This window comes from Bradyrhizobium sp. USDA 3256 (genome assembly GCF_054058275.1).
In genome coordinates, this window is record NZ_JBSSAE010000002.1 from 2,156,881 (window position 1) to 2,212,468 (window position 55,588).

Genomic DNA, 55,588 nt, shown 5'->3' on the forward strand with positions numbered 1-55,588 from the left:
CGGCTACGCCTACGTCTCCGCCTATGTCGCGGCCAAGCACGGCGTCATCGGCCTGACGCGCTCGCTGGCGCTGGAATATGCACGGCGCGGCGTCACCGTGAATGCGGTCTGCCCCGGCTACACCGATACGCCGCTGGTGGCGGATGCCGCCGCGAACATCGTCGCCAAGACCGGCCGCAGCGCGCAGGAGGCGCGCGCCGCGCTTGCCAAGGTCAATCCGATGCAGCGGCTGGTGACGCCGGAGGAGGTCGCCGACGCCATCCTCTGGCTTGCCGCCGAGGGCGCATCGTCAATCAACGGACAAGCCGTCGCGGTCGCCGGCGGCGAAGTCCTCACCGGGTGAAGGAACACGTCATGTCCGAGATGAAAGCAAAGCTCCGGTCGTTCAAGGATTATCCCGCGAAGCACTTCCGCTGGCAGGTCGATGCGAGCGGCCGTGTCGCGACCATCACGCTGAACCGGCCGGACAAGAAGAACCCGCTGACGTTCGAGTCCTATGAGGAGCTGCGCGATCTCTTCACCAATCTCAAATATGCCTCCGATGTCCGCGCCATCGTGCTGACCGGCGCCGAGGGCAACTTCTGCTCCGGCGGCGATGTGTTCGAGATCATCGAGCCATTGACGCGGATGGCGATGCCGGACCTGCTCGCCTTCACGCGGATGACCGGCGAGGTGGTGCGGGCGATGCGCAAGTGCCCGCAGATCATTGTCGCTGCGATCGACGGCATTTGCGCCGGGGCCGGCGCGATGCTGGCGCTGGCGTCCGACCTGCGGCTGGCGACGCCGCAGGCCAAGACCGCGTTCCTGTTCACCCGCGTCGGCCTTGCCGGCGCCGACATGGGCGCGTGCGGGTTGTTGCCGCGCGTGATCGGGCAGGGCCATGCGGCCGATCTGCTCTACACCGGGCGTGCGATGAGCGCCGAGGAAGGTTTTGCGTGGGGCTTCCACAACCGCCTGGTGCCGCCGGCGGAGCTCGCCGGTGCCGCGCAAGACCTGGCGCGCTCGCTCGCGGATGGGCCGTGGTTCGCGCATGGCGTGACCAAGACGATGTTCAACCAGGAATGGGCGATGGGCGTCGACGAGATGATCGAGTCGGAAGCGCAGGCGCAGGCGATCTGCATGGTCACCGGCGATTTCCGCCGCGCCTTCGAGGCGTTCGCCGCCAAGCAGAAACCGGCCTTCGAGGGCAATTGAGATGATCGAGATCCTGCAACCGGAAGGATGGGCCAAGCCGATCGGCTACGCCAATGGCACGGCCGCGCGCGGCAAACAGCTCTTCATCGCCGGCCAGATCGGCTGGAACGGACAATGCGTGTTCGAGACCGACGATCTCGTCGCGCAGATCGGCCAGACCTTGCGCAACATCGTCGCGGTCGCCGCCGCCGGCGGGGCCGGGCCCGAGCACATCGTGTCGATGACCTGGTACCTGATCGACCGCAAGGAGTATTCGGCGCGGCTGAAGGAGATCGGCACGGTCTATCGCGACATCATTGGCCGGCGCTTTCCGGCGATGACCGCGATCCAGGTTGCCGGCCTGATCGAGGATCGCGCCAAGGTGGAAATCCAGGCGATTGCGGTGGTGCCGGAGTGACGGGAATGCGCTCCTACCAGTTCCGTCATCCAGAGGTGCGAGCCTTGCGGCGCTGGGCGAACCTCGAAGGATGAACGGCCCCGCTGGTGGCCCGTCGACCCTTCGAGACGCGCGTTCCGCGCTCCTCAGGGTGACGGGGATAAATTGGAGTTCGCTGAAGCAATGTTAAGCCTAAGCCCAATCATCGCGGGCGCGCCCAAGTCCCAGACGACAAACCTGCTTGCGGCCGGGCGAGGGGGCATGCGACCCTAGGCCAAAGCGTAAAAGCGTCCTGTTGTGAGTGGAGGTGAGGACGATGAAGGCGATTATCGTCGGAGGCGGAATCGGAGGCCTCACCACTGCGCTGATGCTGCGCTCGCGCGGCATCAGTTGCGAGTTGTACGAGCAGTCCGAGACGATCCGCGAGCTCGGCGTCGGCATCAACACATTGCCGCATGCGATCCGCGAGCTGGCGGGGCTTGGCTTGCTCGACAAGCTCGACGAGGTGGCGATCCGCACCTATGAGCTGTTCTATCTGACGCGACATGGCCAGCAGGTCTGGCACGAGAAGCGCGGGCTCGATGCCGGCCACGACGTGCCGCAATTCTCGATCCATCGCGGCCGCTTGCAAAGCGTAATCCATCAGGCCGTGGTCGATCGGCTTGGCGCGGATGCGATCCACACCGGCTGCCGGCTTGGCTCCTTCACCCAGGATGAGGGCGGCGTCTCGGCCTATTTCTTCGACCGCAGCGGAGCCCATGTGCATACCGCGCGCGGCGACATCCTGATCGGCGCCGACGGCATCCACTCAAAAGTGCGGCAGACGCTGTTTCCGGACGAGGGCGGCCCGTGCTGGAATGGCCTGATGCTGTGGCGCGGCGCGACCGACTGGCCGGCCTTCCTGACCGGGCGCTCGATGATCATCGCCGGCGGGCTGAACGCCAAGGCCGTAATCTATCCGATCGCGCCGGGCTCGAGCCCGGCAAGCCGCCTCACCAACTGGGCGGTGCTGGTGCGGATCGGCGACGGCACCTCGCCGCCGCCGCGCCGCGAGGGCTGGTCCAATCTCGGCCGGCGCGACGAGATGATGCCCTATGTCACGAGCTTCACGATCCCGCAGGTCGACTTCACCGGACTGATCAACGCGACGCCGGAATTCTGGGAGTATCCGTGCTGCGACCGCGATCCTTTGCCGTATTGGTCGAGCGGCCGCGTCACGCTGCTCGGCGACGCCGCGCATCCGATGTATCCGGTCGGCTCGAACGGCGCATCGCAGGCCATTCTCGATGCGCGCTGCCTGGCCGACATGCTGGCGCGATCGGAGCATCCGCGGCAGGCGCTGGCGGCCTATGAGCGGCAGCGGCTGCCGATGACCGCCGACATCGTCGCCTCCAACCGCCGCGGCGGGCCGGAAGGCGTGATCGATGCCGTCGAGCAGCTCGCGCCGCAAGGTTTTACCGACGTCGACACCATCCTCAATTACGAGGCGCGCGAGGCGATCGTCCGCGGCTATGCCGCCAAGGCCGGCTTTGCCGCGCGCGTGGTGGCGCGGCAGTAGGAGGCAATGTCCGATCCTCACCCTGAGGAGGCCGCAACGCGGCCGTCTCGAAGGGTCGACGGCCATCGGCCGGGCCGTGCATCCTTCGAGGCTCGCTGCGCTCGCACCTCAGGATGACGGGGAGAGACCGCGCGGCCTACGCCGGAGGCGGCGGCAGGAAGTGGATGTTGTGCTCGGCGGCGAGCCGCACCACGTCATCCGGGTTCTGCTCCTTCATGTTGTGGATCGCCCAGAACAGGTCGTAGAGCCTCCGCGTCGGCGACACCCAGAACAGCGTCTTGGCCGGCTGCTGCGACTTGTTGAAGATGCCGTGCGGCTTGCCCATCGGCAGGCGAACCAGATCGCCAGGAGTTGCGGATTCGTCGGCGCCGTCGAGCATGAAGTCGAGCTTGCCCTCGAGGATGTAGAGGTACTCGTCCTGGTCGGGGTGGATATGCGGAGGAACGAAGGTACCCGGCGGGAAGGTGGCGTGCCAGGAGAATGAATGCTCGGTGCGGCTCTTCGGCACGTAGGTCTGGCCGAGGATGCTCCAGGAAATGCCCTGGATGCCTTCATTGGCGCGGGTGATGCCGGCGATCTCGTCTTTCATCGTCATGTCTCTTGATCTCCATTTGACGCGTTTTCTTCACGCGAACCGGTACCCACTTCGCTCGAAAACGCTTCGAGTGATCTATTTAGCCGCGCAGTCCTTGGCGTAGCGGTCACCATAATTCGAGAACACCTTTTCGACGATCTCGGTCTGGAATTTGCCGTCCGGCCGCTTCGCGACCTTGGTGAGGTAGAAATCCTGGATCGGATAGCCGTTGTTGCTGAACTTGAAGTTACCGCGCAGCGAGGTGAATTCGGCCTTCTTCAATGCGGCCGCGACCGCGTCCTTGTTGGAGAGATCGCCCTTCACGGCCTTGACCGCACTGTCGATCAACAGCGCCGCATCATAGGCCTGCATGGCGTAGGTGCCGGGCACGCCGTTGTAGGCCGCCTCATAGGCGGCGACGAACTTCTTGCTTTGGGGATTGTCGAGGTTTGGGGCCCAGTTCGCCCCGCCGAACATGCCGACCGCTGCATCCTGCTGCGCGGGCAGGGTGGATTCGTCGACGGTGAAGGCGGAGAGCACCGGCACGGTGGCGCCAGCCTGCTTGTACTGCTTCACGAGATTGACGCCCATGCCGCCCGGCATGAAGGTGAACAGCGCGTCCGGCTTCTGCGCGGCGATCTTGGAGAGTTCAGGCTGGAAATCCAGCGTGTTCAGCGGCGTGTAGGATTCCTCTGTTATCTCGCCCTTGTAGTCGAGCTTGAAGCCGGCGACGGAATCGCGGCCGGCCTGATAATTCGGCACCAGGAGGTAAACGCGCTTGTAGCCGCGGTCCTGCGCCACCTTGCCGAGGATCTCGTGCACCTGGTCGTTCTGGTACGACGTGACATAGAAGAACGGGTTGCACTCCTTGCCGGCGTAGCTGGAGGGGCCGGCATTCGGGCTGATCAGGAAGGTCTTGCTGTCGGTGACCGGGCGGTGGATCGCCTGCAGGATGTTGGAGAAGATCGGGCCGACCACGAAATCGACCTTGTCGCGCTCGAGCAGGCCGCGCACCTTGACCACCGCGCCGTCGGGCTTCAGTTCGTCATCGGCGTTGACGATCTCGACATCGCGGCCGGCCATCTTGCCGCCGAGGTCCTTGATCGCGAGCGCAAAGCCGTCGCGGACCTGCTGGCCGAGCGCCGCGGCCGGGCCCGACGTTGTGACCAGCACGCCGATCTTGATCTTCTCCTGCGCGGTCGCCGGGGTGACGGCGACACCCAGCAGCGCCGCCAATCCCGCGAGCTTCGTCAATTGTTTCATGTCTCTCCCCCGACCACTGCTTTGATGTTTCGGCTTCAGCCCAATTGGCCTCAGCTTAGTCTGACGCGCGCAACCGCTGCAAGCGATGTGGCATCGCGTCAGGGCGATCGTCGCGCATCATGCAGGCGCTGCCCATGCAAGCGCCGCGCCAATTGCTTGAAGTTTAAAGAAATTGCAGGATTGCCCAGACGGATCAGGCACGATTCGCAATTGTCCTTGCGGGACGCCACGAATTGCTTGAAGCTCAAAACAATTGGTCCGACCGGAACCCGCCGCGGAGGCACGATCGCCGCATGATCCTCGATTCCGAAACCAAAGCCGTCGAACTGCCCGACGATCACGGCACCGAGCTGCGGCTGTGGCTGCGCCTCTTGACCTGCACCACGCTGATCGAAGGCGAGGTGCGCAGCCGGCTGCGCGAGAAATTCGACGTCACGCTGCCGCGCTTCGACCTGATGGCCCAGCTCGACAAGGTGTCCGACGGCATGACGCTGTCGGACCTGTCGAAGCGGATGATGGTATCGAACGGCAACGTCACCGGGCTGGTCGAGCGCCTGGTTGAATCAGGCCATCTCGATCGCCGTACCTCGGAGACGGACCGCCGCGTGCAGTTCATCCGGCTCACAAAACTCGGCCGCGCCGAATTCCGCAAGATGGCCGCCGAGCACGAGAAGTGGATCGCCGATATCTTCGGCGATCTCTCGCCGAAGGATATCCGCGAACTGATGCGGCTGCTCGCCAAGGCCAAGGGCTCGGCGCAGCGCTCCGCCAAGGCGAGGAGCGCTTAAGCCGTGACTGAGGTCGATTACGAGGTCGAATACAACAACCGGGCGCGGGTGCCGGAAAATTCGGCGCTGATGGCCGGCTGGGCGAGGGACTCGGCGGCCTATCGCGAGCAGCATCCACCGCGGCGGCTGACCTATGGTCCGGGCAGCCGCAACGTCATCGACCTGTTCGAAGGCGATCGTGACGGGCCGCTCGTGGTCTTCATCCATGGCGGCTACTGGCAGGCGCTCGACGGCTCGTCATCGAGCCACTGCGCGCGAGGGCTCAACGGCCACGGCATCAGCGTCGCGGTGCCGAGCTACGATCTTTGCCCCAATGTCACGGTCGGCGACATCATCGGCGAGACGCGTGCGGCGTGCCGCGAGCTGGCCAGGCTCGACCGGCCGCTGGTCGTGTCGGGACACTCCGCAGGCGGACATCTTGCCGCATGCATGCTCGCGACCGATTGGCCGGCCTATGATGCGTCGCTGCCGAAGGACCTGGTCAGGGCTGCTTACGCGATCTCCGGCCTGTTCGAGCTTGAGCCATTGGTCGGCACCTCCATCAACAAGGCGCTTGGCCTCGACCGCGCCGCAGCACGGGCGGCGAGCCCGCTGTCCTGGACGCCGCCTGCGGGCGCAACGCTCGATGCCGTCGTCGGGGGCGCCGAGAGCGCGGAATATCACCGGCAGAGCCGGACCGTCGTCGATGTCTGGGGCAAAGCGGGCGTTGCAACGCGGTTCGGCGTTGTGCCCGACGCCAATCATTTCACCGCGATCGCGCCGCTCGCCGACCCGGGCTCGGCGATGGTCGCGCGGTTGAAGCAGCTTACGCAAATCTGAGGTTGTGAAGGATCGGCCGGCGATTGCCCCGCGATTTCCACCCTTGCGCCCAATTATTTTAAGTATAAAATGATTGGCGGTTGGAACGCTGCCGGGCGTCCTCGATATTGATGTTGGTCTTCTCGATATTGGTCTTCTCGATATTGGTCTTGGCCTTTCTGGATGGAAAGCGAGGGGCGATCGAATGTCAGGTGAATTTCCCGGGCTCGGCCCATCCGGGCATGTCGACGATTTCGCACGGCGCAACCTGCCGCCATCAGAGCAATGGCCGCAGCTCGTGCTCGACCGGCCCGAATTCAAATATCCCGACTATCTCAACGCCGCGGTCGAGCTGACCGACCGCATCGTCGCGCAGGGGATGGGCGATCGCATCGCGCTGATCGGCAACGGCCGCCAGCGCACCTACAAGGAACTGACCGACTGGTCGAACCGCCTCGCGCACGCGCTGGTGGAGAATTACGGCGTCAAGCCCGGCAATCGCGTGCTGATCCGCTCGGGCAACAACCCGGCGCTGGTCGCGGCCTGGCTCGCGGCGACCAAGGCCGGTGCCGTCGTCGTCAACACCATGCCGATGCTGCGCGCCGGCGAATTGGCCAAGATCGTCGACAAGGCCGAGATCTCGCTGGCGCTGACCGACAGCCGCATCGCGGATGAACTGGTGGCCTGCGCCAAGACCAGCAAATTCCTCAAGCAGGTCGTCAATTTCGACGGCACGCAGAACCACGACGCCGAGCTCGACCGGATCGCGCTGAACAAGCCGGTCAAGTTCGATGCGGTGAAGACCGGCCGCGACGACGTTGCGCTACTGGGCTTCACGTCGGGCACGACGGGCGAGCCCAAGGCGACCATGCACTTTCACCGCGATCTCCTGATCGTTGCCGACGGCTATGCGAAGGAAGTGCTCAAGGTCACACCCGACGACGTGTTCGTCGGCTCGCCGCCGCTTGCGTTTACGTTCGGCCTCGGGGGGCTCGCGATCTTCCCGCTGCGCTTCGGCGCCACCGCGACGCTGCTGGAGAATGCGGCGCCGAGCGAGATGATCCGGATCATCGAAACTTACAAGGCGACGATCTGCTTTACCGCGCCCACCGCCTATCGCGCGATGATGGCCGCGATGGACAAGGGCGCCGATCTGTCGTCGCTGCGGCTCGCCGTCTCGGCCGGCGAGACGCTGCCCGCGCCGGTGTTCGAGAGCTGGACCAGGAAGACCGGCAAGCCGATCCTCGACGGCATCGGCAGCACCGAGCTGCTGCACATCTTCATCACCAACCGCACCGGCAGCGCCGTCGGCGGCTCCACGGGCACGCCTGTCTCGGGATACGAGGCCAAGATCGTCGACGAGGACATGAACGAGCTGCCGGCGGGCCAGGTCGGCAAGCTGGCGGTGCGTGGTCCGACCGGCTGCCGCTATCTCGCCGACTCCCGGCAGACCAAATATGTCCGCGACGGCTGGAACATCACCGGCGATGCCTTCGTCCGCGACGAGAACGGCCGGCTGTCGTTCGTGGCGCGGGCCGACGACATGATCATCTCGGCGGGCTACAACATCGCCGGTCCCGAGGTCGAGGCCGCGCTGCTCGGCCATCCCGATGTGGCGGAGTGCGCCGTGATCGGCGCACCCGACGAGGAGCGGGGGCAGATCGTCTCGGCGTTCATCGTGCTGATGCAGGGCGCGCGCTGCGACGAGGTCGAGGTCAAGCTGCTTCAGGATCACGTCAAGGCGACGATCGCGCCGTACAAATATCCGCGCGCGATCGCCTTCGTCGAGGCGCTGCCGAAGACCCAGACCGGGAAGATCCAGCGCTTCAAGCTACGCGAAGCAAGCTGAGCGGGGACGACGGCCTTTGGCCGTCGCCCAAGAGATCAACAAGAGATCAATGCGCCGCGCCGCCGCCGGCGGCGTTCTTCGGCTTGCCGGTCAAGAGGATCGCGATCGCGGCGAACACCAGCACGATGCCGATCACGGCAAAGGTGTCGCTGAAACCAAGCACCAGAGCCTGGCGCTTCACGATATTGCCGAGCGCCACGATCGCCTGGTGATGCGCGGTCGCCGGATCGGAGATGCCGTGGCTGAGGAAGTAGTTGGTGACCTCGGCGATCCGGGTGCGCACCTCCTCGCGGCCGAGGTCGACCGACTGGCCGATGATGTTGGAGTGGAATTGCTCGCGTTTGGTGACGATGGTGGCGAGCAGCGCCGTGCCGATCGCGCCGCCAAGATTGCGCATCATGTTGGAGATGCCGGAGGCCGCCGCCGCATCCTGCGGCGCGACGCTGCCGAGGCTGACCGCGGACAGTGGCGCCAGCATGATCGCCTGGCCGACCGCACGGACGATGTTCGGGACGAAGAACTGGTCGCCGGAGTAATCGAGCGACATCGCGATGTTCATGAAGGAGGAGACCGCGAACAGGATCATGCCGGTGAAGGCGATGAAGCGCGGATCGAAACGTTGCATCAGCTTCGGCACCAGCGGGATCAGGATCAGTTGCGGCAGGCCGGTCCAGGCCAGCACCTGGCCGATCTGCTCGGCGTTGTAGCGCTGCACCTGGCCGAGATAGGCCGGCAGCAGGTACACGGAGCCGAACAGCGCGAAGCCGACGAAAACCGCCGAGATGGTGCCGAACCCGAAGCTGCGCTGGGTCAGGAGGCGCAGCCGGATCAGCGGCTTTTCGACGACGAGCTCGATCCAGACGAACAGAGTGAGGCTGACGGCGGCGATCACCGCGAGCTTGACGATGAAGGGCGAGCCGAACCAGTCGTTCTTGTTGCCTTCCTCGAGCACGGCCTGCAACGACGACAGGCCGATCGCCATCGTGACGATGCCGAGCCAGTCGCCCTCACGGAGCAGATGCAGCTGCATCGGCTGGCGCTCCAGCGTGAAATAGAGCGTAATGACCATCACCGCGGTCGGGATCACATTGACGAAGAAGATGGTCTGCCACCCGTAATTCTCGGTGAGGTAGCCGCCGATGGTCGGGCCGATCGCGGGGGCGAAGGTCACGGCGAGCGCGAACATGGCAAGGCCGACCGGCTGCTGGGCCTTCGGCAGCTTGGTGAACACCAGCGTGAAGGCCATCGGGATCAGCACGCCGCCAAAGAAGCCCTGCAAGCCGCGCATCGCGATCATCGACGGCAGGTCGTGGGTGAAGGCACAGGCGACCGAGAAGATCGCGAACAGGGTGGCGAAGCCGATGATGATCTTGCGGAAGGAAAACACCCGGCTGAGATAGTCGGTCAGCGGGATCACCACGATCTCGCCGATCAGATAGGAGGTCGAGATCCAGGAGCCGTTGTCGACGCCGGTTCCGATGCCGCCCTCGATGTTGAGCAGCGAGGCGTTGGTGATCTGGATGTTGAGGATCGCCATGAAGGCGCCGATCATGGCGGCGACGATGGAAATCCAGACCGCCATGCTGGCGCGGTTGGGATCGGCAGTCGCCGCTGCCGCGCGGGGCGCAGCAGCCGGGGAGGAGAGCGCGAGATCGGACATGACATCACCTATTTGAATGCGGCGACAGCGAGCTTGGGAGAGGCGCTGGAGCGCGGCGCCTCGCCGGGTTGCGACAAGGTTGCGATGGTCGGGATGACCGACATGCCGGGCCGCAATTCGACCGAAGTCGCATCGAGCGCGATCTTCACCGGGATGCGCTGCACCACCTTGGTGAAATTGCCGGTCGCATTGTCTGGCGGCAGCAGCGCGAACTCCTGGCCGCTGGCGGGCGCGAGACTGTCGACATGGCCGCGCACCACCTGTCCCGGGAACATGTCGACCGCGATCTCGACCGGCTGACCCTTGCGGACATTGGTGAGCTGCGTCTCCTTGTAGTTCGCGATCACATAGGCGCCGGTGGCGGGCACCAGCGACATCAGCTGCGTGCCGGCCTGGACGAACTGGCCGGTGCGCAGCGTGCGGTTGCCGACCACGCCGTCGATCGGGGCTGATATGGTGGTGTAGCCGAGGTTCAGCTCGGCCTGATGCTGGAGCGCGGTTGCGCGCGCCTGCGCCGCGACCGCCTGGGCAATGTCGGCCTTGAGCAACTCGACCTGGCGGAGCGCGGAGGCGAGGTTTGCGGTATCGCGCGCGACGGCGGCCTGTGCGCTGGCGTAGCGCGACTGCGCCTGCTGCGCGTTCTGCACGCTGCCGAAGCCGGTGCCGGCGAGGTCGGTGTAGCGCTTGTTCTCCTGCTCGGCGAAGGTCTGCGTCGCGGTGTCCACGGCGAGGGTCGCGCGTGCCGCTTCGATCACCGACTGCTGCACATCGAGCTGCGCATGCTTGCTGGCGATCGCGGCTTCGGCTGCCGCGACGTCAGCCTTGGCCTGATCCAGCGCGACCCTGAAATCGCGATCGTCGATCCGCGCCAGCATCTGGCCGGCGCGCACATGCTCATTGTCGCCCACCAGCACCGCGCTGAGATAGCCGGAGACTTTTGGTGCGATCGTCGTGTTATCGGCCTTCACATAGGCGTCGTCGGTCGAGACCTGGAAGCGGCCGACGGTCCAGTAGTCCCAACCGTACCAGGCTCCGCCCGCGAGCATGGCGAGCGCCGCGCCGGCCAGCAGCAGGCGGCGAAGCCTGCCCTTGGCGGCGGGCGGTTTGGCGGCTTCCGGGTTGGCGATCAATTGCTTGGCGGTCTCGGCCGGAACCTGGCTCTCGGCCCTGAATGACGTCTCATGCTGGCTCATGGCGGTGCTCCTGATCCGTCTATCCTTTTGGAAAGTCTTGCCAATTCCGGCCGACGTCCGCGAGATTAATTAGGAAACTTGATGTTTTCCAAAATAAAGCCCATATTGGGAGTGTCAATAGAATGACAGGCATCATTTAAAAGCATGGCTCGCGGATGAACCGGAATGACAAGGATCAGACTGAGCAAGACGCACCGCCGCGGCGCGGCCGCGGGCGGCCGCAGCTGCGTTCCGACGACGAGACGCGCGCGCTGATCTATGACGCCGCGCGGCGCGAGTTCTCCGAGCGCGGCTTCGCCGCGGCCAACATCGCCGACGTGGCCTGCCGCGCCGGCGTCTCCACCAAGACGCTTTACCGGCTGATCCCGACCAAGCTGGCGCTGTTCGAGGGCACGGTGACGGACCGGATGGACCGGTTCATATCCGCCGTAAATCTCGGCGCCTGCGACGGCCGCGATATCGCGGCGGCCCTGGAGGCCGCACTCTCGACCTGTGGTGAGCTGATACTCGATGCCGAGGTCATCGCGCTCCAGCGCATCATCCTGGCCGACAGCGACAAATTCCCCGACATCGCCGAGATGTTCTACGAGAAGGCGATGCAGCGGACCCTTGGCGCGCTGGCTGCGTGGCTAAGCGTGCAGCAGCGGCGGGGACGGATCGCGGTGGACGACGCGGAAGCTGCTGCGGGCATGCTGCTCGGCATGCTCGTGTTCCAGCCGCAACGCGACGTGATGTACGGCCACAGGCCGCCGCCGTCGCGGGCGCAGATCGAGGCCCGCGCCAGGGCCTGTGCGGCACTGTTCCTGTCGGGATGCGCCGTGCCGGCCGACCAGATCAAGAAGCAAAGCGGAGACGCGTGACGCCCCGCGTCACTTGCCCATTGCCGCCGCCGGCGGCTGGGCCAGCACCTGCCGGATCATCCGCGCGAGATCGGATTTGCGGTAGGGCTTCGGCAGCAGCGTCACATCCGGGTCGAGACGGCCGTGGTGGATGATCGCGTCCTCGGTGTAGCCGGAGGTGAAGAGCACGCGCACCGAGGGCAGTTTGGCGATCACGGCATCGGCGACCTGCCGGCCGTTCATGCCGCCGGACATGATGACGTCGGTGAACAGCACGTCGCAGACGAACCCCTTGTCGACCGCGGCCAGTGCTTCCGGGCCGTTGGCGGTGACCATGGTGCGATAGCCAAGCTGCTCGAGCTGGGCGCTGACGTAATTGCGCACCAGCGGATCGTCCTCGACGACCAGGATGGATTCATTGCCGCCGCGCGTGTCGACCGGAGGAGGCGGCTCGACGTCGATCATGTCGCCACTGCTGCGCGGCAGATAGAGCTTGATCGAGGTGCCGTGGCCCTCCTCGGAATAGATCTTGAGGTGTCCGTTGGACTGCTTGATGAAGCCGTACACCATGCTGAGCCCGAGGCCGGTGCCCTTGCCGGTGTCCTTGGTCGTGAAGAACGGCTCGAACACCTTGTCGCGGATTCCCGCCGGGATACCACCGCCGGTGTCGCTGACCGCGACCATCACATATTCACCCGCCCGCACATCGGGGTTGGCGACGGCATAAACCTCGTCGAGGATGACGTTGCTGGTCTCCAGCATCAGCTTGCCGCCATCGGGCATCGCGTCGCGGGCATTGACCGCGAGATTGAGCAGCGCGGTCGCCATGTGGTTCGGATCGATGAAGGCCGACCAGGCATCGGGCTCGAGCGCGGTATCGATCTCGATCTGCTCGCCGAGCGAGGGGCGCAGCAGCCGCGCGGTGTCCTGCACCAGCGTGTTGAGGTTGGCTTCACGCGGCTGCAGCGGCTGCTGCCGCGAGAAGGCCAGCAGGTGCTTGGTCACTTCGGCGCCGCGAAACGCCGCGTCGCTGATCATCTTGGTGACCGACGATAGCGCGGCATCGTGCTCGACGGCTTCGGCGAGGATGTCGATCAGGCCGGTGATGACGGTCAGGATATTATTGAAGTCGTGGGCGATGCCGCCGGTAAGGTGCCCGACGGCCTCCATCTTCTGCACCTGGCGCAGCTTCTGCTCGGCCTCGAGCTGTTCGCGGGCGGCCTCGACTTCGCGGGCGCGCATGAAGATTTCCGCTTCCATCTGCTCGGTGCGCTCGCGCAACCGGTCGGTCAGCTCGTCCTGCTCGGCACCGCGCTGCTTCAACTGGATGAAGCTGGTGACGTCTTCGACACGATGGATGATGTAGGTGAACTGCCCGTTCGGCCCCAACACCGGCGTATTGCGCGGGCTCCAGTAGCGTTCCTCGAAGCCGCCGCCCTCCGACTCGGGCTTGCGGATATCGTATTTCTGCACCGTCATGGTGTCGGGACGGCGGAACTGGACCACGCGCTCGAGCGAGGCGCGCAGGTTCCGCACGCCGTCGGCGGCCGGGTCGTCCGGATTGTCAGGGAACACCTCGAACAGCCCGCGCCCGAGGATCGCGGCGCGCTCGGTCTTGGTGGCGCGCAGATAGGCGTCGCTTGCTGCCACGATGCGGAAGTCGGGCTGGGTCAGCACCAGATAGAGGCCGGGCGCCGCCTCGAATAACGCCTTGAAGTCAGGCATCGGCGGGGACTGGTTCTGCAGTTCATCCTCCCTCGCAGGGATACGGTCCGCCACTGACCGCACTCAAGATGTGACATGCGCTTGCCGGAACTTCAATGGTTAACATACGGTACCAGCTCGATTTTTCGCGTCGCGGCGGCTCCGGCGCGCTAGTTTGAATTCGGCAGATAGCGCCAGCCCTCCTTGCCGAGGAAATCCAGCATGGCTTGCGCGGGCGGCAGCAGGATCTTGTCGGCGCGCCTGATCGCGTGCCACTGCCGGACGATCGGCAGGCCCTTCACCTTGAGCACCACCAGCCGGCCATCCTCCAGCTCATGGAACACCGTGTGCTGGGAGATGAAGGCGATGCCGAGCCCCGCCATCACCGCCTGCTTGATGGTCTCGTTGCTGTCCATCGCCATGCCGAGTTTCGGCTCCAGCCCGACCCGCTCGAAATATTGCTGCATCAGCATCCGCGTGCCCGATCCTTGCTCGCGAGTAATGAAGGTTTCGTTGGCGAGTTCCGACGGGGCGACGTGCCGCCGCCGCGCCAGCCGATGATCGGGCGCGGCGACGATGAAGTGCGGATGCCGGCCGAGCGGCTTCATCTCGACCTCGACATCGGCCGGCGGCCGGCCCATCACCGCGATGTCGAGATCATAGCCGCGCAGCGCGTCGCGAATCTCCTCGCGGTTGCCGATCCTGAGCGTGACCTCGATCTTGGGAAAGCGGCGCGAGAACGCCGCGATCGCGAACGGCACGAAGTATTTCGCGGTGGAGACCGCGCCCATCGCGACGCGGCCGCCGCTGCGGCCGGCGATCATGTCGAGCGACTGCTCGCAATCCTTCAGCGCCGCCTCGATCCGCTCGACCAGCGTCAGCACATGCGCGCCGGCATCCGTCAGCGCCATGCCGTCGCCGGTGCGCTGGATCAGCGGCAACCCGGCGAGCGCCTGCAGATTGCGGAGCTGCAACGTCACCGCGGGCTGCGTCAGGTTCAACCGGTTGGCGGCCGACGTGATCGAACCGGCCTCGTGCAAGGTCGACAGTGCGCGCAGCTGGCGGATGGTGAGATCCCGCGAGAAGTTGCCGGCCATGACAAACTCCATAAGAAATACTTTGCCCGGACCAAAGATAATAAAATTTCCCTAATTGGGCAATTCGCGCGTTGATAGGGCGAAGGCGACTCCCCTGAGGTCGCCTCTCGAAGCCTCGGGACAGAGGGCGCGATCATAGGGAGAGGCCGGTGGAGATTCGTCCTGCATTGCATGCCCATCTGGAGTGGCCGACGCAACACAACCCGTTGCGTGCCGCGACCGTTGTGGTGATCGAAGCCCTTGCGCGTGCGGCGATCGAGCTCTCGCACATCATTGCCGCCGGGCCGCTCGCCGGAATCGGCGGCGAGAGCGGCGGCGTCAATCCCGACGGCGATCGCCAGAAGACGATCGACATCGTCGCCGACGATCTGATGCGGAACGCGCTGCGCACCGCGCCGGTCGCCGCGGTGCTGTCGGAGGAGGTCGAGCTGCCCGAGACGCTCGATCCCGACGCGCCGCTCTGCGTCGCGATCGATCCGCTCGATGGATCCGCCAATCTCGAAAACAACATCTCGATCGGCACGATCTTCTCGATCCGGCCGAAGGGAAACGACGTCATCTCGACCTTCTTCGAGCCCGGCACGGCGCAATGTGCCGCCGGCTGCTTCATCTACGGTCCGCAGACCGTGCTGGTGCTGGCGCTAGACCAGCGCGTCGACTGCTTCACGCTGGACCCGCGAAGTGGCGAGTTCGTCCTGACCGCGCGCGATCTGCGCGTGCCGCAGGATGCGTCGGAATTCGCCATCAATGCCTCGAACCGGCGACACTGGAGCGGCCCGGTGCGCAGCTACATCGACGATTGCCTCGCCGGCGTGAACGGCGAGCGCGGGCAGGACTTCAACATGCGCTGGATCGGCTCGCTGGTCGCTGAGGCCTACCGCATCCTGATGCGCGGCGGCGTGTTCCTGTATCCGGCGGATGCGCGCCAGGGCTACCGCGAAGGCCGGTTGCGCCTGCTGTACGAGGCGCATCCGATCGCACTGATCATGGAATGGGCGGGCGGCGCCGCGTCGAATGGCCGGTCGCGCATTCTCGAACTGTCGGCACGCACGCCGCATCAGCGCGTGCCGCTGATCATGGGATCGGCGCGCGCCGTGCGCGACGTCGATGCGATCCACCTGACCGTCGAGCCGTTGTTCGAGAGCAGCGATGCCCCGCTGTTCGCGCGGCGCGGCCTGTTCCGCTGAGGAGGACCGCATGTCACGCCGGCATCCCATCATCTCGATCACCGGCTCCTCCGGGGCCGGCACCACCTCGGTGAAGAAGACGTTCGAGAACATCTTCCGCCGCGAGAACGTGGTCGCCGCCTATATCGAGGGCGACGCGTTCCACCGCTACGACCGCGCCGAGATGCGCAGCCTGATGGCGGAAAGAGCCGAGCGCGGCAACAAGCACTTCAGCCATTTCAGCCCCGAGACCAATTTGTTCGAGGAGCTGGAGAAGCTGTTCAGCGACTATGCCGAGACCGGCACCGGAACGACGCGGCACTATGTGCACGACGAGGAGGAAGCGCGGCTCTACGGCGCCAAGCCCGGCACCTTCACCGCATGGGAGGCGCTGCCGGAAAATTCCGACCTCTTGTTCTACGAGGGTCTGCATGGCGCCGTGGTCACCGACAAGGTGAATGTCGCGCAGCATGCCGACCTCAAGATCGGCGTCGTGCCGGTCATCAACCTCGAGTGGATCCAGAAGCTGCACCGCGATCGCAGCCATCGCGGCTACTCCACCGAGGCGGTGACCGACACCATCCTGCGCCGCATGCCGGACTACGTGAATTACATCTGTCCGCAATTCACCGAGACCGACATCAACTTCCAGCGCGTGCCGACCGTCGACACGTCGAACCCGTTCATCGCGCGCTGGATCCCGACGCCGGATGAATCGATGGTCGTGATCCGCTTGAAGAACCCGCGCGGCATCGACTTCCCCTATCTGCTCTCGATGATCCCGAACAGCTTCATGTCGCGCGCCAATTCGATCGTGGTGCACGGCGCCAAGCTCGACCTCGCGATGCAGCTCATCCTGACCCCGCTGATCCTGCAATTGATCGAACGAAAGAGGCGAACGATATGACCGCACTTGCGTCCGTTGCCAGCCGCCCCGAAATCAGCCACGACGAGATGGCCAACGCCATCCGCTTCCTCGCCGTCGACGCGGTGGAGCAGTCGAAATCCGGCCACCCCGGCATGCCGATGGGCATGGCCGACGTCGCGACCGTGCTGTTCACGGACTTCCTGAAGTTCGATCCGGCCGATCCAGCCTGGCCCGACCGCGACCGCTTCGTGCTGTCGGCCGGTCACGGCTCGATGCTGCTCTACGCGTTGCTCTATCTGACGGGCTACGAGAGCATGACGCTCGACCAGCTCAAGGCGTTCCGGCAGTGGGGATCGAAGACCCCGGGCCATCCCGAGTACGGCCACACCCCTGGAGTCGAGACCACGACCGGGCCGCTCGGGCAGGGGATTGCGACCGCGGTCGGCATGGCGCTCGCCGAGCGGCTGATGAACGCCCGCTTCGGCGACGACCTGGTCGACCACTACACCTATGTGATCGCCGGCGATGGCTGCCTGATGGAAGGCATCAGCCATGAGGCGATCTCGCTCGCCGGCCATTTGCGGCTGAACCGCCTGATCGTGCTGTTCGACGACAACCATATCTCGATCGACGGCGCCACCTCGCTGTCCTGCTCGGACGACCAGACGGCGCGGTTCAAGGCCAGCGGCTGGAACGTCAACCGCATCGACGGCCACGATCCGCAGGCGATCACCGCGGCGGTCAGGCAGGCACGATCGAGCGATCGTCCGTCGCTGATCGCCTGCCGCACGGTGATCGGGTTCGGTGCACCGAACCGGCAGGGCAGCGAGAAGGTGCATGGCGCGCCGCTCGGTGCCGATGAGGTGGCGAAGACACGAGCCGCGCTGCGCTGGCCGTATCCGGCCTTCGAAATTCCCGATGCGGTGCTGGCGGAGTGGCGCGACCTCGGCGGCCGCGGCCGCGACGCGCGGCGGGCCTGGATCGAGCGTTCGCGCAGCGCCTGCAAGGGCGACAAGGCCGAGCGGTCTCCGTTCCATGATGCGCTGAACCGGAAATTGCCCTGCGCCTATGCCGAGGCGATGGCAAAGCTCTTGGCGCGGTTCGCGACCGAGCGGCCGAAGCTTGCCACCCGCCAAGCCTCGCAGCAGGTCATCGACGTGATCGCGGAGGCCTTGCCCAACCTGCTGGGCGGCTCGGCCGATCTGACGCACTCCAACCTGACGCTGGCGAAGTCGCAGGTTTCGGTGCGGCCGGAAACGCTCGACGGCAGCTACATCCACTACGGCATTCGCGAACACGGCATGGCCGCGGCGATGAACGGCATCGCGCTGCACGGCGGGTTCATTCCCTATGGCGGCACCTTTCTCAGCTTTGCCGATTACAGCCGGCCGGCGATCCGCCTCGCGGCGCTGATGGGGATCCGCGTCATCCATGTGATGACCCACGATTCCATCGGGCTCGGCGAGGACGGACCGACCCATCAGCCGGTCGAGCATCTGGCCGCGCTGCGGGCAATCCCGAACGTCCTGGTGTTCCGCCCGGCCGACGCGGTCGAGACAGCGGAAGCGTGGGACTGTGCGCTGAAGGCGGAGACCTCGCCGTCGATCCTCTGCCTGTCGCGGCAGGCGCTGCCGACGGTTCGCGACGGCAGCAAGGACAACCAGGTCGCGCTCGGCGCCTACGTTCTCGTCGAGCCGGCCTTCGCGCGTGACGTCACCCTGATTGCAACGGGTTCGGAGGTGGCGATCGCGCTCGAAGCCGCAAAGCTGCTGGCGGAAGACGGGGTACAGGCCGCGGTCGTCTCGGCCCCGTGCTTCGACCTGTTCCGCCAGCAGCCGAGCGACTATCGCGCCCAGGTGCTGGGCAGCGGCCCACGTGTCGGCGTGGAGGCTGCGGTCGAGGGCGACTGGGCGCGCTGGCTCGGCGACGACGGTGCGTTCGTCGGCATGAGCGGCTTCGGCGCTTCCGCGCCGGCGGACGTGCTCTACCGCGAATTCGGCATCACGCCCGCGGCAATCGCTGCTGCAGCAAAACAGCTCATTCAACGAGCGAATTGAAAGGAGGACGCCACCATGGCGCGGATAACCCTGAGGCAGTTGCTGGACCACGCCGCCGAACGCGGCTACGGCGTTCCGGCCTTCAACATCAACAATATGGAGCAGGGCCTCGCCATCATGGAGGCGGCGGCTTCCTGCGATGCACCTGTCATCATCCAGGCCTCGCGCGGCGCGCGGTCCTATGCCAACGACATCATGCTGGCGAAGATGATCGACGCGCTCGAGGAGATGCATCCGCAGATTCCGCTCTGCCTGCATCTCGATCACGGCAACGAAGAGGCGACCTGCGCCACCGCGATCCGCTACGGCTTCACCTCCGTCATGATGGACGGCTCGCTCAGGGCCGACGCCAAGACCGCGGCCGACTATGAGTACAATGTCGATATCACCCGCCGGGTCGTCGACATGGCCCACTGGGTCGGCGCGTCGGTCGAAGGCGAACTCGGCGTGCTCGGCTCGCTCGAGCATGGCGGCGGCGAGCAGGAGGACGGTCACGGCGTCGAAGGCAAGCTGAGCCATGACCAACTGCTCACCGATCCCGACCAGGCGGTCGATTTCGTCCGCGCCACCAAGGTCGATGCGCTCGCGATCGCGATGGGCACCTCGCACGGCGCCTACAAGTTCACGCGGCGGCCCGACGGCGAGATCCTGGCGATGCGCGTGGTCGAGGAGATCCATAGCCGCCTGCCGAACACGCATCTGGTGATGCACGGCTCGTCCTCGGTGCCGCAGCCGCTGCAGGACATGTTCAACCAGTTCGGCGGCGAGATGCCGCAGACCTGGGGCGTCCCGGTCGAGGAGATCGTCCGCGGCATCAAGCACGGGGTGCGCAAGGTCAATATCGACACCGATTGCCGCCTGGCGATGGCGGCGGCCTTCCGCAAGGTCGCCGTCCAGTCGAAGAGCGAGTTCGATCCGCGCAAATTCCTGAAGCCGGCGATGGATGCGCTGCGCGAACTCTGCCGTGACCGCTTCGAGCAATTCGGCACGGCCGGCAATGCCGCCAGGATCAAGGTGGTTGCACTGCCGGAGATGGCCCGCCGCTATCGCGCCGGCGCGCTCGATCCGCAAATTGGAAAGATGACCCAGGCCGCCTGAGCAAATGGCGACGAACCACAGGAGATTTCGATGAATATGCAGCAGTCGATCACCGTGCGCGGCAAGGATCGCTACAAGTCCGGTGTGATGGAATACAAGCGTATGGGCTATTGGGAGCCGAACTACGAGCCCAAGGACACCGACGTCATTGCCTTGTTCCGCGTCACGCCGCAAGACGGCGTCGATCCGACCGAAGCCTGCGCGGCGGTGGCGGGCGAATCCTCGACCGCGACCTGGACCGTGGTGTGGACCGACCGGCTGACGGCCGCGGAGAAATACCGGGCGAAGTGCTACCGCGTCGATCCGGTGCCGAATTCGCCGGGCAGCTACTTCGCCTATATCGCCTACGACCTCGACCTGTTCGAGCCGGGCTCGATCTCGAACCTGACGGCCTCGATCATCGGCAATGTGTTCGGCTTCAAGCCGCTGAAGGCGTTGCGGCTCGAGGACATGCGGCTGCCGACCGCCTATGTGAAGACATTCCAGGGGCCGGCGACCGGCATCGTGGTGGAGCGCGAGCGGCTCGACAAGTTCGGCCGTCCATTGCTCGGCGCCACCGTGAAGCCGAAGCTCGGCCTGTCCGGCCGCAACTATGGCCGCGTCGTCTATGAGGCGCTGAAAGGCGGGCTCGATTTCACCAAGGACGACGAGAACATCAACTCGCAGCCCTTCATGCACTGGCGCGAGCGCTTCCTCTATTGCATGGAGGCGGTCAACCGCGCGCAGGCCGCGACCGGCGAGATCAAGGGGACCTATCTCAACGTCACCGCGGCGACCATGGAGGACATGTACGAGCGCGCCGAGTTCGCTCATGAGCTCGGCTCCAACATCGTCATGATCGACCTTGTGATCGGCTACACCGCGATCCAGTCGATGGCGAAGTGGGCACGCAGGAACAACATGATCCTGCATCTGCATCGCGCCGGCCACTCGACCTACACGCGGCAGCGCAGCCACGGCGTCTCGTTCCGCGTGATCGCGAAATGGATGCGGCTCGCCGGCGTCGATCACATCCATGCCGGCACGGTGGTCGGCAAGCTCGAGGGCGATCCGAACACCACCCGCGGCTATTACGACATCTGCCGCGAGGACTTCAATCCGTTGCATCTGGAGCACGGCGTGTTCTTCGATCAGAACTGGGCCAGCCTCAACAAGCTGATGCCGGTGGCCTCCGGCGGCATTCATGCCGGCCAGATGCACCAGCTGCTCGATCTGCTCGGCGAGGACGTCGTGCTGCAGTTCGGCGGCGGCACCATCGGACATCCCCGCGGCATCCAGGCCGGCGCCACCGCCAACCGCGTCGCGCTGGAAGCCATGATCCTCGCCCGCAACGAGGGGCGCGACTACGTCCATGAGGGGCCGGAGATCCTGGCCAAGGCGGCGCAGACCTGCACGCCGCTGCGCGAGGCGCTCGACGTCTGGAAGGACGTCACCTTCAACTACGAGTCGACCGACGCCCCCGATTTCGTTCCCACGCCGAGCATGGCGGTCTGAGAGGAGATACTCATGCGCGTTACCCAAGGCTGCTTCTCGTTCCTGCCCGATCTCACCGACGAGCAGATCGCCGCGCAGGTGCAATACTGCCTCGACAAGGGTTGGGCGGTGAACATCGAGTTCACCGACGATCCGCACCCCCGCAACACCTATTGGGATATGTGGGGCCTGCCGATGTTCGACCTGCGCGACGCGGCCGGCATCATGAAGGAACTCGCCGACTGCCGGCGGGTCTATGGCGACCGCTATATCCGGGTCTCCGGCTTCGATTCCAGCCCGGGCTGGGAGTCCGTACGCATCTCCTTCATCGTCAACCGGCCGCGCGAGGAGCCGGGCTTCCGGCTCGACCGCTCGGAGGCTGCCGGACGCAACCTGCGTTACGCGACCCATTCCTACGCAGCGGGCCGCCCCGAGGGCGAACGCTACGCAGATCAGTAACCGCGTCCGGTTTGCAAACCAGGCGGATTGCTCCCTCGACCGTCTGGTCCGGATGCACTTCTCCGTCGTCGCCGCCGCGGCGACGGAGCTTTTCCAGGCGAGAGGACAATGACGCAAGCGCAAGAACAGATCAGCGAACAAATCCGCGAGACCCCGCTCGAGACCATCGACCTCCGGCATGAATTCGCCGACCTCGGTATCGGCGACGTGCTCGACCAGCTCGATTCCGAATTGATCGGCCTGAAGCCGGTGAAGACCCGCATCCGCGAGATCGCCTCGCTGCTGCTGGTCGAACGCATCAGGCAGAAGATGGCGTTGGCAACGACGTTTCCGACCCTGCACATGTCGTTCACCGGCAACCCCGGCACCGGCAAGACCACGGTCGCGCTGCGGATGGCCGGAATCCTGCATCGGCTCGGCTTCGTGCGCCGCGGCCACGTCATCAGCGTCACGCGCGACGACCTCGTCGGCCAATATATCGGCCACACCGCGCCGAAGACGAAGGAAATATTGAAGAAGGCGATGGGCGGCGTCCTGTTCATCGACGAGGCCTATTACCTCTATCGTCCGGAAAACGAGCGCGATTACGGGCAGGAGGCGATCGAGATCCTGCTGCAGGTGATGGAGCAGCAGCGCGAGGATCTGGTGGTGATCCTGGCCGGCTATGGCGACCGCATGGAGAAATTCTTCCAGAGCAATCCGGGCTTCCGCTCCCGGATCGCGCATCACATCGACTTCCCGGACTATTCGGACGGCGAGTTGCTCTGGATCGCCGAGCTGATGTTGCAGCAGCAGAATTATCGGTTCTCCCCGGAAGCGCGCGAGGCCTTCATCCGTTACATCGCCGTGCGCAAGGAACAGCCGCTGTTCTCCAATGCGCGCTCGATCCGCAATGCGCTCGATCGCATCCGGCTGCGCCAGGCCAACCGGATCGTGGCGAAGCTCGACCGCACGCTGACGGCCGACGACGTGATGTCGATCGAGGCCGGCGACGTGCTCGCCAGCCGGGTGTTCGTCAAAGGCGCCGGTGCGCCGGGCGAGGGACGATGAACGAGGCGCTCGCCGTGATCCGGACCGCCGGGATGCGCGACATCATCGCGAGCGCCCGCGCCCTGATCTTCGATGTCGACGGCACGCTCGCCGAAACCGAGGAGGTGCACCGCCGCGCCTTCAATGAAGCCTTTGCCGAAGCCGGCCTCGATTGGTTCTGGGACCAGGTCACTTACGCGCGGCTGCTTCGGGTGGCCGGAGGCAAGGAGCGCATCCGCGCCTTCGACCAGCGCAACGCGGTCCCAATGCTGACATTCGCCGAGATCGCCGACCTGCACAGGATCAAGACCGCGCGCTACGCCGCGCTGATTGCCGCCGGCGGCTGCCCGTTGCGGCCGGGTGTCAGGGCCTGGCTCGCCGGCGCGCGCAGCCGCGGCCAGCGCCTGGCGATCGCAACGACCACCTCGCATGGCAATATCGATGCGCTGCTCTCGGTTTCGCTCGGGCTGGACTGGGCCAATCAGTTCGAGGCGATCGTTGCCGGTGACGACGTGCCGCGGAAGAAGCCGGCGCCCGATGTCTACACCGAAGTCCTGACCCGGCTCGGGCTCGGGCCGGGAGATTGCGTCGCAATCGAGGATTCCGGCAACGGCCTCGCCGCCGCGGCGCGCGCCGGCATCCCCGTCGTCATCACCCGCAGCACCTATTTCAGCGACGACGATTTTGCCGAGGCTCTGCTGGTTGTCGACGATCTCTCCGACATCGACGCCTGAAGGTCGCTGCCGCCGGCCGGGCAGCTCAGACCAATTTATTCTGGTGGTGAAATAAATGATGCTTGCATCCATGGCAGGGTGAGGGCACAATCCCCGCCAAAGGTTGCCAGAAACAGTGCCGCGCCACCTGGGGGCTATGGGACCTGCCAGTGATTCCAGACAGTACTCCCGCGACCCTCCACATCTCCGATTAATTTCTTCGGAAAACTAAATAAATGGCCAGTCGGTGCCTGCGTCCATATGGTAGGGGCAACATCAACCAAAGGGTGCAGAAAACGGCGGCGCACCGCCAGACGTCCTGTCGGACACTGGCGCTCGCCGACGCTTCCGGGAGACCGGCGCCTCATGATCCTCCACGTCATTCCTGCGCCTCGTTCGCCCCACGACATGACGCCCGGCTGAACCCGGCATTGCGGGATCGACATGGCCGACCATGCGGAGTGAGCATTGGCGCTGTTGACGGGTTCGACCGACATTCCGCAATTTCGGTTCGTGACGGTCCCGGCGCCGATCCGACGCCGCCGTAGAATCTGCGGCCGGCCCACGAACGATAGCCGTCGATTGACGCTGTCCACGGCAATGGGAAGCCCAACTCAAAAAAGCAGGGGAGTGAAGCATGTTCAAATTGAAGACCACCTTGTTCGCGCTTGCGCTGGCCGGCCTTGCCGCGACGGCGCTCGATCGCGGCGCCATGGCCCAGAGCAAGGCCACCATCGGCATCGCGATGCCGACAAAATCCTCGGCGCGCTGGATCGACGACGGCAACAACATGGTCAAGGTGCTGAAGGAGCGCGGCTACGGCACCGATCTGCAATATGCCGAAGACGACATTCCGAACCAGCTCTCCCAGGTCGAGAACATGGTGACCAAGGGCGCCAAGGTGCTGGTCATCGCCGCCATCGACGGCACCACCTTGTCCGATGTCCTGAAGCAGGCCAAGGCCCAGGGCATCACGGTGATCGCCTATGACCGCCTGATCCGCGACACCCCCAACGTCGACTATTACGCGACCTTCGACAATTTCCAGGTCGGTGTGCTGCAGGCCCAGTCGATCGAGAACGCGCTCGGGCTCAAGGAGAGCAAGGGGCCCTTCAACATCGAGCTGTTCGGCGGCTCGCCCGACGACAACAACGCGTATTTCTTCTACGACGGCGCGATGTCGGTGTTGAAGCCCTATATTGACAGCGGCAAGCTCGTGGTCGGCAGCGGCCAGACGGGCATGAACAAGGTCGCGACGCTGCGCTGGGACGGAGCAACCGCGCAGGCGCGGATGGACAACCTGCTCAGCGCGTTCTACGGCAAGAAGCGCGTCGACGCGGTGCTGTCGCCCTATGACGGCCTGTCGATCGGCATCATCTCCTCGCTGAAGAGCGTCGGCTATGGCAGCAAGGACCAGCCGATGCCGTATATCAGCGGACAGGACGCCGAAGTCCCCTCGATCAAGGCGATGCTGCGCGGCGAGCAATATTCGACCATCTTCAAGGACACCCGCGACCTCGCCAAGGTCACGGCCGACATGGTCGACGCCGTGCTGAGCAAGAAGGAGGTCAGCGTCAACGACACCAAGACCTACAACAACGGGGTCAAGGTGGTTCCGTCCTATCTTCTCAAGCCGGTCGTGGTGGATAAGACCAATTGGGAGAAAGTCCTGATTGACAGCGGCTATTACAAGCGCTCGCAATTCGACTAGAGCGTTTTCGGGCGAAGTGGGTACCGGCGTGAGGAAAACGCATCAAAACTAGAATCTGGAGCCCCGTTCCGATTTAATCGGAACGGAATAGGCTCTAGGGCGGATCGCCGGCAAGCGGCGGCGGACCGCGCCGGGGACGACCGACGTTGCGGGACCTGATCCGATGACGGCAATGCTTGAGATGCGCGGCGTCAGCAAGAGCTTTGCCGGCGTGCAGGCGTTGCGCGACGTCAGCTTCACTGTCGAGGCCGGGCAGATCCATGCGCTGGTCGGCGAAAACGGCGCCGGCAAGTCGACCTTGATGAAGGTGCTGAGTGGGGTCTATCCGGCCGGCAGTTACGATGGGTCGATCGTGTTCGACGGCGAGGAGCGGCGCTTCCGCGACATCAACGACAGCGAGGCGCTCGGGATCATCATCATCCATCAGGAGCTGGCGCTGATCCCGCTGATGTCGATTGCCGAGAACATCTTTCTGTCGCATCCGCCGTCGCGGTTCGGCGTCATCGACCGCAACGCGGTGCATCGGCGGACCGCCGAGCTGTTGGCGCAGGTCGGCTTGCGGGAGCCGCCGGATACGTTGATCACCGACCTCGGCGTCGGCAAGCAGCAGCTCGTGGAAATCGCCAAGGCGTTGTCCAAGCGGGTGCGTCTCCTGATCCTCGACGAGCCGACCGCAAGTCTCAACGAAGCCGACAGCGCCGCCTTGCTCGAGCGTCTCCTGGCCTTCCGCGAGCAGGGCATCGCCTCGATCCTGATCTCGCACAAGCTGAACGAGGTTGCACGCGTCGCCGACCGCATCACGGTGCTGCGCGACGGCCGCACCGTCGACAGCATCGACTGCCGCACCGAGCGGATCGAGGAGGACCGCATCATCCGCAGCATGGTCGACCGCGATCTGGCGCATCGTTTTCCCGAGCGAAAGGCGGAGATCGGCGAACCCGTGATGACGGTGGAGAACTGGTCGGTGTATCACCCGCTGCATACCGAGCGGCAGGTGATCAAGAATGTCGACTTCACGCTGCGGCGCGGCGAGGTGGTCGGCATCGCCGGCCTGATGGGCGCCGGCCGCACCGAGTTCGCCATGAGCCTGTTCGGCCGCGCCTGGGGCACCAACGTCTCCGGAAAGGTCCGCCTCGATGGACGCGAGGCCGATCTGTCCAGCGTGCCGGCCGCGATCGATGCCGGCATTGCCTATGTCACGGAAGACCGTAAGCAGCTCGGGCTGATCCTTGCCGCCGACGTCCGCAAGAACGTGACGGTGGCGAGCCTGCGCCAGGTGTCGGAGCGCGGCGTGATCGACGACGTCGCCGAGCTGAAAGCCGCGAGCGACTACCGCACCCGGATGCGGATCCGCTGCTCCGACGTCTATCAGGCGACCGGCGACCTCTCGGGCGGCAACCAGCAGAAGGTCGTGCTGTCGAAATGGCTGATGACCGATCCGAGGGTGCTGCTGCTGGACGAGCCGACACGCGGGATCGACGTCGGCGCGAAATACGAGATCTACTCCATCATCAACGAGCTGGCCGAGGCCGGCAGGGGCGTCGTGGTGATCTCCTCGGAGATGCCCGAACTGCTCGGCATCTGCGACCGGATCTGCGTGATGAACGACGGCGCCTTCGTCGGCGAGTTCGCTGCGCACGATGCGACGCAGGAGAAGATCATGCGCGCCATCATGCGCAATGTCAGAATGTCCGGACGCGGCGCCGACGAGAGGGCGGCACGCGCCGGAGGAGGGGCACCATGACCGACAAGACGGTATCACTTCCCGAGGCCCCCAGGCATTCCGGCTTCATCAAGAACAATCTGCGCAACTACGGCATGCTGCTGTCGCTGCTCGCGATCATGCTGTTCTTCGAGATCGTGACCGACGGCACGCTGTTGCAGCCGCTCAACCTCACCAATCTCGTGCTGCAGAACAGTTACATCGTCATCATGGCGCTCGGCATGCTGCTGGTGATCGTCACCGGGCATATCGATCTTTCGGTCGGCTCGGTCGCGGGCTTCGTCGGCGCGGTCGCGGCGGTGCTGATGGTGCGCTACCATGTCAGCTACCCGATTGCCTTCGTCGCCTGCCTCCTGGTCGGCGCCGCGATCGGTGCGGCGCAGGGCTATTGGGTGGCCTATTTCGGCATTCCGTCCTTCATCGTGACGCTGGCGGGCATGCTGGTGTTCAAGGGCCTCGCGCTCGCGGTCCTGCAGGGCCAGTCGGTCGGGCCGTTCCCGCCGACCTTCCAGAAGCTGTCGTCGGGCTTCATCCCCGAGCTGTTCCCGAGTGCAGGCACGCTCTATCCGACGTCGCTCGCGATCGGCATCGTCCTGGCGTTTGTGCTGGTGCTGGCGACCGCCAGGAGCCGGGCGCGCGAGCAGGCGCACGGCATCGCCGTCGAGCCCTACGCGTTTTTCATCGTCAAGAGCATCGCGCTGGCGGGCGCGGTGCTCTACTTCACCTATCTGATCGCTTCGCATCGCGGCCTGCCCAATGTGCTCGTCATCATGACCGTCTTGATCGCGCTCTATGGCTTCGTCACGCGACGGACGGTGATCGGGCGGCAGATCTACGCGGTGGGCGGCAATGCCAAGGCGGCGAAACTGTCGGGCGTCAAGACCGAACGGCTCACCTTCTTCACCTTCGTCAACATGGGCGCGCTGGCCGCGCTTGCAGGGCTGGTGTTCGCAGCCCGGCTCAACACCGCGACGCCGAAGGCCGGCCTCGGCTTCGAGCTCGATGTGATCGCCGCCTGCTTCATTGGCGGTGCGTCGGCCTATGGCGGCGTCGGCCGGGTCGGCGGCGCGGTGGTCGGTGCCATGATCATGGGCGTCATGAACAACGGCATGTCGATCCTCGGTATCGGCATCGATTATCAGCAGGTGATCAAGGGCCTCGTGCTGCTTGGCGCCGTCTGCATCGACGTCTACAACCAGCGCCGCTGACCGCCACGCAGTCACAATTCCACGATAGGGTGCCGGAGCAACGCAGGAGAATGCCGCGTGAAACTGTCCCATGCCGACGCGCTGAACATCGGAGCCATCCTTGCCGAAGTCGCCCGCAGCGAGATCATGCCGCGGTTCCGCCGCGTGCGGGAGATCGAGGTCCGCACCAAGACATCGGCATTCGACGTCGTCACCGAAGCCGATGAGCTTGCCGAGCAGGCGATATCGGCGGCGCTGCTGCGGGCGTTTCCGAATGCAGTTGTGATCGGCGAGGAGGGCGCCGCGCGTGATCCGGCCGCGCTCGATCAGCTCGGAACCGCGGAGCTTGCCTTCATCATCGATCCGATCGACGGCACGCGGAACTTCACCTCGAGCCTGCCGCTGTTCGGCACCATGGTGGCCGCCACCATGCGCGGCGAGATCGTATTCGGTGCGATCCATGATCCGGTCAGCAACGACACTGCATTTGCGCTGCGCGGCGAGGGCGCGTGGCTTGCGATGCCGGACGGCGGGCGGCATGACCTGAAGGTGGCTCCCGCCGTGTCGGTCAAGCAGATGGATGCGATCGTCGGCGTCAACTTCCTGCCCGAGCCGCTGCGCACGATTGTCGCCGGCAATCTTTCGAGGCTCGGCGGCAGCGCCTGGCTCAGATGCGCCGCGCATGAGTATCGCATGGCGGCGTCCGGACATTGCCACCTCTTGTTCTACAACAAGCTGATGCCGTGGGATCATGCCGCGGGCTGGCTGTTGCATCGCGAGGCCGGCGGCTACAGCGCGCATTTCGACGGATCACCCTACCGGCCGGTCAATCTGACCGGCGGCTTGCTGTGCGCACCCGACGAGGCGAGCTGGCGCGCGGCGCGAGAGGCGATCCTGACGCCGGCTGGATAGAAACAGGACGTGCGGTTCGTCGCGTTGCGGCGGTTATGAGCCACATTGGCTTTCGGATTCAACTGTCAAACAGCTTGTTCGGTGTCGTCCCTGCGAAAGCAGGGACCCATACGCCGCGGCAGGTGTTGTGGAAGGACTCGTCGTCCCAGCGTCGCCGTGACAACCGGCTTTTGTGGTTATGGGTCCCTGCGTTCGCAGGGACGACATTGAATGTGTTGCGCTGTCAGCGGCCATATTTTTGCCGCGGGGACTTGCGCCGTCGGGCAAATCAGTGATTGGCGATTTCGGCCGCAGCATCCAGCAGTGGCAGATGCCTGATGCGGCGCACGACAAGGATGGCAACTGCCGCAGCGGCGATCGGTGCCAGTTGCAGGCCGTTGGCGCCCGCAGGCACCATGGCGAAGGGCGTCAAATAAAGCGCCGCGAGGGCGATGCGTTCATAGGGCAGCCAGCCCTGCGCAAGCGCCTGCGCGATCAGCCACGCGCCCGGGATCGCCAGGATCACGACCTCATAGTTGCCGAGCGACGGCACGCACAGGCCGGTCATCGCCACCATCAGCGCGATCTCGGCGGCGCCGCCGGGACGTTTTCGCAGCACCAGGATCATGACGGCGATCGCGATTGCGGCCGCGATCACCTGGACGAGCCAGGCCGTGCTGCTGGATCCGCCGGCCAGCCTGACCGCGGCGTAGGGACTGGCGAACTTCTCGAAACCGGGTCCGCCGCCGAGGCTCCAGGCGCTTGCCTCCGGCAGAACGGCAACGAACTTGATCCACGGGTCGATGCCGAAGAAGGCGGTGGCCGCCAGCACAAGCGCGAGCGTCGTTGCGGCCGCTGCAGCGAGCGCGCGCCAGCGCCGCGCCAGGATCAGCACCAGCGGCGCGAGCAGGGCGATCTGCGGCTTGTAGCTGAAGCACCCGAGCAACGCCCCGGCGATCACCGGGTAGCGGTCCAGCGTGACGGCCGATCCGCCGAGCAGGGCCGCCGAGAACAGCGAATTCTGTCCGAACAGCGCGCACACCCACACGGCGGGAAAGGCGAGCGCGGGAACGACGGAGCCGCGCTCGAGCATGGCTCTCACCGCGGCTGCATAGGCGGCGCCGGTTGCGAAGATCCAGATGACGGCCGCCGTTGCAAAGGGAACCAGTGCGAAGGGCATCCAGAACAACAGCGACGTCGGCGGGTAGAAGAACGGTGCGTAGGTGTTCTGACCGAGCACGGCGGCTACAGCGGCGCGGCCTGCGTCGCCATAGGCGTCGCCGGCGCGGCCTTCGAGCGCGAGCTTTGCCGCGGTCCAGAACGCCGCGAAATCATGGCCGACATCCATCGTCGGCGCAGCCCATGGGATGATCGCGATGCAGCCGATGAACAGGACGAGAAATACGCGGGTGAAGGCGGTGACACGATCAGCCGTGAGCCAGTCGGCCTCACGCAACGCGGAGACCAGCGCGCCCGCGCCGTACCGCGGCGAATGCGCGAGTGCCGCCTGCGGCTGACTTGCGGACGCATTCGAGGTTCGGCTGATGGTCGCGCGCGGCATCGCAGCGCCACGATCCGCGTCATCCGCCGCGAAGTGACGCGCGGCGTCATCAGCGAAGGCCAGCCTGTGTCCCTCGAGGTCCGACTTTTGCGACATCGGCCGCTTCATCCCAATCGCGTCGTGCACGCACAACATTTGGATCAAATCGTCTAAGGTTGCGTAAACCCGATCGTTGCAATTGGCCGCGGCGCAATCGGAACCGATGATCGACATTGCCCTTGTCCGCGGCCTGTCATGCCGGGCATGGTAAATGAACCCGCAACGCTGGCGGCGGCATGCGGCGCTCGACGGTCAGGGTTCATCGCGAATGGTGGTATTGCAGCAGTTCGGCCACGACATCTGGATTGCCGGGGGGGCCGAACCTCGCGGTCGCCGGGTTTCACTATCCGACCCGCATGGCCGTCGTCAGGCTGGCGGACGGCGGCCTTTTCATCTGGTCGCCGGTCCGGTTGACGGAGGAATTGCGGGCCGGCGTGGAGGCGCTCGGTCAGGTCCGGCACATCGTGGCGCCCAACTCGCTGCACCATCTGTTCCTCGCCGAGTGGAAGCAGGCCTATCCGGCCGCTGTGCTCCACGCCCCGCCTGGCCTGCGCAAGCGGCGCCGTGACCTCGGCTTCGATGCCGATCTCGCGGATGCGCCGAGCCTCGACTGGGCCGGACAGATCGATCAGGTGGTGATGCGTGGCAACCTGATCACCACGGAGGTGGTGTTCTTCCATGTCGAAAGCGGCACTGTGCTGTTCACCGACTTGCTGCAGCAAATCGCTGCCGAACTGGTCTCCGGCTGGCGGGCGACGATCGCAAAACTCGACCTGATGGTCGGGCCGGAGCCGTCGGTGCCGCGCAAGTTCCGCGTTGCCTTCACCGGCCGCCGCGCCGCGCGTGCGGCCTTGCAAAGGATTTTGGCGTGGCCCGCCGAAAAGGTACTGATGGCCCATGGAACGCCGGTCGAAAAGGATGCGCCGGCATTCTTGCGCCGCGCCTTCGCGTGGCTCTTGGCGTGATGATTTCATCGCGGATGCGGCGTCGTTGCGGATCAACCGCCTGAGCGGAAATGCCGTGGCGAATGCCGCGTTTCGCGCCGGATCAGCCGGCGGAGGGTCGAGGGCTCGGCATATCCAACCTTGCCCGCGATCTCTTCGACCGACAGGCGCGTGGTCTCGAGCAACGACCGCGCCGTCTCGATCCTGATGCGTTGCACGAATTGAATGGGCGACACGCCGCAGATCGACTCGAGCCGTCTGGCAAATGTCCGCGGCGCCAGCGCCACGGCGGCGGCAACGTCCCCGGTCGTGAAGTCGCGCGCGATGTTGCTGCGCACCCATTTCTCGGCCCTGGCGACCTTGGGGTCCTGGCTGGCAAGATAATTGATCGCCATGAACGGCGCCTGCGAATGCCGCTCGCCAAGCAGCAGGTAATTGGCGCAGCCCTTGGCCAGCGCCGGGCTGCCGAAACGCGCGATCACCGCGAGCATCAGGTCCATCTGCGCCATCGCCGCGCCGGCGGTTGCGATCGGCCAGTCGGCCACCACCATGCGCTCCGTCATCAGCTCGACTTTCGGATAGCGTCGCCGAAACAGCGGCGCGAACCACCATGTCGTGGTTGCCCGCTTGCCGTCGAGCAGGCCGGTCTCCGCCAGCAGGAAGCTGCTGGCGCAGGACGCGGCGAGCATCGCGCCGCTCTCGAACGCCGTGACCAGCATGTCGCGGGCGTGCCGACATGCCGGTGTCGCCAGCTTCCGCTCCAGCTCACCGGCCGATGCCGAGCCGAGCCCGGGCACGATGACGAGGTCGGCGCCGCGCAATCGGCCGGCGCGCCGCCTCGGCCCATAACGCAGCGTCGTCACCTCGAAGCGCGTGCGCTTCGTCGTACTGATCCGGTTGGCGATGGCCAGCACGTCGTGGGTGATGGCGGCCGCCGACGCGAGGCAGCCGTCGATCTCGACAACCGCAACCCTGGTCATGTCATAAAATCCGCGATTAATGTCGTTTTTGACACTAGCTGCCCAGTCGGAAAATCGCAACTCTGACGCCGAGACGCTGCCGATCCCGATCAGGAGGACCGCCGATGACGAACCGGCCGATGACCCAGGACGATCCGCTCGAGGATTTCGAGCGCCGCCAGATTACCCTCGATGGTGCCGGCAAGGCCGTCCATGTTGGCGGCGGAGGTCCTGCGGTGATCGTGATGGCGGAGATGCCGGGCATCAGCCCGCATGTGGCGCGCTTCGCCCGCTGGGTTCGCGATGCCGGATTCACCGTCTATATGCCGTCGCTGTTCGGCCGCGACGGCGCTATTGCGAGCGCAGAGCAGGGTGCCGCGGTGTTTCAGCGCGCCTGCGTCAGCGCGGAGTTTCGTGCGATGGCCGCAAACCAGTCCAGTCCCGTGACGCAATGGCTGCGCGCGCTGGCCCGATTTGCCCATGGCGAATGCGGCGGTCCCGGTGTCGGGGCCATCGGGATGTGCTTTACCGGCAATTTCGCGCTCACCATGATGCTGGAGCCGTCGATGCTGGCGCCGGTGCTTTCGCAGCCGTCATTGCCATTGAACGATCCGGCGGGCATCGAGATCGCGCCGGAGCAAGTCAAAGCGGTGCGCGAGCGGTTGGAGCGCGAAGACCTGACCGTGCTGGCCTATCGCTTTGAGGGTGACAAGTTCTGCATGGCGCAGCGCTTTGCGGCCTATCGCGAGGCGCTCGGCGATCGATTCATCGGGCGGGTGCTTCCCGACAGCGCGGCGAACCGCGATGTGCCGCCGTTCTTCCGGAATTTCGTCACGACACCGCACAGCGTCGTGACCGTGCATCTGATCGACGAGGCCGGCCAGCCGACCATCGCGGCCCGCGATGAGATCCTGGCGTTTTTCAGGCAGCGGCTGTCACCCGCGAGCGGATGAGCCTTGCGATGGGCCTTGCCGGTCGAAATAGGCGAATGCGGCGCTCGTCAGGCTGCCCAGCAGGGACCAGAACACCAGACTGGTCAGCGTGACGGCGACCACGAACTGGTGCGACAGCGACGAGGGCACGTTGGTCTCGACATGCTCCAGCTCGGGCGCGCCGATCAGATGCGGCAGCATGATCAGGACCACGCCGGCGATGGCGGCCGGCACCGAGCGCCGGAACACGATCAGCCCGAGGCCGGCTGCGGTCGCCAGCACCGCCGTCACCCACCAGATCTGGCGCGAGAGCAATGGAGCGGTGGGAACGCCCGGTAATTCAGGCGGCAGTCCGAGGCCCGGAGCAATGGTGAAGACGGCAAAACCCGCGAGGCCCCACATCAAGCCTTCATGCCACGACATCTGCTCGCCGGTCGCGCCGCTGCGAACCGCGACGAAGCCGCAGAGCAGAAGCGCAAAACCGATCGCGGTCAGGATGTTTGCCCCCGCGGTATAGACGTTGCGTTCCAATCCATCGCGCGGCTCCCAGGCCTCCGCGCCATGATCATGATCGGCATGATCATGGACGAGGATCGCCTGCGGTGGCGCGGCGGCTTCGTGCTTGTGCGTGGCCGCCTTCTCGTAGACCTCGGCCCTGAGGATCAGGGGAACGGTGCCGAATTGCTGGACCGCCGTGACGACCAGGCCGACGATGAACCCGGCAATGACCGACGAGAAGACGATCGAGCGAAACGTGCTCATGCCAACGAGATCAGTGGCAGGGAAAGGCGTTGGAATGGCGCACGTCATGCGCGGCGTTGTGGATCACGTCGATGTGCGAGAAGCCGACCACGCCGACAATGAACAGGCCGAACGTCATGGCCATCAACGACTGTGCAAGCCGTCCAACCTGTCGGGTAGCGATTGGCAGATGCGTGACCTGAGCTTGAGTAACCTGGGTTTGCGCGGTCCGGGACTGGCTCATGGTCGTTCTCCACATTCGATTTGATCGGCTTCTAGCAGCTTTCGGGTGATGTCGCGACTGGTAAGATGCAAATTTGTTCCAAGGGGAATGCGCTTGCGCTCGATCTTGGCGTGTGCGGCTGCCTTGAAGGCTGGTTCAAACCGCCTGAAATGGGCGAGACATGCGTCCACCGTCGGATCGGTGCCAAGCAGCGTGCGAAACGCGCCCCGATGCACGGCGCAGATGGCGCGGTGCTCCGGCACGGGAAAGACCAGCGAGGCGATGTCGGCGCGCCAGTGCGCGTCACAGCTTGGGGCGCAGTCGCCGGCAGGGAGGCGGTCAGCGTCGGATGGTGAATTCATCCGGACCTCGCCGCGATTCCCACTTGGCCTGTTCGAGCTCCGGACGGTCGCACTCGGTCTGTGGGTAACCGATGCAGAGATAGCCGATGAATTTCCAGGAGTCCGGGATTTCCAGAACGCCATGAATGCGTTCCGGATTGAGGATCGACACCCAGCCGATGCCGATGCCTTCGGCGCGCGCGGCAAGCCACATCGAGCAGATCGCGGCCACCACGGAATATTCCGACGTCTCCGGCATCGTCGCGCGGCCGAGACCGGCGCCGATCCGGTCGGTCTTCTCGGCAAACACGGCGAGATGGCCCGGCGCCTCCTCGAGGCCTGATAATTTCAATGCGGCATATTTTGCGGCGCGCTCGCCCGAATAGGACCGCAGCGCATCGGCGTTGCAGGCCTTGAAGTCGTCGATGACAGCGCGGCGCCGTGCCTCGTCGTCGACAATGACAAACCGCCAGGGCTGGCTCAGGCCGACCGAAGGCGACAGGCAGGCGATCTCGATCAGCCGCTCGATCGTGCCATCCGGCAGCGGATCGGTTCGGAACCGCCGCACGTCCCGCCGCCACACGAACAGCTCGTGCAGCTGCCGGCGAAACGTATCATCGAATGAGACCATTGCGGGGCCTTTGGCAGGATCGATCTCGGACTTCATTTAAGCTTCATCGGCAGGCCCGCAACGACGAACTCAACCTCGTCCGCGATGCCGGCGATAGTCTGGTTCATGATTCCTGCGGCGTCGCGGAAAGCCCGCGCCAATGCATTGTCCGGCACGATGCCGAGACCGACCTCGTTGGTGACCAGCACGACCGGGCCGCGCTGGCGCGACAGCGCATCCGCCAGCCGAGTCACTTCCTGCGACCAGTCGCGCCCGGCATGCAGCAGATTGGATAGCCAGAGCGTCAGGCAATCGACCAGCCTCGCACCAGCGCCATCGGTCCCGGACACCGCTTCAACCAGATCGAGCGGCACCTCGCGCTCGATCCAGTCGCTGCCGCGCCGCGCGCGATGTCTGGCGATCCGCTCATCCATTTCTGCGTCGAGCGCCTCGGCGGTCGCGATATAGATCGGCTGTCCCGGAAAGCTGCGCGCACGAAGTTCGGCGCGCCGGCTTTTGCCGGACCGGGCTCCCCCCGTGATCAGAATGACGGCCATATCATCTCCTGTGCGACCAGTACGCACTTCGCTCGGAAACGCTCTAACCACCAATCGCGGAGAAAGACAAAGCCGAAATCCGTCACGGAGGGCTTGCGCTCGGCCGATGTCTTGCGCATCAGGGGACCGCGGCGAGGAGAGGGTCAAGTGGGTTTTGCGGGAGCGATGGCGGTGGCGATGGCGATGGATGCCTTGATCGGCTGGCCGGCGTGGCTGTTTGCCCGCATCGGCCATCCCGTGACCTGGCTCGGCCGGCTGATCCATCTCGTCGATAGCGCCTGGAACCGCGCCTCCGATCCGCCGGCGTTTCGTCGCGTGGCTGGCGTCGCGGCCGCCGTTTCGGTGATCGCGCTGGTGATTGGGCTCGGTTGGGCCGTTCAGTCTGTGCTCGCATCCGGATGGGTGCGCGTTGTCCTTGTCGGTGTGCTGACGTGGCCGCTCGTTGCCGTGCGCTCGCTGCATGACCACGTCGCCGCGGTGGCCAATCCTCTTGTATCCGGCGACATTGCGGCCGCACGTTCGGCGGTTGCGCAGATTGTCGGGCGTGATCCGGCAATGCTCGATGACGCCGGCATCGCGCGCGCCACCATCGAGAGCCTCGCCGAGAATGCATCCGACGGCATCGTGGCGCCGGTGTTCTGGGGCGCGCTGTTCGGCCTGCCGGGAATCCTTGGCTACAAGGCGATCAACACGCTGGACTCCATGATCGGTCATCGTACCGAACGGCACGAAGCCTTTGGTTGGGCGGCCGCCCGGATCGACGATCTCGCCAATCTCGTTCCGGCACGGTTGACGGGTGTTCTGTTCGTGCTGCTCGCGCCGAACCGTTCGCAGGCGTGGTCATGCGTGTTGCGCGATGCGCAGCGGCATCGCTCGCCGAATGCCGGGTGGCCGGAAGCCGCGATGGCCGGCGCGCTCGGCGTGCGGCTCAGCGGTCCTCGCATCTATCATGGTCACATCGCCGATGAGCCCTGGCTGAACGAGGGGGCGCGCGATCCGGCTGCCGCTGACGTCCTCACCGGGCTGAAACTCTATCGTTACGCCATGATTCTGTTGGCCGGGGCGTTGCTGGTCCTGGCGCTGGCGTGAAGGAGCGGCGTATGCGTGAGCACGGCGGGAATCTTGATGTCGCCCGGCAGCGCTTCGGCGGCGCTGCGGACGACTGGATCGACCTGTCGACCGGGATCAATCGGGTGCCGTATCCCCTGGTCGATGTCGAGCCGCGGCACTGGAGCGCGTTGCCGTCGCGATTCGATCTTGAATCGCTGCACGACGCCGCGCGGCAGGCCTACGCGACCGACGCGCCGATCGTGGCGACGGGCGGTGCGCAGGCCGCCATTCAGTTGCTGCCGCATCTGGCGCTCAAGGGGCGGGCGCGGATTCTGGCGCCGACCTACAATGAGTATGCCGCGGTGTTGTCGGCCGCCGGCTGGGATGTTGCCGAGGTGTCCGATCTCGCCGCGCTCGCGGGTGTGGACATTGCCGTCGTCGTCAACCCGAACAATCCCGACGGACGACGCCATGACCGGCGCGAGTTGCTGGCACTGCTGCCGCGCGTTGGCCGGCTCGTCATCGACGAGAGCTTTGCGGATGCCGTTCCTGACCTGTCCCTTGCACCGGAAGCAGGACGCGCGGGGCTCCTGATCCTGCGCTCCTTCGGAAAGTTCTACGGACTTGCCGGCTTGCGGCTCGGCTTTGCGATCGGCAGCGAGGCGGACATCGCCGCGCTTGCCGCGATGGCGGGCCCATGGCCGGTTTCGGGCGCCGCGATTGCGATCGGACGGCGCGCGTTGCTCGATCACGACTGGGCCAAGGCCACGGCCGCGCGGCTGGTAGACGACTGCGTCAGGCTCGACGCAATGGCGCGATCGCAGGGCTGGACGCTGGTCGGCGGCACGTTGCTGTTCCGGCTGTACCAGACCGACGATGCGTTGGCCGCGCAGGAGATACTTGCGCGTGCGCAGATTTGGTCGCGGGTCTTCCAGCAAAAGCCGGGATGGCTGCGGCTCGGCTTGCCGGGCAGCGAGGCCGAATGGTCTCGCCTTTCCGCCGTGCTGTCTTCGGTCTAGCGACGATCTCAGCGTCGCCTCGCCCCGCGTGCCGGGAGAGGTCGGAACGCATCGCCAGATGCGTTCCGGGTGAGAGGGAGTCTCCGCGAACGCAGCTATCACCGGATATGCGGAGACGGCCCCTGACCCCGACCCTCTCCCCGTGAAGAACGGGGAGAGGGGGTACAGCGCCGTCGCTGTTCGACCCAGGAATTATCTCGCTTTAACGCGCCAGCGCGAGCAGGCCTTCGACATCGAGATGGGTCTCGATGTGCCCGGCAAGCGCGTCGAGCGCGCTCTCGACCCTGGCGCCGTAGGGCTGATCAGCCGCCGCGAAGTCGAGTTGCGCGAGGAAGGCCTTGCGAAATTCGTCCGAGGCGAACAGTCCGTGCAGATAGCTGCCGTGAACGCGCCCGTCACTCGAAATGGCGCCTTCCGGCGCGCCATCAAGCGATGCAAAAGGACGCACGCGATCCGGGCCGTCGGTGCGGCCGATATGGATCTCGTAGGCGCTGATCGGCTGGCTGGTCGCTTCATGCACTGCGCTGACGCGCGTCAGTGTCTTCTGTTCGGTCATGGTGGTCGTGACATCGAGCAGCCCAAGGCCGCGCGTTTCACCGGCGGGACCCTCGATCCCATCGGGGTCGGCGACGCTCTGTCCGAGCATCTGGTAGCCGCCGCACAGGCCGAGGACATGGCCGCCGCGGCGACGATGAGCGAGGAGATCGATGTCCCAGCCCTGCGCGCGCAGGAAGGCGAGATCGCCGCGGGTCGATTTCGAGCCGGGCAGGATGACGAGCTTCGCATCACCCGGGACGGCTTCGCCCGGACGCACCATCATGAGATCGACGCCGGGCTCGAGCTTCAGCGGATCGAGGTCGTCGAAATTGGCGATCCGCGGCAGCGCAAGGAACGCGATCTTGCACTGGCCCGGCTTGCGCGACTCGCCGAGCCCGAGCGCATCTTCAGCCGGAAGTTCGCCGGCGCGGACGAACCAGGGCAGCACGCCAAACCCGCGCCAGGCGGTGCGCTCTTCGATCAGGCGGTAGCCGTCGTCGAACAATGTCGGATCGCCGCGGAATTTGTTGATGACAAAGCCCTGGATCATCGCGGCATCATCAGGATCGATCACCGCCTTGATGCCGACCAGCTGCGCGATCACGCCGCCGCGGTCGATGTCGCCGACCAGCACCACGGGCACGTCGGCCCGGCGTGCAAACCCCATATTGGCGATATCGGACTTGCGTAAGTTGACCTCGGCGGGGCTGCCGGCGCCCTCGACCAGCACCAGATCGGCGCGCTGCTTCAGGCGCGCAAAACTCCCCAGCACCGCGGCCATCAGCGATGGTTTCATGGCGGCATATTCGCGCGCGCGTGCGGTGGCGATCCGTTTGCCGTGCACGATGATCTGGGCGCCGACATCGGTTTCGGGCTTGAGCAGCACCGGGTTCATGTCGGTGTGCGGCTCGACGCCCGCGGCGAGGGCCTGCAAGGCCTGCGCGCGGCTGATCTCGCCGCCGTCGACGGTCACGGCGGCGTTGTTCGACATGTTCTGCGGCTTGAACGGCAGCACGCGCAGGCCGCGTCGTCGCGCGGCGCGCGCGAGGCCGGCGACGATGAGCGATTTGCCCACGTCCGAGCCGGCTCCCTGGATCATCAATGCGCGCGCCATCGTGATGTCCGTCAGAACTCGACGCCCGGCTGGGCCTTGATGCCTGAGCGGAACGGATGCTTCACCAGCGTCATCTCGGTGACGAGGTCGGCAATCTCGATCAATTCATCCTTGGCATTGCGCCCGGTGAGCACGACATGGGTCATCGGCGGCTTCGACGTGGTCAGAAAGTCGACGACATCTGATATCGCGAGGTACTCGTAGCGTAGCGCGATGTTGATCTCGTCGAGCACGACCATGCGCAGGCTCGGGTCTGCGATCAGCTGCTTGGCCTTTTCCCAGCCGGCTTGCGCTGCCGCGATGTCGCGGGCGCGATCCTGCGTCTCCCAGGTAAAGCCTTCGCCCATGGCGTGAAATTGACAGAGATCGCCGAAATGCCCGGTGAGCAGGCGGCGTTCGCCGGTATCCCAGGCGCCCTTGATGAACTGCACCACGGCGCAGGGAAAGCCGTGCGCCACACAGCGCACGATCATGCCGAACGCGGAGGACGATTTTCCTTTGCCGGCGCCGGTATGAACGATGATCAGGCCCTTTTCACCGCTCTTGGTCGCCATGATGCGGTCGCGGGCGGCCTTTTTTTTCGCCATCTTGTCCGCGTGGCGCGTGTCCAGCGAAAGATCGGTGCCGACGGTGCCGTCTTCAGCGTCGTTTCCATCTGAAATCATCACGTTCCTTCGGCTTGACAAGTGCGAGGCTTGGACGAATGGTGGTCCCGCGTTGGTTCCTGTCCTACGACAGGCGAAGAGGGAATGCGATAGGGCTCCGCTAAATCGGGCCCGAAGCGCAGCCGCCCCCGCGACCGTGACCGGAGAGATGCCCAAGCCACTGATTCCATGGAGTCGGGAAGGTGGGCATCGAAGGGTAAAACCTGCTCCGCAAGCCGGGAGACCTGCCAACGCAGCATGTTGTGAAACCGGCGGACGGGGTGTTCCGCGACGGGGAACGAACCTGTCCAAAATCGGTTCGTGTGCCTCATCGCTTCCCGCTGTCAATCCAGGAAGGGCGATGAGCGTTACACTTCATGTCTGCATCACCTGCCGCGCCGGCCAGACGCCGGCGGAAGGTGAGCTCGCGCCCGGTGCACGCCTGCATGCCGCGCTTGTCGAGGCCGGCGTGCCCGATGACGTCAATCTGGTTCCCGTCGCATGCCTGTCGGCCTGCAGCCAAGGGTGCTCAGTCGCGCTCAGCGCGCCGGGGCGCTGGTCCTATGTCTACGGCCGACTGTCCGCCGATAATGCCGCGGATGTGATCGCCGGTGCCTCCGCGTATGCGGCGGCGCCCGACGGCATCGTGCCGTGGCGCAGCCGTCCGGAAATCTTCCGCAAGCAATCGCTCGCCCGCATTCCACCTCTTCCCGTCGTGCCGGAGGCCGCAGAATGAACACGCTCGCCAAAATTCCGGTCACGGTCGTGACCGGCTTTCTCGGCTCCGGCAAGACGACGCTGATCCAGCATCTGATCCGCAATGCCAACGGCAAGAAGCTCGCGGTGCTGGTCAACGAATTCGGCAGCGAAGGCGTCGACGGCGACATCCTGAAGTCGTGCGCCGACGCCAATTGTCCGGCCGAGAATATCGTCGAGCTCGCCAATGGCTGCATCTGCTGCACCGTCGCCGACGATTTCATCCCGGCGATGGAGCAGTTGCTCGCACGCCCGGTGAAGCCCGATCACATCGTGATCGAGACCTCGGGGCTCGCGCTGCCGAAGCCGCTGCTGAAAGCGTTCGACTGGCCGGAGATTCGTTCGCGGATCACGGTCGACGGCGTGATCGCGCTCGCCGACGCCGAGGCCGTCGCCGCCGGCCGGTTTGCGCCTGATCCGGCCGCGGTGGATGCGCAGCGTGCGGCGGACGACAATCTCGACCACGAGACGCCGCTGTCGGAAGTGTTCGAGGACCAGATCGCCTGTGCCGATCTCGTGCTGCTGACCAAGGCCGATCTCGCCGGGGCGGAAGGAATCAAGGCGGCGAAAGAGGTGATCGCGGCCGAGATGCCGCGCGAGGTGCCGATGTTGCCCGTCGTCGACGGCACGATCGACGCACGCGTGATCCTCGGGCTCGAGGCGGCGGCGGAAAACGACCTCGCGGCGCGGCCGTCGCATCACGATGGCGAGGAGGAACACGAGCACGACGATTTCAATTCCGTCGTGATCGATCTTCCGGAAGTTTCGGATGTCGACGCGCTGGTCGCCTCGATCAAGGGGCTGGCGCGCGAGCAGAATGTGCTGCGTGCCAAGGGCTACATCGCGGTCGAGGGCAAGCCGATGCGGCTGCTGGTGCAATCGGTCGGCGAGCGGGTGCGGCATCAGTTCGACATGCCCTGGGGCGCCCGGGCGCGGCAGTCGAAGCTCGTCGTGATCGGCGAACATGCCGACATCGATGAAGCCGCGATCAGGGCACGGCTTGGTGTCTGATGCACGTCGTCTTCCGCGAGAGCCGCGGCCTTGAGGAGACCGCGACGCCAAGGGACCTCGGCCAGGATCCGGCCGATCTCGTGGTGTTGTCGTTTTCCGACAGCGATCTTGCTGCCTTCGCGGCCGGCTGGCGGCGCGGCCGCGCTGCGTTGCCGTCGCTGCGGCTCGCCAATCTCGCGGAGTTGCGCCATGCGCTGTCGGTCGATACCTACATCGAGCGGACGCTGTCGCACGCGCGCGGCATTCTGGTGCGGCTGATCGGCGGCGAGCCCTATTGGTCATACGGGTTGGCCGCGGTGCATCGGCTGGCGAAGGAGCGCGGCATCGCCCTGGTCGTGCTGCCGGCCGATGGCCGCGACGATCAGCGGCTGGATGAATTCTCGACCTTGCCGGTCTCGACGTTGCGCCGTCTGAAGGTGCTGTGCGACAAGGGCGGCCCCGTTGCCGCGCAGGCCGTGATCGCGCAACTGGCGCTGGCGTCCGGACTCTATGCCGGGCCGGTGGTCGGCGAGATCGATCTTCCCGAGATCGGCGTCTACGATCCCCGGCGCGGTGCCGTCGCGGCGTTGCCGGCACCGGATGGCCGGCCGCGGGTGCTGGTGACGTTTTATCGTTCTTATCTCGCGGCCGGCGACACGGCGCCGGTCGATGCTCTGATCGACGCGTTGCGCGAGAAGGGCTTTGATGTCCACGGTGTCTTCGTCACCTCGCTGAAGGCGGCGGGCGTGGCCGATCGGCTGCGCGTTCAGTTTGCGCAATGCGCTCCAGCGGCCATCGTAAATGCGACCGCGTTTTCCGCAGCCGATGACGACGGCGCGACGCCGTTCGACGCTGCATCATGCCCGGTGTTCCAGGTCGCGCTGTCGACAGCACGGCGCGAGGATTGGGCCTTGTCGCTTCGCGGGCTTTCGCCCGGCGATCTCGCGATGCATGTGGTGCTGCCGGAGGTCGATGGCCGCCTGTTCGCGGGCGTCGTCAGCTTCAAATCGCCTGGTGAGCGCGATCCCGAGCTGCAATTCGTGCATCTTGCGCATCGACCGGATGCCGAGCGCGTCGCTGCAATTGCCGCACGCGTGGCCGCCTGGCATCGGCTTGCCGGCAAGCACGCACAGGATAAGCGGCTCGCGCTGGTGCTCTCGAACTATCCCGGCCGGCCGCATCAGATCGCGCATGCCGTCGGCCTCGATGCGCTTGCCTCGGTCGAGGCATTGCTGACCGATCTCGCGGCTGCGGGATTTGATGTTGAGCCGGTGGCGTCGCTGGGCGACATTCTTTTGCGCAGGACTTTGACGTGGAACGTCGCCGACTACCGTGCAGCGCTTTCCGGCCTTCCGCGGCAACTGCAGGATGATGTCGGCCGCGCATGGGGCGCGCCGGAGGACGATCCCGATTGCCGTGACGGCGCATTTCATTTCGCGGCGATCTGCTGCGGCAAATCGGTCATTGCCGTTCAGCCGGAGCGCGGCGAGGTGGGGCGGCGCGACGCCGACTATCACGATCTGGCGCGCACGCCGCGCCATGCCTATGTCGCGTTCTATCTGTGGCTCAGGCAGCAGGCCATCGATGCCGTCGTCCACATCGGTGCGCATGGAACGCTGGAATGGCTGCCCGGCAAGTCGGTTGCGCTGTCGTCCGCATGCTGGCCGGAGGCGCTGATCGGCGATCTGCCGGTTGTCTATCCCTTCATTGTCAACGATCCCGGCGAGGCGGCGCAGGCCAAGCGCCGGATCGGTGCCGTGACGATCGGTCATCTGCCGCCGCCGCTCGCGAAGGCCGCGGTGCCGGAAGGCCTGCGCAATCTCGAGCGCTTGCTCGATGAGTATTCGACCGCCGATGGTCTCGATCCGGCGCGGCGGCAGCGCCTGATCGCCGCGATCCGCGACGAAGCACGCATCGCAGGGCTGGAAGACGATCTCGGTCTCGCCGCGCCGGTCTCGTCGGCCGAGGCCATTCCGCAGATCGATCGTTTCGTCTGCGACCTCAAGGAAAGCCAGTTCGGCGACGGTTTGCATGTGTTCGGGCAGGGTGCGTGCGGCGAGGCGGAGAAGGCGGCGCTGCGCGATGCGCTCGCGGGTCGGCGCGTGGCGCCGGGGCCGTCGGGCTCGCCCTATCGCGGAAGCCGCGACGTGCTGCCGACTGGACGCAACCTGTTTGCGGTCGATCCGCGCGCGGTGCCGACGCCGTCGGCGCATGCCCAAGGCGTGAAACTCGCCGAGGAGCTGTTGCGCCGTCATTTGCAGGATCACGGCGACTGGCCGAAGGGACTCATGGTCGACCTCTGGGGCTCCTCGACGATGCGCACCGCCGGCGAGGATTTTGCGATGGCCTTGCACCTCGCGGGCATCGCGCCGCGCTGGGATCACGGCTCGGGGCGGGTGTCGGGCTACGACATCATCGCGCCGGCGGAACTCGGCCGGCCGCGCATCGACGTCACGCTGCGGGTGTCGGGGCTGTTCCGCGACGTCTTCTCAGGGCTGGCCCAGTTGTTCGAAGCCGCGGCGGAGGCGTTGTCCGAACGCAGCGACGAGGCGGACGAGAATCCTTACCGGCAGCGCATCGCGCGCGTGTTCGGTCCTCGCCCCGGACATTATGGCGTTGGCATTGCGTCGCTGTCAGATGTCTTCACCGAGGAGGCGCGCGAGGCGGCCGGCGAAGCCTGGCTGTCGGCATCGTCGTGGGCTCTCGCATCCGACGGCGAGATGCGGCCCGATCGCGCCGGCATCGAGGCGCGGCTCGCGGCTGCGGACAGTTTTGTTCACACTCAGGATTTGCCGGAGACCGATCTGCTGCTGGCGGCGGACTATGCCGCGCACGAGGCGGGCATCGCGGCGGCTGCCCGGCGCCTTGGCACGAAAGCCCCATCGCTCTATCACCTCGATGCGACGCGGCCGGATCAGCCGCATGCCCGGGCGTTGATCGAGGAAATCTCGCGGGTGGTGCGGGTGCGTGCCGCCAACCCTGCCTGGATCGCGGGCATGATGCGCCATGGCTTCCGTGGTGCCGCCGAGATATCGGCGACGCTGGAGCACATGGCGGCGTTCGCCCATCTCGCCGACGCGGTGCCGCCGCATCTGTTCGATCTCTACTACGATGCGACACTCGGCAATGACGAAGTTCGCGGCTTCATGGCGCGCGAGAATCCGGCGGCGCTGGCTGCGATCGAAACCTGCTTCATGAGATTGCATGAAGCCTCGCTCTGGCCGACACGGCGCAATTCGATCGCGGCTGCGCTGCAGGAGGCCTCATGAGCGCGGTTGCAGTCAAGGGCTGGTGTCCAGGCGCGCTGCGGCCGATGCTATCAGGCGATGGCCTCGTGGTGCGCATTCGCCCGCGCGGCGGACGGCTGGACGTGGCGCAGGCAGCGGGAATCGCCGAGCTGGCGGCGCGATACGGCAACGGCCTGATCGACCTGACCAGCCGCGCCAATCTCCAGATCCGCGGCGTCAGCGATGAAGCTTATCCGCGCCTGGTCGATGGGCTCGCTGAGCTCGGGTTGCTGGACACAGACTCGAATACCGAGGCGCAGCGCAACATTCTGGTGACGCCGTTCTGGACTGCTGCCGACGAGACGCGCTCGCTTGCGACCGAGCTTGAGCAGGGGCTTGCCGGCGCCTCGCTTGATCTTCCAACCAAGTTCGGCTTCGCAATCGATGATGGCAATGCGCGCGTGCTGGCTGGCGCGTCGGCGGATATCAGGATCGAACGCGATCGCAACGGCGGCTTGCTGGTACGTGCCGACGGCGCGCAAGTCGGCCTCTCCGTCACGCGGAGCGAGGCCACTCAGGTTGCGCTGGCCCTAGCCGAATGGTTTGTCACCTCCGGCGGAACCAGGGGTGAGCGGCGACGGATGGCGGTTCATCTCGCCGGCGGCGCGAGCCTGCCGCAGTCGCTTCGCGGTGATGCCGAGCCCGTGGGCCAATCATCGAGTCCTGTGCCGGGCATCTATCCAATCGGCGCGATGGTTGGCGTCGCCTTCGGGCAGATGCCGCACCAGACGCTCCGCGATCTCGCTGCGAGCGCGCGGGCTCTCCGCATGACGCCGTGGCGGATGATGCTGGTGGAGGGGATGCGCGAGATGCCCGGTGGGGCGGACCTCGTGACTGATGCCGGCGATCCGAGGCTGCGCGTGGTCGCCTGCAGCGGCGCACCGCGCTGCGGCGATGCGCATGCGGACACGCGTATGCTGGCATCGGCGCTCGCGCGGCATGTCCCACCCGATGCGCGGCTCCACGTCTCCGGCTGCGCCAAGGGCTGCGCCCATTCCGGTCCTTTGGATGTCACCCTCGTTGCGACGATTGACGGCTTTGATCTGATCCGCCGCGGCACGACGCGGGATGCGCCGGTGCTCCGAGGGTTGACCAGTTCGTACCTCGTCGCCAATCCCTCCGTGCTGACGGGAGGCCATTGATGCCGCACGTCTACGAGACTGACGGCGCGACGATCTATCGCCAGTCCTTTGCCACCATCCGCTCCGAAGCCGACCTTGCCCGCTTCACGCCAGACGAAGAGCCGGTGGTCGTGCGCATGATCCATGCCGCCGGCATGGTGGGCCTGGAAGCGCATGTGCGCTTCACATCGGGCATGGCTGCGCGCGCGCGAGCCGCCTTGCAGGAGGGCGCGCCAATCCTCTGCGACGCGCGCATGGTATCGGAAGGAATTACGCGCGCGCGGCTGCCGGCGGGTAATGCCGTCATCTGCACGCTCGGTGATGTCAAGGTGCCTGCACTCGCGCAATCGATGCGCAACACGCGTTCCGCGGCGGCGCTCGAGCTGTGGCGGCCGCATCTGGGCGGCGCCATCGTCGCGATCGGCAACGCGCCGACGGCGCTGTTCCATCTGCTCAACATGCTGGAGGATACCGATTGCCCAAGGCCGGCGGCGATCATCGGCTGTCCGGTCGGCTTTGTCGGCGCGGCGGAATCCAAGGCGGCATTGATGGCTGAGCCCCCCGTGCCGGCGCTGACGGTCGAGGGACGGCTCGGTGGTTCGGCGATCACGGTTGCCGCCGTCAATGCGCTGGCGAGCCGGAGCGAATAGCGATGGGACGTATCATCTGCTGCGGCCTCGGCCCAGGCGATCCGGACCTGATGAGCGTGCGCGCCGACCGCATGGTGCGTGCCGCGAAGCATGTCGCTTACTTTCGCAAAAAGGGCCAGCCGGGGCAGGCGCGCCGCATTGTCGAGGGCTTGCTCGCCGCTGACGTCAGCGAATATCCGATGGAATATCCGGTCACCACGGAAATCGCGTTCGACAGTCCGGACTACGCGCGGCTGCTTGCCGACTTCTATGACGAATGGGCGGAGCGCCTGGCGCGAATTGCGCGCGCGATCGACATCGTCGTGCTCTGCGAGGGCGATCCCTATTTCTATGGCTCGTTCATGCATCTGCATGCGCGGCTGCAGGGTCGTGTCGAGATCGAGGTGATCGCCGGCATTCCCGGCATGGTCGGCTGCTGGAATTCGGTGGGGCAGCCGATTGCGCTGGCCGACGATGTGACGACCGTTCTGATGGGGACGCTGCCGGAGCCGGAGCTCGCCGAGCGGATGCGCAGCTCCGACGCGCTGGTTGTGATGAAGACTGGTCGCAATCTTCCGAAGATTCGCCGCGCGCTGGCGTCCGCGGGGCGCCTCGATGATGCGTGGCTCGTCGAACGCGGCACCATGCCGGATCAGCGCGTCGCACGGCTTGCGGATATCGGCAAGGCCGAGTGTCCGTATTTTGCGATCGTGCTGGTGCATGGGCAAGGACGGCGCAGGGAGGCCGCGCAATGACCGGCACGCTGACCATCGCGGGGCTTGGACCGGGCAATGAGGCGCTGATCACGCCGGAGGTCGCTGCTGCGCTCGCGGCTGCGACCGACATCGTCGGCTATGCGCCCTATGTGACGCGCGTGCCGCCGCGCGCCGGGCTCACGCTGCATCCCTCGGATAATCGTGTGGAGTTGCAGCGCGCCGCTGACGCGTTGCGGCTCGCGTCGGAAGGGGGCCACGTCGTCGTGGTGTCCTCGGGCGATCCCGGCGTGTTTGCGATGGCATCGGCCGTGTTCGAAGCGCTGGAGGACGCGCCGCAATGGCACGACCTGCCGATCCGCGTTCTGCCCGGCGTGACGGCGATGCTGGCGGCAGCCGCAAGCGCCGGCGCGCCGCTCGGTCATGATTTCTGCGCGATCAACCTCTCCGACAATCTCAAGCCATGGGCGCTGATCGAGAAGCGCCTACGGCTTGCGGCCGAAGCGGATTTCGCGATCGCGATGTACAATCCGCGCTCGGCCAGCCGGCCGGACGGTTTTGGTCGCGCGCTCGAGATCTTGCGCGAGGCGGGCTGCGACGAGCGCATCGTGATTTTTGCGCGCTCCGTCAGCACGCCCGGGCAGCGGATCGAGACGGTCGAACTGCGCGACGCGCGGCCAGAGATGGCCGACATGCGGACGCTGGTGATCGTCGGCAATTCGGCGACACGACGGGTCGGCCGCTGGGTCTATGCGCCGAGGCGGGTCCGATGACCGAGCCATTGCATCACCTCGCTCACGCTTTCCACCCGTGGTCTGTCGGGCAGCAGCGGCCGCGTGATCATGATGACGGGAAGGCCGAGCGCGCGGGCGGCGTCGATCTTGGCGCGCGCGCCGGTTCCACCGGAATTGCGGGCGACGATCCATTCGATGTGACGCGCGCGCATCATCGCGAGCTCCCCCTTGAGCGTGAAAGGTCCGCGCGACACAATGACGTCCGCGTTGGGCAACGACGGCGTTTCGTCGGGCGGGTCGACAAAACGCAACGTATAGGCATGCTGCGGCCGTGCGCCGAAGGGCGCGATGTGCTGGCGGCCGATCGCGAGGAATACGCAGGCGGGGCTGTCCGGCAAGGCCGCGGCCGCGGAGACGACGTCCGCGACTTCGATCCAGCGATCGCCGGAGGCTTTGTCCCAGGGCGCGCGTTCGAGCGCGAGCAACGGCGTTGCGCTTTGCGCGCAGGCGGCGATGGCGTTGCGGCTCATCTCGGCTGCGAAGGGATGCGTCGCATCGACCACATGCGTGATGGCTTCGCGTTGCAGATAGTCGGCAAGACCGCTGACGCCGCCGAAACCACCGCTGCGGACCGGCAATGGCTGGTCGGCCGGCGCACGGGTGCGGCCGCCATAGGAATAGACCGCGTCGATCCCCGCGCTTGCGATCGCAGCGGCGAGCAGATTGGCATCGGCCGTTCCGCCCAGGATCAGGGCGCGCATCATGGGTAATCCGTGGTTGACCATCATCGGCATCGGCGAAGATGGCCTTGCCGGCCTCTCCGATGCAAGCCGAAAGGCGCTCCGTGACGCCGAAACAGTTTTCGGCGGCGAACGGCATCTCGCGCTCGCCCGCATCGCCGACCGCGGCCGTGTCTGGCCGGTGCCGTTCGATGCGAACATCGTGATGAGCTGTCGCGGCCGTCCGACGGTGGTGCTCGCGTCGGGCGATCCGTTCTGGCATGGCGTCGGCGGAAGCCTTGTCGAGAAGCTGCAGGCCGGTGAGTGGGTCGCGCACTCCGCGCCGTCGACGTTCTCACTGGCGGCGGCTCGTTTGGGCTGGCGTATCGAGAATGCTGTCTGTCTCGGTCTTCATGCCGCACTGTTCGAACGGCTGTTGCCGCATCTCGTGCGCGATGCGCGGATCATCTGCCTGCTGCGCGACGGCAAGGCGGTGTCCGATCTCGCGCGCTGGCTGACGGAGCGTGGTTGGGGGGCGTCGGCAATATGGACGCTTGCGGCGCTTGGCGGACCGCGTGAGTCCGTCACGCAGCATCGCGCCGACTCGTATGCGGGTGATTCAAGCGAGAGCCTGGTCGCAATCGCGCTGGAGGCGCGGGGACAGCAGGGAATCGCACGCAGCTCGGGACTTGCCGATGCGCTCTTTGTGCATGACGGGCAACTGACAAAGCGGCCGGTCCGCGCGCTTGCGCTGTCGGCGCTTGCGCCGCGGCCCGGTGAGTGGCTGTGGGATGTCGGCGCGGGCTCGGGCTCGATCTCGATCGAATGGGCGCTCTGTGGTGGGACGGCGATCGCCGTCGAAGCCCGCCGCGAACGCGCCGCCAACATCCGCCGCAATGCAGCGAGCTTCGGCCTGACCCATCGGATCACCATTATCGAAGGCGAGGCGCCCGGCGCTTTATCGGACCTCGCGGCGCCTGATGCCGTGTTCATCGGTGGCGGCCTCGACGCCGCGATGTTCGATGCGATCTGGTCGCGGATTGCGCCGGGCACGCGGCTGGTCGCGCATGCTGTGACCCTGGAGACCGAGGCGCTGCTCTGCGATCTGCACCAGCGTCATGGCGGCGAGTTGATGCGCCTCGAGATCGCGCAGGCCGAGCCATTGGGCCGCTATCGCGCCTGGAAGGCTGCGCGGCCGATCGTGCAATGGAGCGCGCTCCGATGAAGGTCGCTGGCCTCGGATTCAGGCGCAATACCAGTGTCGCGTCCTTGCGCGACGCGCTCGACGCGGCCGGCGGTTCCGACGGCCTTGCAGCCGTTGCGACAGTGAGTGACAAGGCGGATGCGGCGGCGTTGAAAGCGCTGGCGCAGCAACTGGGAATACCGATCCGGGGCATTCCCGCGGAGACGTTGGCCGAGATCAAGACTGCAACGCAATCCGAGTTCATCAAGGCAAGATTCGGAACGGGCTCGGTCGCCGAAGCTGCGGCGATCGCTGCAGCAGGGCGCGGTGCGCGCCTGATCTCGGTCAGGACCGCGTCACAGGATCGGATGGCCATCGCGGCGATCGCGGAAGGAGACGGCGAATGACGGTGCATTTCATCGGCGCAGGGCCTGGCGCTGCCGATTTGCTGACCTTGCGCGGGCGCGATCTCATCGCCTCGTGCCCGGTTTGTCTCTATGCCGGATCGCTGGTGCCTTCAGGTGTTCTGGCGCATTGTCCGCCGGATGCGCGCATCGTCAACACCGCGGCGCTGTCGCTCGACCAAATCATTGCCGAGATCGCTGCCGCGCATGCGGAGGGCAAGGATGTCGCGCGGCTGCATTCGGGCGATCTCTCGGTCTGGTCGGCGATGGGCGAGCAACTGCGTCGGCTGCGCGCGTTGCAGATTCCGTATTCTGTCACGCCCGGGGTGCCGGCCTTCTCGGCGGCCGCGGCGGCGCTGGAGGCCGAGCTGACGCTGCCGGGCCTTGCGCAATCGGTGGTGCTGACGCGAACGCCGGGCCGGGCGAGCGCGATGCCTGATGGCGAGACACTCGCAGCCTTTGCCGCGACCGGCGCGGTGATGGCGATCCATCTTTCGATCCATCTGCTCGACAGGGTCATCGCCGAACTCACGCCGCACTACGGCGCGGATTGCCCGGTTGCGATCGTCTGGCGCGCGAGCTGGCCGGATCAGCGCATCGTGCGCGCCACGCTCGCGACGCTCGATACCGCCGTCGGCCCCGAGCTCGAACGCACTGCGCTCATTCTGGTCGGCAAGACGCTCGGGGCGGACGAATTCGCCGAGAGCCGTCTCTATGCAGCCGACTACGACCGCCGCTACCGCCCGGTCGGGGCGGTGCCGCGTTTTCCGGAAGCGTCGCCGGAATCATCGCAATGACCGCGGGGCTCGTCATCTCTGCGCCGGCATCCGGTGTCGGCAAGACGACGCTGACCCTGGCGTTGGCGCGCGCTTATCGCAATCGCGGCGTGAGGGTGCAATGCCTCAAGAGCGGGCCTGATTACATCGATCCCGCCTTTCACGCGGTCGCCACCGGACGCGCGTCGGTCAACATCGATAGCTGGGCGATGGCGCGCGAAGCCATCGCGCATTTGGCAGGCCGCGGCGCGGATGCCGATCTCGTGCTGACGGAAGGCTCGATGGGACTGTTTGACGGCGTCGCGGCGCGCGGCGTCTCGGGGACCGGCGCCACCGCCGACATCGCCGAGATGATGGGGTGGCCGGTGTTGCTGGTAATCGATCCCTCCGGTCAGGCGCAGACGGCGGCGGCGGTGGCGGCGGGATTGCGTGATTTCCGCGCCGGCGTACGGCTTGCAGGCGTCGTCCTCAATCGCGTCGCGAGCGCACGGCATGACGCCCTGGTGCGGAGTGCGATGGCAGGCGCGGGCATCCCGGTGTTAGGATCGCTGCCCCGCCACGCCGAGATCGCCTTGCCGAAGCGTCATCTCGGACTGGTGCAGGCCGAAGAGCAGGCTCAGATCGATGGTCTGATTGACGAAGCCGCGCGCTTTGTCGTCGAGCATATCGATCTCGACGCCGTGCTGAAATCGGCCGAGGTCTGGTCGCCGCAATCCGCCGTGCCCAGCCTGGTCATCACGCCGCCCGGCCAGCGCATCGCGCTGGCGCGCGACGCGGCGTTCTCCTTTGTCTATCCTCACATGCTGGAAGCCTGGCGCGCGGCCGGCGCAGAGATCGTGACGTTCTCGCCGCTTGCCGACGAAGGCCCCGACGCGGATGCCGATGTGTGCTGGCTGCCCGGCGGCTATCCCGAACTGCATGCCGGCCGGCTTGCGGCCAACAGGCGATTTCTCGGGCAGCTCCGCGCCTTCGCCGAGACGCGGCCGGTGCATGGCGAATGCGGAGGCTACATGGTGCTAGGCGCCGCGTTGACCGATGCCGACGGCGTGCGTCACGAGATGGCGGGCTTGCTCGGCCTTGAGACGAGCTATGCCAGGCGCCGCATGCATCTGGGCTACCGGCTCGCCGAGCTTGCCGCACCGATGCCCGGCCACGGCCCAGGCGCACGCCTGCGCGGCCACGAGTTTCACTATTCGACGATCATCGCGCAGCCCGACACGCCGCTCGCGGTGGTGCGTGATGCGACCGGTACGATCGTCGCGGAGACCGGATCGCGGCGCGGCTGTGCGACGGGTACATTCTTCCATCTGATTGCGGAGGACCGGTGAGCGGATTCGTGTCCTTCGTCTCGGCCGGTCCCGGCGATCCCGAGCTCCTGACCATGAAGGGAGCGGCGCGGCTGCGCGAGGCCGATGTGGTGCTCTATGACGATCTTGCCTCGGGCGCGATCCTCGATCTCGCGCGCTCCGGCGCCAATCTCGTCGCGGTCGGCAAGCGCGCCGGCCGCCTGTCGGCGAAGCAGCGCCATGTCAGCCGGCTGCTGGTCGATTATGCTGCCGCCGGCGTGCGGGTGGTGCGGCTGAAATCCGGCGACGCCGGCATTTTTGGTCGGCTCGAGGAGGAGATCGAAGCGCTGCGCGCGGCCGGCATCGGCTACGAAATCATTCCCGGTGTGACCTCGGCCTCGGTTGCCGCCGCGCAGGCCGGCATTCCGCTGACGCGCCGGCTGACCTCGCGCCGAGTCCAGTTCGTCACCGGCGCCGATGTGACGGGCGAATTGCCCGCGGACCTGAACTGGGCGGCGCTGGCCGATCCGGAAGCGACCACCGTCGTCTATATGGGGCGGCGGACCTTCCCGGCATTGGCCGCAAGGCTGATCGCTCATGGCCTCGCGCCCGACACGCCCGCACTGCTGGCGGAATCGCTCGGCCACGCCGACGAGCGGCTGCTTCGCACCACGATCACAGCGCTGGCCGACCGGCTCATGCAGGCCGGCGCGGCCACGGCGGCTGCCGTTATCCTGTTCGGTGCGCTGGCGCCGGAGCGAGGGTGACGCGGCCATGTTGACGCTGTCTCTGATCGGCATCGGTTGTGGTGATCCCCGGCAGCTCACTTTCGCCGCGACCGCCGCGATCAATGCCGCCGATCTGATCCTGATCCCGCGCAAGGGGACGGCGAAGTCGGATATCGCCGAGTTGCGTCGCACCATCTGCGCAGAAGCGTTGACCAATGACCGCACACGCATTGCCGAGTTCGACCTGCCGGTGCGTGACGCCGGTGAGGAGGATTATCGCAAGGGTGTGGACGATTGGCACGATGCGATCGCCGCGACGTGGTCGCAGGAAATCGCGCGCCATCTCGGCGGGGAGGGACGCGTCGCCCTGCTGATCTGGGGCGATCCCTCGCTCTACGATTCGAGCCTGCGGATTGCGCGCCGGCTCGATCCGCTGCCATCGATCGAGGTGATCCCGGGCATCACGTCGATCCAGGCGCTGTGCGCGGCGCATGCGCTGCCGCTCAATGAGATCGGCGAGCCATTCCTCGTGACGACCGGCCGGCGGCTGCGCGAGGGCGGCTGGCCGCCCGGCGTCGACACCGTGGTCGTGATGCTCGACGGCGGCGCCGCCTTCCAGACGCTGGATCCTGCCGGGCTGCAAATCTGGTGGGGCGCCTATCTCGGCATGCCCGATCAGATCGTCATGGCGGGAGAACTGGCAGAGGTCGGCCCCCGCATCGTCGCCGCGCGACGCGAGGCGCGTGAGCGGCACGGCTGGATCATGGACAGCTATGTCCTGAAGCGGAGATCGTGATCCAGATTTTGCTCCGGCGGCATTCCATCCAGCGGGGCCGCTAGGTCTTCAACCCGCGAATCGAGGGCTGAATGGTCAGGCGGTAAGCGACGAGCTTGTCGCCATCGAACTGCTCGAGGGTCGTCTCGCAAACCGGGCAGCGATATTCGCCCTCACTTCCTGACCTGGATGCCAGCTCAAGGCGTCGGAATCCAGCCCCGCAACGCGGGCATGTGACGTCGTTCTTCTTCATCAACTCACCCCAGAACAACACCGGCGCTCCTTTTTAGCGCAGACCGCGCGGCGGAACTATGTTCATGGCCGGAGAGCTATGGATCATTCGTGCATGGAAGCGGCGATGGGTCGTCAAGCGGGCGACAGCGCAGCCGATCGCGCGGAGCGCGTGGCCGATTTTCAACGCATTATGCAAGTTCGGCAATGGGTTATGGCTCGGCCTTCAAGGGCAAGGGCCGCCGGACCGGTGCAACAATAGTGACTGCGATGTCGTTGTGTTCGAGAGAGATGCTGCGTCTGCTCAATACCACGCGCGATCGCCGGCACGCCCGAGGCCCACCAGCGATCAATCGCGATCAGCTATTGCCTGATCAGACGAACCACGTCCTGTCGCAGCAGGTAGAGCGAGACGGCGAGCAGAACGACGTCCTTCATCAGGAACGGCACGTTGCCGGTCATCGCGGGGAAGCCACCGGCGGCGACGTCCCAGCCATCGGGCATGAAGGGAATGATGGTGACCGTCGCGATGAAGGTTCCGGTCGAGCCGAGGGCGCCGAGCACGCCGAGCCGCTTGTCCCAGAAGCCCGCGAGCAGCAGCGAACCGTATGTCCATTCCGAGGCGCCGAGGAAGTAGCTGGCGCCGGCGTGGCCGAACGCTGGATACAGCCACCAGATCAGCGGCCCGTTGCTGATGAACGGGACCAGCCGTTCGAA

General features: G+C 65.9%; 55 protein-coding genes and 1 riboswitch (2 of these 56 running past the window's edge). Of the genes, 37 read left to right on the top strand and 18 right to left on the bottom strand.

Annotated features, from left to right (window positions below):
- The 4 genes from ACVWY5_RS11635 to ACVWY5_RS11650 all read left to right on the top strand — a co-directional run.
- A protein-coding gene (locus ACVWY5_RS11635; RefSeq protein ID WP_028331494.1) for an SDR family NAD(P)-dependent oxidoreductase crosses the window boundary here: on the top strand, positions 1 to 343 show its 3' end. It extends 437 nt beyond the left edge of the window; the window shows 343 of its 780 coding nt (coding positions 438-780); its start codon lies off the left edge, out of view; its stop codon occupies positions 341 to 343.
- Positions 344 to 354: 11 nt separating this feature from the next.
- A complete protein-coding gene (locus ACVWY5_RS11640) occupies positions 355 to 1,194 on the top strand; it encodes an enoyl-CoA hydratase family protein (RefSeq protein WP_028331493.1) in 840 nt (279 codons plus the stop codon).
- 1 nt (position 1,195) lies between these two features.
- Positions 1,196 to 1,591: a RidA family protein gene (locus ACVWY5_RS11645; protein ID WP_028331492.1), complete on the top strand. Its 396-nt coding sequence runs from the start codon at positions 1,196 to 1,198 to the stop codon at positions 1,589 to 1,591.
- Between the two features lie 295 nt (positions 1,592 to 1,886).
- Positions 1,887 to 3,128, top strand: a complete 1,242-nt coding sequence (locus ACVWY5_RS11650; RefSeq protein WP_028331491.1) for a flavin-dependent oxidoreductase — start codon at positions 1,887 to 1,889, stop codon at positions 3,126 to 3,128.
- A gap of 136 nt (positions 3,129 to 3,264) precedes the next feature.
- On the opposite strand, the gene ACVWY5_RS11655 is transcribed toward ACVWY5_RS11650, so the two are convergent.
- Positions 3,265 to 3,717: a cupin domain-containing protein gene (locus ACVWY5_RS11655; RefSeq protein WP_026192554.1), complete on the bottom strand. Its 453-nt coding sequence runs from the start codon at positions 3,715 to 3,717 to the stop codon at positions 3,265 to 3,267.
- Positions 3,718 to 3,798: 81 nt separating this feature from the next.
- The gene (locus ACVWY5_RS11660; protein ID WP_028331490.1) at positions 3,799 to 4,965 is read right to left on the bottom strand and encodes an ABC transporter substrate-binding protein; all 1,167 of its coding nucleotides are present in this window, start codon (positions 4,963 to 4,965) and stop codon (positions 3,799 to 3,801) included.
- 293 nt (positions 4,966 to 5,258) lie between these two features.
- Between ACVWY5_RS11660 and ACVWY5_RS11665 the strand changes: the two genes are divergently transcribed.
- From ACVWY5_RS11665 to ACVWY5_RS11675, 3 genes are all read left to right on the top strand, one after another.
- Positions 5,259 to 5,753, top strand: coding sequence for a MarR family winged helix-turn-helix transcriptional regulator (locus ACVWY5_RS11665; RefSeq protein ID WP_016845834.1), 495 nt, complete (start codon positions 5,259 to 5,261; stop codon positions 5,751 to 5,753).
- Positions 5,754 to 5,756: 3 nt separating this feature from the next.
- Complete coding sequence (locus ACVWY5_RS11670; RefSeq protein WP_028331489.1) at positions 5,757 to 6,572, top strand: alpha/beta hydrolase; 816 nt, start codon at positions 5,757 to 5,759, stop codon at positions 6,570 to 6,572.
- 184 nt (positions 6,573 to 6,756) lie between these two features.
- Positions 6,757 to 8,400 carry a benzoate-CoA ligase family protein gene (locus ACVWY5_RS11675; RefSeq protein WP_028331488.1) on the top strand — a complete coding sequence of 548 codons (1,644 nt, stop codon included), beginning with the start codon at positions 6,757 to 6,759 and terminating at the stop codon, positions 8,398 to 8,400.
- 46 nt (positions 8,401 to 8,446) lie between these two features.
- Here the strand turns inward: ACVWY5_RS11675 and ACVWY5_RS11680 are convergent, their stop codons facing one another.
- Positions 8,447 to 10,060 (bottom strand): DHA2 family efflux MFS transporter permease subunit, encoded by a 1,614-nt coding sequence (locus ACVWY5_RS11680; protein WP_028331487.1) that lies wholly within the window; start codon positions 10,058 to 10,060, stop codon positions 8,447 to 8,449.
- Positions 10,061 to 10,068: 8 nt separating this feature from the next.
- A complete protein-coding gene (locus tag ACVWY5_RS11685) occupies positions 10,069 to 11,253 on the bottom strand; it encodes an HlyD family secretion protein (RefSeq protein ID WP_028331486.1) in 1,185 nt (394 codons plus the stop codon).
- 155 nt (positions 11,254 to 11,408) lie between these two features.
- On the opposite strand from ACVWY5_RS11685, the gene ACVWY5_RS11690 reads away from it, so the two are divergent.
- Positions 11,409 to 12,113 (top strand): TetR/AcrR family transcriptional regulator, encoded by a 705-nt coding sequence (locus tag ACVWY5_RS11690; protein ID WP_028331485.1) that lies wholly within the window; start codon positions 11,409 to 11,411, stop codon positions 12,111 to 12,113.
- Between the two features lie 9 nt (positions 12,114 to 12,122).
- Here the strand turns inward: ACVWY5_RS11690 and ACVWY5_RS11695 are convergent, their stop codons facing one another.
- Complete coding sequence (locus tag ACVWY5_RS11695) at positions 12,123 to 13,817, bottom strand: ATP-binding protein (RefSeq protein WP_080666911.1); 1,695 nt, start codon at positions 13,815 to 13,817, stop codon at positions 12,123 to 12,125.
- A gap of 149 nt (positions 13,818 to 13,966) precedes the next feature.
- Positions 13,967 to 14,893 carry a LysR family transcriptional regulator gene (locus tag ACVWY5_RS11700; protein ID WP_028331483.1) on the bottom strand — a complete coding sequence of 309 codons (927 nt, stop codon included), beginning with the start codon at positions 14,891 to 14,893 and terminating at the stop codon, positions 13,967 to 13,969.
- A 155-nt stretch (positions 14,894 to 15,048) separates the two neighbouring features.
- On the opposite strand from ACVWY5_RS11700, the gene ACVWY5_RS11705 reads away from it, so the two are divergent.
- The 12 genes from ACVWY5_RS11705 to ACVWY5_RS11760 all read left to right on the top strand — a co-directional run bounded on the left by ACVWY5_RS11705 (position 15,049) and on the right by ACVWY5_RS11760 (position 29,289).
- On the top strand, positions 15,049 to 16,080 hold the full coding sequence (locus ACVWY5_RS11705; RefSeq protein ID WP_430648770.1) for a class 1 fructose-bisphosphatase: 1,032 nt from the start codon (positions 15,049 to 15,051) through the stop codon (positions 16,078 to 16,080).
- A 10-nt stretch (positions 16,081 to 16,090) separates the two neighbouring features.
- The gene (locus ACVWY5_RS11710) at positions 16,091 to 16,966 is read left to right on the top strand and encodes a phosphoribulokinase (protein WP_028331481.1); all 876 of its coding nucleotides are present in this window, start codon (positions 16,091 to 16,093) and stop codon (positions 16,964 to 16,966) included.
- The gene (gene tkt, locus ACVWY5_RS11715) at positions 16,963 to 18,984 is read left to right on the top strand and encodes a transketolase (protein ID WP_028331480.1); all 2,022 of its coding nucleotides are present in this window, start codon (positions 16,963 to 16,965) and stop codon (positions 18,982 to 18,984) included. The genes ACVWY5_RS11710 and tkt overlap by 4 nt, the downstream gene beginning before the upstream one ends.
- Positions 18,985 to 18,999: 15 nt before the next feature.
- Complete coding sequence (fba, locus tag ACVWY5_RS11720; protein ID WP_028331479.1) at positions 19,000 to 20,082, top strand: class II fructose-bisphosphate aldolase; 1,083 nt, start codon at positions 19,000 to 19,002, stop codon at positions 20,080 to 20,082.
- Positions 20,083 to 20,118: 36 nt separating this feature from the next.
- Complete coding sequence (locus ACVWY5_RS11725; protein ID WP_038377118.1) at positions 20,119 to 21,576, top strand: form I ribulose bisphosphate carboxylase large subunit; 1,458 nt, start codon at positions 20,119 to 20,121, stop codon at positions 21,574 to 21,576.
- 12 nt (positions 21,577 to 21,588) lie between these two features.
- The gene (locus ACVWY5_RS11730; RefSeq protein ID WP_028331477.1) at positions 21,589 to 22,014 is read left to right on the top strand and encodes a ribulose bisphosphate carboxylase small subunit; all 426 of its coding nucleotides are present in this window, start codon (positions 21,589 to 21,591) and stop codon (positions 22,012 to 22,014) included.
- Positions 22,015 to 22,122: 108 nt separating this feature from the next.
- Positions 22,123 to 23,064, top strand: coding sequence for a CbbX protein (gene cbbX / locus ACVWY5_RS11735; protein WP_050386984.1), 942 nt, complete (start codon positions 22,123 to 22,125; stop codon positions 23,062 to 23,064).
- Positions 23,061 to 23,777 (top strand): HAD family hydrolase, encoded by a 717-nt coding sequence (locus ACVWY5_RS11740; protein ID WP_028331475.1) that lies wholly within the window; start codon positions 23,061 to 23,063, stop codon positions 23,775 to 23,777. The genes cbbX and ACVWY5_RS11740 overlap by 4 nt, the downstream gene beginning before the upstream one ends.
- A 616-nt stretch (positions 23,778 to 24,393) precedes the next feature.
- Complete coding sequence (chvE, locus tag ACVWY5_RS11745) at positions 24,394 to 25,467, top strand: multiple monosaccharide ABC transporter substrate-binding protein (RefSeq protein ID WP_028331474.1); 1,074 nt, start codon at positions 24,394 to 24,396, stop codon at positions 25,465 to 25,467.
- A 163-nt stretch (positions 25,468 to 25,630) separates the two neighbouring features.
- The gene (mmsA, locus tag ACVWY5_RS11750) at positions 25,631 to 27,211 is read left to right on the top strand and encodes a multiple monosaccharide ABC transporter ATP-binding protein (RefSeq protein WP_028331473.1); all 1,581 of its coding nucleotides are present in this window, start codon (positions 25,631 to 25,633) and stop codon (positions 27,209 to 27,211) included.
- A complete protein-coding gene (mmsB, locus tag ACVWY5_RS11755) occupies positions 27,208 to 28,398 on the top strand; it encodes a multiple monosaccharide ABC transporter permease (protein WP_028331472.1) in 1,191 nt (396 codons plus the stop codon). Before mmsA ends, mmsB begins: the two co-directional genes overlap by 4 nt.
- A 57-nt stretch (positions 28,399 to 28,455) precedes the next feature.
- Positions 28,456 to 29,289, top strand: a complete 834-nt coding sequence (locus ACVWY5_RS11760) for an inositol monophosphatase family protein (protein ID WP_050386980.1) — start codon at positions 28,456 to 28,458, stop codon at positions 29,287 to 29,289.
- A 268-nt stretch (positions 29,290 to 29,557) separates the two neighbouring features.
- On the opposite strand, the gene ACVWY5_RS11765 is transcribed toward ACVWY5_RS11760, so the two are convergent.
- On the bottom strand, positions 29,558 to 30,925 hold the full coding sequence (locus tag ACVWY5_RS11765; RefSeq protein ID WP_157346020.1) for a glycosyltransferase family 87 protein: 1,368 nt from the start codon (positions 30,923 to 30,925) through the stop codon (positions 29,558 to 29,560).
- A gap of 179 nt (positions 30,926 to 31,104) precedes the next feature.
- Here ACVWY5_RS11765 and ACVWY5_RS11770 point away from each other — a divergent pair, with 179 nt between their 5' ends.
- A complete protein-coding gene (locus tag ACVWY5_RS11770) occupies positions 31,105 to 31,833 on the top strand; it encodes a DUF4336 domain-containing protein (RefSeq protein ID WP_321176772.1) in 729 nt (242 codons plus the stop codon).
- A gap of 32 nt (positions 31,834 to 31,865) precedes the next feature.
- Here the strand turns inward: ACVWY5_RS11770 and ACVWY5_RS11775 are convergent, their stop codons facing one another.
- A complete protein-coding gene (locus ACVWY5_RS11775) occupies positions 31,866 to 32,792 on the bottom strand; it encodes a helix-turn-helix domain-containing protein (RefSeq protein WP_028331469.1) in 927 nt (308 codons plus the stop codon).
- Between the two features lie 104 nt (positions 32,793 to 32,896).
- On the opposite strand from ACVWY5_RS11775, the gene ACVWY5_RS11780 reads away from it, so the two are divergent.
- The gene (locus ACVWY5_RS11780; RefSeq protein WP_028331468.1) at positions 32,897 to 33,724 is read left to right on the top strand and encodes a dienelactone hydrolase family protein; all 828 of its coding nucleotides are present in this window, start codon (positions 32,897 to 32,899) and stop codon (positions 33,722 to 33,724) included.
- On the opposite strand, the gene ACVWY5_RS11785 is transcribed toward ACVWY5_RS11780, so the two are convergent.
- Genes ACVWY5_RS11785 through cobU form a run of 5 tightly spaced genes read right to left on the bottom strand, consistent with a single transcriptional unit; the run spans position 33,707 to position 36,175 of the window.
- Positions 33,707 to 34,465, bottom strand: a complete 759-nt coding sequence (locus ACVWY5_RS11785) for a CbtA family protein (RefSeq protein WP_028331467.1) — start codon at positions 34,463 to 34,465, stop codon at positions 33,707 to 33,709. The genes ACVWY5_RS11780 and ACVWY5_RS11785 overlap by 18 nt on opposite strands.
- A gap of 10 nt (positions 34,466 to 34,475) precedes the next feature.
- Positions 34,476 to 34,688, bottom strand: a complete 213-nt coding sequence (locus tag ACVWY5_RS11790) for a CbtB domain-containing protein (protein ID WP_244978649.1) — start codon at positions 34,686 to 34,688, stop codon at positions 34,476 to 34,478.
- The gene (locus ACVWY5_RS11795) at positions 34,685 to 35,029 is read right to left on the bottom strand and encodes a hypothetical protein (RefSeq protein ID WP_080666910.1); all 345 of its coding nucleotides are present in this window, start codon (positions 35,027 to 35,029) and stop codon (positions 34,685 to 34,687) included. Before ACVWY5_RS11795 ends, ACVWY5_RS11790 begins: the two co-directional genes overlap by 4 nt.
- Entirely contained in the window at positions 35,007 to 35,639 is a 633-nt protein-coding gene (gene bluB, locus ACVWY5_RS11800; protein WP_028331466.1) for a 5,6-dimethylbenzimidazole synthase, read from the bottom strand. The genes ACVWY5_RS11795 and bluB overlap by 23 nt, the downstream gene beginning before the upstream one ends.
- A gap of 32 nt (positions 35,640 to 35,671) precedes the next feature.
- Positions 35,672 to 36,175 (bottom strand): bifunctional adenosylcobinamide kinase/adenosylcobinamide-phosphate guanylyltransferase, encoded by a 504-nt coding sequence (gene cobU / locus ACVWY5_RS11805; RefSeq protein ID WP_028331465.1) that lies wholly within the window; start codon positions 36,173 to 36,175, stop codon positions 35,672 to 35,674.
- Positions 36,176 to 36,322: 147 nt separating this feature from the next.
- Between cobU and cbiB the strand changes: the two genes are divergently transcribed.
- Positions 36,323 to 37,264, top strand: coding sequence for an adenosylcobinamide-phosphate synthase CbiB (gene cbiB / locus ACVWY5_RS11810; RefSeq protein WP_028331464.1), 942 nt, complete (start codon positions 36,323 to 36,325; stop codon positions 37,262 to 37,264).
- Positions 37,265 to 37,275: 11 nt separating this feature from the next.
- Positions 37,276 to 38,244, top strand: a complete 969-nt coding sequence (gene cobD, locus ACVWY5_RS11815; RefSeq protein WP_028331463.1) for a threonine-phosphate decarboxylase CobD — start codon at positions 37,276 to 37,278, stop codon at positions 38,242 to 38,244.
- Positions 38,245 to 38,446: 202 nt separating this feature from the next.
- Here the strand turns inward: cobD and ACVWY5_RS11820 are convergent, their stop codons facing one another.
- Positions 38,447 to 39,895: a cobyric acid synthase gene (locus ACVWY5_RS11820; RefSeq protein WP_028331462.1), complete on the bottom strand. Its 1,449-nt coding sequence runs from the start codon at positions 39,893 to 39,895 to the stop codon at positions 38,447 to 38,449.
- 11 nt (positions 39,896 to 39,906) lie between these two features.
- Positions 39,907 to 40,560 (bottom strand): cob(I)yrinic acid a,c-diamide adenosyltransferase, encoded by a 654-nt coding sequence (gene cobO / locus ACVWY5_RS11825; protein WP_051375969.1) that lies wholly within the window; start codon positions 40,558 to 40,560, stop codon positions 39,907 to 39,909.
- A 36-nt stretch (positions 40,561 to 40,596) separates the two neighbouring features.
- Positions 40,597 to 40,806, top strand: a riboswitch (cobalamin riboswitch).
- Positions 40,807 to 40,900: 94 nt separating this feature from the next.
- Between cobO and ACVWY5_RS11830 the strand changes: the two genes are divergently transcribed.
- From ACVWY5_RS11830 to cobJ, 7 genes are read left to right on the top strand one after another with little or no spacing between them, the layout of a single operon-like run.
- The gene (locus ACVWY5_RS11830; protein ID WP_028331460.1) at positions 40,901 to 41,275 is read left to right on the top strand and encodes a DUF1636 family protein; all 375 of its coding nucleotides are present in this window, start codon (positions 40,901 to 40,903) and stop codon (positions 41,273 to 41,275) included.
- A complete protein-coding gene (gene cobW / locus ACVWY5_RS11835) occupies positions 41,272 to 42,306 on the top strand; it encodes a cobalamin biosynthesis protein CobW (RefSeq protein WP_028331459.1) in 1,035 nt (344 codons plus the stop codon). Before ACVWY5_RS11830 ends, cobW begins: the two co-directional genes overlap by 4 nt.
- Entirely contained in the window at positions 42,306 to 45,554 is a 3,249-nt protein-coding gene (gene cobN, locus ACVWY5_RS11840) for a cobaltochelatase subunit CobN (RefSeq protein ID WP_028331458.1), read from the top strand. Before cobW ends, cobN begins: the two co-directional genes overlap by 1 nt.
- Positions 45,551 to 46,714 carry a precorrin-3B synthase gene (cobG, locus tag ACVWY5_RS11845; RefSeq protein WP_028331457.1) on the top strand — a complete coding sequence of 388 codons (1,164 nt, stop codon included), beginning with the start codon at positions 45,551 to 45,553 and terminating at the stop codon, positions 46,712 to 46,714. The genes cobN and cobG overlap by 4 nt, the downstream gene beginning before the upstream one ends.
- Positions 46,714 to 47,343 carry a precorrin-8X methylmutase gene (locus ACVWY5_RS11850; RefSeq protein ID WP_028331456.1) on the top strand — a complete coding sequence of 210 codons (630 nt, stop codon included), beginning with the start codon at positions 46,714 to 46,716 and terminating at the stop codon, positions 47,341 to 47,343. The genes cobG and ACVWY5_RS11850 overlap by 1 nt, the downstream gene beginning before the upstream one ends.
- A gap of 2 nt (positions 47,344 to 47,345) precedes the next feature.
- A complete protein-coding gene (locus ACVWY5_RS11855; RefSeq protein ID WP_028331455.1) occupies positions 47,346 to 48,077 on the top strand; it encodes a precorrin-2 C(20)-methyltransferase in 732 nt (243 codons plus the stop codon).
- Entirely contained in the window at positions 48,074 to 48,808 is a 735-nt protein-coding gene (gene cobJ, locus ACVWY5_RS11860; RefSeq protein WP_028331454.1) for a precorrin-3B C(17)-methyltransferase, read from the top strand. The genes ACVWY5_RS11855 and cobJ overlap by 4 nt, the downstream gene beginning before the upstream one ends.
- Here cobJ and ACVWY5_RS11865 read toward each other — a convergent pair.
- Entirely contained in the window at positions 48,784 to 49,533 is a 750-nt protein-coding gene (locus ACVWY5_RS11865) for a cobalt-precorrin-6A reductase (protein ID WP_028331453.1), read from the bottom strand. The genes cobJ and ACVWY5_RS11865 overlap by 25 nt on opposite strands.
- On the opposite strand from ACVWY5_RS11865, the gene ACVWY5_RS11870 reads away from it, so the two are divergent.
- Genes ACVWY5_RS11870 through cobF form a run of 6 tightly spaced genes read left to right on the top strand, consistent with a single transcriptional unit; the run spans position 49,532 to position 54,661 of the window.
- Complete coding sequence (locus ACVWY5_RS11870) at positions 49,532 to 50,713, top strand: bifunctional cobalt-precorrin-7 (C(5))-methyltransferase/cobalt-precorrin-6B (C(15))-methyltransferase (RefSeq protein WP_028331452.1); 1,182 nt, start codon at positions 49,532 to 49,534, stop codon at positions 50,711 to 50,713. The genes ACVWY5_RS11865 and ACVWY5_RS11870 overlap by 2 nt on opposite strands.
- Positions 50,710 to 51,078 carry a cobalamin biosynthesis protein gene (locus ACVWY5_RS11875; protein WP_028331451.1) on the top strand — a complete coding sequence of 123 codons (369 nt, stop codon included), beginning with the start codon at positions 50,710 to 50,712 and terminating at the stop codon, positions 51,076 to 51,078. Before ACVWY5_RS11870 ends, ACVWY5_RS11875 begins: the two co-directional genes overlap by 4 nt.
- Positions 51,075 to 51,872 carry a precorrin-4 C(11)-methyltransferase gene (cobM, locus tag ACVWY5_RS11880; RefSeq protein ID WP_028331450.1) on the top strand — a complete coding sequence of 266 codons (798 nt, stop codon included), beginning with the start codon at positions 51,075 to 51,077 and terminating at the stop codon, positions 51,870 to 51,872. The genes ACVWY5_RS11875 and cobM overlap by 4 nt, the downstream gene beginning before the upstream one ends.
- The gene (locus tag ACVWY5_RS11885; RefSeq protein WP_028331449.1) at positions 51,869 to 53,179 is read left to right on the top strand and encodes a cobyrinate a,c-diamide synthase; all 1,311 of its coding nucleotides are present in this window, start codon (positions 51,869 to 51,871) and stop codon (positions 53,177 to 53,179) included. Before cobM ends, ACVWY5_RS11885 begins: the two co-directional genes overlap by 4 nt.
- Complete coding sequence (cobA, locus tag ACVWY5_RS11890) at positions 53,176 to 53,904, top strand: uroporphyrinogen-III C-methyltransferase (RefSeq protein ID WP_028331448.1); 729 nt, start codon at positions 53,176 to 53,178, stop codon at positions 53,902 to 53,904. Before ACVWY5_RS11885 ends, cobA begins: the two co-directional genes overlap by 4 nt.
- A 7-nt stretch (positions 53,905 to 53,911) precedes the next feature.
- Entirely contained in the window at positions 53,912 to 54,661 is a 750-nt protein-coding gene (cobF, locus tag ACVWY5_RS11895; protein ID WP_028331447.1) for a precorrin-6A synthase (deacetylating), read from the top strand.
- A gap of 40 nt (positions 54,662 to 54,701) precedes the next feature.
- Here the strand turns inward: cobF and ACVWY5_RS11900 are convergent, their stop codons facing one another.
- Positions 54,702 to 54,893 (bottom strand): hypothetical protein, encoded by a 192-nt coding sequence (locus tag ACVWY5_RS11900; RefSeq protein ID WP_028331446.1) that lies wholly within the window; start codon positions 54,891 to 54,893, stop codon positions 54,702 to 54,704.
- 341 nt (positions 54,894 to 55,234) lie between these two features.
- A protein-coding gene (locus ACVWY5_RS11905) for a DUF417 family protein (RefSeq protein WP_028331445.1) crosses the window boundary here: on the bottom strand, positions 55,235 to 55,588 show its 3' portion. It continues 153 nt past the right edge of the window; 354 of the gene's 507 nt are visible here — the last part of the coding sequence; the start codon falls outside the window, past its right edge; the stop codon is at positions 55,235 to 55,237.

Coding starts and splice junctions, on each gene's coding strand:
- ACVWY5_RS11850 (WP_028331456.1), top strand. CDS start 46,714: ATGCCGCACGTCTACGAGACTGACGGCGCGACGATCTATCGCCAGTCC.
- ACVWY5_RS11690 (WP_028331485.1), top strand. CDS start 11,409: ATGAACCGGAATGACAAGGATCAGACTGAGCAAGACGCACCGCCGCGG.
- cobG (WP_028331457.1), top strand. CDS start 45,551: ATGAGCGCGGTTGCAGTCAAGGGCTGGTGTCCAGGCGCGCTGCGGCCG.
- ACVWY5_RS11795 (WP_080666910.1), bottom strand. CDS start 35,029: ATGAATTCACCATCCGACGCTGACCGCCTCCCTGCCGGCGACTGCGCC.
- ACVWY5_RS11770 (WP_321176772.1), top strand. CDS start 31,105: ATGCGGCGCTCGACGGTCAGGGTTCATCGCGAATGGTGGTATTGCAGC.
- ACVWY5_RS11655 (WP_026192554.1), bottom strand. CDS start 3,717: ATGAAAGACGAGATCGCCGGCATCACCCGCGCCAATGAAGGCATCCAG.
- mmsA (WP_028331473.1), top strand. CDS start 25,631: ATGACGGCAATGCTTGAGATGCGCGGCGTCAGCAAGAGCTTTGCCGGC.
- bluB (WP_028331466.1), bottom strand. CDS start 35,639: ATGGTCTCATTCGATGATACGTTTCGCCGGCAGCTGCACGAGCTGTTC.
- ACVWY5_RS11645 (WP_028331492.1), top strand. CDS start 1,196: ATGATCGAGATCCTGCAACCGGAAGGATGGGCCAAGCCGATCGGCTAC.
- ACVWY5_RS11680 (WP_028331487.1), bottom strand. CDS start 10,060: ATGTCCGATCTCGCGCTCTCCTCCCCGGCTGCTGCGCCCCGCGCGGCA.
- ACVWY5_RS11820 (WP_028331462.1), bottom strand. CDS start 39,895: ATGGCGCGCGCATTGATGATCCAGGGAGCCGGCTCGGACGTGGGCAAA.
- ACVWY5_RS11765 (WP_157346020.1), bottom strand. CDS start 30,925: ATGTCGCAAAAGTCGGACCTCGAGGGACACAGGCTGGCCTTCGCTGAT.
- cobD (WP_028331463.1), top strand. CDS start 37,276: ATGCGTGAGCACGGCGGGAATCTTGATGTCGCCCGGCAGCGCTTCGGC.
- ACVWY5_RS11665 (WP_016845834.1), top strand. CDS start 5,259: ATGATCCTCGATTCCGAAACCAAAGCCGTCGAACTGCCCGACGATCAC.
- ACVWY5_RS11780 (WP_028331468.1), top strand. CDS start 32,897: ATGACGAACCGGCCGATGACCCAGGACGATCCGCTCGAGGATTTCGAG.
- ACVWY5_RS11700 (WP_028331483.1), bottom strand. CDS start 14,893: ATGGCCGGCAACTTCTCGCGGGATCTCACCATCCGCCAGCTGCGCGCA.
- cobJ (WP_028331454.1), top strand. CDS start 48,074: ATGACCGGCACGCTGACCATCGCGGGGCTTGGACCGGGCAATGAGGCG.
- ACVWY5_RS11790 (WP_244978649.1), bottom strand. CDS start 34,688: ATGAGCCAGTCCCGGACCGCGCAAACCCAGGTTACTCAAGCTCAGGTC.
- ACVWY5_RS11725 (WP_038377118.1), top strand. CDS start 20,119: ATGCAGCAGTCGATCACCGTGCGCGGCAAGGATCGCTACAAGTCCGGT.
- ACVWY5_RS11865 (WP_028331453.1), bottom strand. CDS start 49,533: ATGATGCGCGCCCTGATCCTGGGCGGAACGGCCGATGCCAATCTGCTC.
- tkt (WP_028331480.1), top strand. CDS start 16,963: ATGACCGCACTTGCGTCCGTTGCCAGCCGCCCCGAAATCAGCCACGAC.
- cobN (WP_028331458.1), top strand. CDS start 42,306: ATGCACGTCGTCTTCCGCGAGAGCCGCGGCCTTGAGGAGACCGCGACG.
- ACVWY5_RS11885 (WP_028331449.1), top strand. CDS start 51,869: ATGACCGCGGGGCTCGTCATCTCTGCGCCGGCATCCGGTGTCGGCAAG.
- ACVWY5_RS11730 (WP_028331477.1), top strand. CDS start 21,589: ATGCGCGTTACCCAAGGCTGCTTCTCGTTCCTGCCCGATCTCACCGAC.
- ACVWY5_RS11675 (WP_028331488.1), top strand. CDS start 6,757: ATGTCAGGTGAATTTCCCGGGCTCGGCCCATCCGGGCATGTCGACGAT.
- ACVWY5_RS11875 (WP_028331451.1), top strand. CDS start 50,710: ATGAAGGTCGCTGGCCTCGGATTCAGGCGCAATACCAGTGTCGCGTCC.
- ACVWY5_RS11855 (WP_028331455.1), top strand. CDS start 47,346: ATGGGACGTATCATCTGCTGCGGCCTCGGCCCAGGCGATCCGGACCTG.
- ACVWY5_RS11870 (WP_028331452.1), top strand. CDS start 49,532: ATGGGTAATCCGTGGTTGACCATCATCGGCATCGGCGAAGATGGCCTT.
- ACVWY5_RS11695 (WP_080666911.1), bottom strand. CDS start 13,817: ATGCCTGACTTCAAGGCGTTATTCGAGGCGGCGCCCGGCCTCTATCTG.
- ACVWY5_RS11650 (WP_028331491.1), top strand. CDS start 1,887: ATGAAGGCGATTATCGTCGGAGGCGGAATCGGAGGCCTCACCACTGCG.
- cobW (WP_028331459.1), top strand. CDS start 41,272: ATGAACACGCTCGCCAAAATTCCGGTCACGGTCGTGACCGGCTTTCTC.
- ACVWY5_RS11740 (WP_028331475.1), top strand. CDS start 23,061: ATGAACGAGGCGCTCGCCGTGATCCGGACCGCCGGGATGCGCGACATC.
- ACVWY5_RS11785 (WP_028331467.1), bottom strand. CDS start 34,465: ATGAGCACGTTTCGCTCGATCGTCTTCTCGTCGGTCATTGCCGGGTTC.
- cobU (WP_028331465.1), bottom strand. CDS start 36,175: ATGGCCGTCATTCTGATCACGGGGGGAGCCCGGTCCGGCAAAAGCCGG.
- ACVWY5_RS11710 (WP_028331481.1), top strand. CDS start 16,091: ATGTCACGCCGGCATCCCATCATCTCGATCACCGGCTCCTCCGGGGCC.
- ACVWY5_RS11660 (WP_028331490.1), bottom strand. CDS start 4,965: ATGAAACAATTGACGAAGCTCGCGGGATTGGCGGCGCTGCTGGGTGTC.
- chvE (WP_028331474.1), top strand. CDS start 24,394: ATGTTCAAATTGAAGACCACCTTGTTCGCGCTTGCGCTGGCCGGCCTT.
- fba (WP_028331479.1), top strand. CDS start 19,000: ATGGCGCGGATAACCCTGAGGCAGTTGCTGGACCACGCCGCCGAACGC.
- cobM (WP_028331450.1), top strand. CDS start 51,075: ATGACGGTGCATTTCATCGGCGCAGGGCCTGGCGCTGCCGATTTGCTG.
- cbbX (WP_050386984.1), top strand. CDS start 22,123: ATGACGCAAGCGCAAGAACAGATCAGCGAACAAATCCGCGAGACCCCG.
- cobF (WP_028331447.1), top strand. CDS start 53,912: ATGTTGACGCTGTCTCTGATCGGCATCGGTTGTGGTGATCCCCGGCAG.
- ACVWY5_RS11830 (WP_028331460.1), top strand. CDS start 40,901: ATGAGCGTTACACTTCATGTCTGCATCACCTGCCGCGCCGGCCAGACG.
- ACVWY5_RS11640 (WP_028331493.1), top strand. CDS start 355: ATGTCCGAGATGAAAGCAAAGCTCCGGTCGTTCAAGGATTATCCCGCG.
- ACVWY5_RS11775 (WP_028331469.1), bottom strand. CDS start 32,792: ATGACCAGGGTTGCGGTTGTCGAGATCGACGGCTGCCTCGCGTCGGCG.
- mmsB (WP_028331472.1), top strand. CDS start 27,208: ATGACCGACAAGACGGTATCACTTCCCGAGGCCCCCAGGCATTCCGGC.
- ACVWY5_RS11685 (WP_028331486.1), bottom strand. CDS start 11,253: ATGAGCCAGCATGAGACGTCATTCAGGGCCGAGAGCCAGGTTCCGGCC.
- cobO (WP_051375969.1), bottom strand. CDS start 40,560: ATGATTTCAGATGGAAACGACGCTGAAGACGGCACCGTCGGCACCGAT.
- ACVWY5_RS11900 (WP_028331446.1), bottom strand. CDS start 54,893: ATGAAGAAGAACGACGTCACATGCCCGCGTTGCGGGGCTGGATTCCGA.